The 54,442-nt window shown below is 73.9% G+C and carries 55 protein-coding genes, 1 tRNA gene and 1 riboswitch (2 of these 57 only partly in view); of the genes, 17 read left to right on the top strand and 39 right to left on the bottom strand.

Features of this window, described 5'->3' with window-relative positions; translation table 11 throughout:
- Nucleotides 1-315: the final stretch of a branched-chain amino acid transaminase gene (locus ACIQTO_RS24835; RefSeq protein ID WP_402391918.1), read on the top strand. Its footprint begins 600 nt before the window's first position; only the last 315 of its 915 coding nucleotides appear in the window; the start codon falls outside the window, past its left edge; its stop codon occupies nucleotides 313-315.
- 51 nt (nucleotides 316-366) lie between these two features.
- On the opposite strand, the gene ACIQTO_RS24830 is transcribed toward ACIQTO_RS24835, so the two are convergent.
- Both ACIQTO_RS24830 and ACIQTO_RS24825 read right to left on the bottom strand, forming a co-directional pair.
- Entirely contained in the window at nucleotides 367-1,113 is a 747-nt protein-coding gene (locus ACIQTO_RS24830; protein WP_402391916.1) for an MBL fold metallo-hydrolase, read from the bottom strand.
- 186 nt (nucleotides 1,114-1,299) lie between these two features.
- Entirely contained in the window at nucleotides 1,300-1,491 is a 192-nt protein-coding gene (locus tag ACIQTO_RS24825; RefSeq protein WP_402391914.1) for a MerR family transcriptional regulator, read from the bottom strand.
- Between the two features lie 185 nt (nucleotides 1,492-1,676).
- On the opposite strand from ACIQTO_RS24825, the gene ACIQTO_RS24820 reads away from it, so the two are divergent.
- Nucleotides 1,677-2,138: a type II toxin-antitoxin system PemK/MazF family toxin gene (locus tag ACIQTO_RS24820; protein WP_402391911.1), complete on the top strand. Its 462-nt coding sequence runs from the start codon at nucleotides 1,677-1,679 to the stop codon at nucleotides 2,136-2,138.
- Between the two features lie 3 nt (nucleotides 2,139-2,141).
- Here ACIQTO_RS24820 and ACIQTO_RS24815 read toward each other — a convergent pair whose 3' ends face one another.
- The 7 genes from ACIQTO_RS24815 to clpS form a co-directional block, all read right to left on the bottom strand.
- A complete protein-coding gene (locus ACIQTO_RS24815; protein WP_387881274.1) occupies nucleotides 2,142-3,110 on the bottom strand; it encodes a PLP-dependent cysteine synthase family protein in 969 nt (322 codons plus the stop codon).
- Nucleotides 3,111-3,191: 81 nt separating this feature from the next.
- Complete coding sequence (locus tag ACIQTO_RS24810; RefSeq protein WP_402391907.1) at nucleotides 3,192-3,470, bottom strand: MoaD/ThiS family protein; 279 nt, start codon at nucleotides 3,468-3,470, stop codon at nucleotides 3,192-3,194.
- 103 nt (nucleotides 3,471-3,573) lie between these two features.
- The gene (locus tag ACIQTO_RS24805; protein ID WP_327677307.1) at nucleotides 3,574-3,693 is read right to left on the bottom strand and encodes a putative leader peptide; all 120 of its coding nucleotides are present in this window, start codon (nucleotides 3,691-3,693) and stop codon (nucleotides 3,574-3,576) included.
- Nucleotides 3,694-3,832: 139 nt separating this feature from the next.
- The gene (locus ACIQTO_RS24800; protein WP_402391904.1) at nucleotides 3,833-4,264 is read right to left on the bottom strand and encodes a Mov34/MPN/PAD-1 family protein; all 432 of its coding nucleotides are present in this window, start codon (nucleotides 4,262-4,264) and stop codon (nucleotides 3,833-3,835) included.
- Between the two features lie 87 nt (nucleotides 4,265-4,351).
- Nucleotides 4,352-5,806 (bottom strand): amino acid permease, encoded by a 1,455-nt coding sequence (locus ACIQTO_RS24795; RefSeq protein WP_402391901.1) that lies wholly within the window; start codon nucleotides 5,804-5,806, stop codon nucleotides 4,352-4,354.
- 187 nt (nucleotides 5,807-5,993) lie between these two features.
- Nucleotides 5,994-6,572, bottom strand: coding sequence for a DUF2017 domain-containing protein (locus tag ACIQTO_RS24790; RefSeq protein WP_402391898.1), 579 nt, complete (start codon nucleotides 6,570-6,572; stop codon nucleotides 5,994-5,996).
- 58 nt (nucleotides 6,573-6,630) lie between these two features.
- Nucleotides 6,631-6,924, bottom strand: coding sequence for an ATP-dependent Clp protease adapter ClpS (clpS, locus tag ACIQTO_RS24785; protein ID WP_380575707.1), 294 nt, complete (start codon nucleotides 6,922-6,924; stop codon nucleotides 6,631-6,633).
- 151 nt (nucleotides 6,925-7,075) lie between these two features.
- On the opposite strand from clpS, the gene ACIQTO_RS24780 reads away from it, so the two are divergent.
- Nucleotides 7,076-8,392 carry a nicotinate phosphoribosyltransferase gene (locus ACIQTO_RS24780; RefSeq protein WP_402391894.1) on the top strand — a complete coding sequence of 439 codons (1,317 nt, stop codon included), beginning with the start codon at nucleotides 7,076-7,078 and terminating at the stop codon, nucleotides 8,390-8,392.
- A gap of 147 nt (nucleotides 8,393-8,539) precedes the next feature.
- Nucleotides 8,540-9,130, top strand: coding sequence for an isochorismatase family protein (locus ACIQTO_RS24775; protein ID WP_402391891.1), 591 nt, complete (start codon nucleotides 8,540-8,542; stop codon nucleotides 9,128-9,130).
- A 19-nt stretch (nucleotides 9,131-9,149) separates the two neighbouring features.
- On the opposite strand, the gene ACIQTO_RS24770 is transcribed toward ACIQTO_RS24775, so the two are convergent.
- Nucleotides 9,150-10,181, bottom strand: a complete 1,032-nt coding sequence (locus ACIQTO_RS24770) for a hypothetical protein (RefSeq protein ID WP_402391889.1) — start codon at nucleotides 10,179-10,181, stop codon at nucleotides 9,150-9,152.
- Between the two features lie 255 nt (nucleotides 10,182-10,436).
- Here ACIQTO_RS24770 and ACIQTO_RS24765 point away from each other — a divergent pair, with 255 nt between their 5' ends.
- Nucleotides 10,437-10,955 carry a hypothetical protein gene (locus ACIQTO_RS24765; RefSeq protein WP_402391886.1) on the top strand — a complete coding sequence of 173 codons (519 nt, stop codon included), beginning with the start codon at nucleotides 10,437-10,439 and terminating at the stop codon, nucleotides 10,953-10,955.
- 697 nt (nucleotides 10,956-11,652) lie between these two features.
- Complete coding sequence (locus ACIQTO_RS24760) at nucleotides 11,653-12,096, top strand: RNA polymerase sigma factor (protein WP_402391884.1); 444 nt, start codon at nucleotides 11,653-11,655, stop codon at nucleotides 12,094-12,096.
- Between the two features lie 84 nt (nucleotides 12,097-12,180).
- Here ACIQTO_RS24760 and ACIQTO_RS24755 read toward each other — a convergent pair whose 3' ends face one another.
- Complete coding sequence (locus tag ACIQTO_RS24755) at nucleotides 12,181-12,804, bottom strand: DinB family protein (protein ID WP_402391881.1); 624 nt, start codon at nucleotides 12,802-12,804, stop codon at nucleotides 12,181-12,183.
- Nucleotides 12,801-13,346, bottom strand: coding sequence for a winged helix-turn-helix transcriptional regulator (locus tag ACIQTO_RS24750; RefSeq protein ID WP_402391878.1), 546 nt, complete (start codon nucleotides 13,344-13,346; stop codon nucleotides 12,801-12,803). Before ACIQTO_RS24750 ends, ACIQTO_RS24755 begins: the two co-directional genes overlap by 4 nt.
- A gap of 130 nt (nucleotides 13,347-13,476) precedes the next feature.
- On the opposite strand from ACIQTO_RS24750, the gene ACIQTO_RS24745 reads away from it, so the two are divergent.
- On the top strand, nucleotides 13,477-14,136 hold the full coding sequence (locus ACIQTO_RS24745) for an NAD(P)-dependent oxidoreductase (RefSeq protein ID WP_402391875.1): 660 nt from the start codon (nucleotides 13,477-13,479) through the stop codon (nucleotides 14,134-14,136).
- A gap of 94 nt (nucleotides 14,137-14,230) precedes the next feature.
- Nucleotides 14,231-14,719, top strand: coding sequence for a GNAT family N-acetyltransferase (locus tag ACIQTO_RS24740; RefSeq protein ID WP_402391872.1), 489 nt, complete (start codon nucleotides 14,231-14,233; stop codon nucleotides 14,717-14,719).
- A gap of 22 nt (nucleotides 14,720-14,741) precedes the next feature.
- Here the strand turns inward: ACIQTO_RS24740 and mycP are convergent, their stop codons facing one another.
- From mycP to ACIQTO_RS24720, 4 genes are all read right to left on the bottom strand, one after another.
- Entirely contained in the window at nucleotides 14,742-15,938 is a 1,197-nt protein-coding gene (mycP, locus tag ACIQTO_RS24735) for a type VII secretion-associated serine protease mycosin (protein ID WP_402391869.1), read from the bottom strand.
- 168 nt (nucleotides 15,939-16,106) lie between these two features.
- Nucleotides 16,107-17,570: a hypothetical protein gene (locus ACIQTO_RS24730; protein ID WP_402391868.1), complete on the bottom strand. Its 1,464-nt coding sequence runs from the start codon at nucleotides 17,568-17,570 to the stop codon at nucleotides 16,107-16,109.
- A gap of 43 nt (nucleotides 17,571-17,613) precedes the next feature.
- A complete protein-coding gene (locus tag ACIQTO_RS24725) occupies nucleotides 17,614-18,060 on the bottom strand; it encodes a hypothetical protein (RefSeq protein WP_402391865.1) in 447 nt (148 codons plus the stop codon).
- A gap of 126 nt (nucleotides 18,061-18,186) precedes the next feature.
- Nucleotides 18,187-18,888 carry an endonuclease V gene (locus ACIQTO_RS24720; RefSeq protein ID WP_402391863.1) on the bottom strand — a complete coding sequence of 234 codons (702 nt, stop codon included), beginning with the start codon at nucleotides 18,886-18,888 and terminating at the stop codon, nucleotides 18,187-18,189.
- Nucleotides 18,889-19,149: 261 nt separating this feature from the next.
- Between ACIQTO_RS24720 and ACIQTO_RS24715 the strand changes: the two genes are divergently transcribed.
- Nucleotides 19,150-19,446: a hypothetical protein gene (locus tag ACIQTO_RS24715; protein ID WP_402391860.1), complete on the top strand. Its 297-nt coding sequence runs from the start codon at nucleotides 19,150-19,152 to the stop codon at nucleotides 19,444-19,446.
- Between the two features lie 34 nt (nucleotides 19,447-19,480).
- Here the strand turns inward: ACIQTO_RS24715 and ACIQTO_RS24710 are convergent, their stop codons facing one another.
- The gene (locus tag ACIQTO_RS24710; RefSeq protein ID WP_402391858.1) at nucleotides 19,481-20,239 is read right to left on the bottom strand and encodes an RDD family protein; all 759 of its coding nucleotides are present in this window, start codon (nucleotides 20,237-20,239) and stop codon (nucleotides 19,481-19,483) included.
- An 80-nt stretch (nucleotides 20,240-20,319) separates the two neighbouring features.
- Nucleotides 20,320-21,870 (bottom strand): RDD family protein, encoded by a 1,551-nt coding sequence (locus tag ACIQTO_RS24705; RefSeq protein ID WP_402391856.1) that lies wholly within the window; start codon nucleotides 21,868-21,870, stop codon nucleotides 20,320-20,322.
- A gap of 395 nt (nucleotides 21,871-22,265) precedes the next feature.
- On the opposite strand from ACIQTO_RS24705, the gene ACIQTO_RS24700 reads away from it, so the two are divergent.
- A complete protein-coding gene (locus ACIQTO_RS24700; protein ID WP_402391854.1) occupies nucleotides 22,266-22,709 on the top strand; it encodes an SsgA family sporulation/cell division regulator in 444 nt (147 codons plus the stop codon).
- A 191-nt stretch (nucleotides 22,710-22,900) separates the two neighbouring features.
- Here the strand turns inward: ACIQTO_RS24700 and ACIQTO_RS24695 are convergent, their stop codons facing one another.
- From ACIQTO_RS24695 to ACIQTO_RS24680, 4 genes are all read right to left on the bottom strand, one after another.
- On the bottom strand, nucleotides 22,901-24,304 hold the full coding sequence (locus tag ACIQTO_RS24695; RefSeq protein ID WP_402391851.1) for a glycosyltransferase 87 family protein: 1,404 nt from the start codon (nucleotides 24,302-24,304) through the stop codon (nucleotides 22,901-22,903).
- Nucleotides 24,305-24,479: 175 nt separating this feature from the next.
- Nucleotides 24,480-26,090, bottom strand: coding sequence for a cellulose binding domain-containing protein (locus ACIQTO_RS24690; protein WP_402391848.1), 1,611 nt, complete (start codon nucleotides 26,088-26,090; stop codon nucleotides 24,480-24,482).
- A 271-nt stretch (nucleotides 26,091-26,361) separates the two neighbouring features.
- Nucleotides 26,362-27,933, bottom strand: a complete 1,572-nt coding sequence (locus tag ACIQTO_RS24685) for a sensor histidine kinase (protein ID WP_402391845.1) — start codon at nucleotides 27,931-27,933, stop codon at nucleotides 26,362-26,364.
- Entirely contained in the window at nucleotides 27,930-28,655 is a 726-nt protein-coding gene (locus ACIQTO_RS24680) for a response regulator transcription factor (RefSeq protein WP_402391842.1), read from the bottom strand. Before ACIQTO_RS24680 ends, ACIQTO_RS24685 begins: the two co-directional genes overlap by 4 nt.
- Before the next feature lie 178 nt (nucleotides 28,656-28,833).
- Here ACIQTO_RS24680 and ACIQTO_RS24675 point away from each other — a divergent pair, with 178 nt between their 5' ends.
- Nucleotides 28,834-29,382: a hypothetical protein gene (locus ACIQTO_RS24675; protein WP_402391839.1), complete on the top strand. Its 549-nt coding sequence runs from the start codon at nucleotides 28,834-28,836 to the stop codon at nucleotides 29,380-29,382.
- A 55-nt stretch (nucleotides 29,383-29,437) separates the two neighbouring features.
- Here the strand turns inward: ACIQTO_RS24675 and ACIQTO_RS24670 are convergent, their stop codons facing one another.
- Nucleotides 29,438-29,968, bottom strand: coding sequence for a VOC family protein (locus ACIQTO_RS24670; RefSeq protein WP_402391836.1), 531 nt, complete (start codon nucleotides 29,966-29,968; stop codon nucleotides 29,438-29,440).
- A 203-nt stretch (nucleotides 29,969-30,171) separates the two neighbouring features.
- Between ACIQTO_RS24670 and ACIQTO_RS24665 the strand changes: the two genes are divergently transcribed.
- Nucleotides 30,172-30,738 (top strand): Lrp/AsnC family transcriptional regulator, encoded by a 567-nt coding sequence (locus ACIQTO_RS24665; protein WP_402391834.1) that lies wholly within the window; start codon nucleotides 30,172-30,174, stop codon nucleotides 30,736-30,738.
- Nucleotides 30,739-30,881: 143 nt separating this feature from the next.
- Nucleotides 30,882-31,664 carry an IclR family transcriptional regulator gene (locus ACIQTO_RS24660; RefSeq protein ID WP_402391831.1) on the top strand — a complete coding sequence of 261 codons (783 nt, stop codon included), beginning with the start codon at nucleotides 30,882-30,884 and terminating at the stop codon, nucleotides 31,662-31,664.
- Between the two features lie 177 nt (nucleotides 31,665-31,841).
- On the opposite strand, the gene ACIQTO_RS24655 is transcribed toward ACIQTO_RS24660, so the two are convergent.
- From ACIQTO_RS24655 to ACIQTO_RS24635, 5 genes are all read right to left on the bottom strand, one after another.
- Complete coding sequence (locus ACIQTO_RS24655) at nucleotides 31,842-32,648, bottom strand: S16 family serine protease (RefSeq protein ID WP_402391828.1); 807 nt, start codon at nucleotides 32,646-32,648, stop codon at nucleotides 31,842-31,844.
- Nucleotides 32,649-32,672: 24 nt separating this feature from the next.
- On the bottom strand, nucleotides 32,673-33,323 hold the full coding sequence (locus ACIQTO_RS24650; RefSeq protein WP_402391824.1) for an IclR family transcriptional regulator: 651 nt from the start codon (nucleotides 33,321-33,323) through the stop codon (nucleotides 32,673-32,675).
- Nucleotides 33,324-33,746: 423 nt separating this feature from the next.
- Nucleotides 33,747-34,187 carry a DUF2752 domain-containing protein gene (locus tag ACIQTO_RS24645; RefSeq protein ID WP_402391821.1) on the bottom strand — a complete coding sequence of 147 codons (441 nt, stop codon included), beginning with the start codon at nucleotides 34,185-34,187 and terminating at the stop codon, nucleotides 33,747-33,749.
- A gap of 2 nt (nucleotides 34,188-34,189) precedes the next feature.
- Entirely contained in the window at nucleotides 34,190-34,429 is a 240-nt protein-coding gene (locus tag ACIQTO_RS24640) for a TM2 domain-containing protein (protein WP_380575655.1), read from the bottom strand.
- Nucleotides 34,430-34,687: 258 nt separating this feature from the next.
- Nucleotides 34,688-36,520, bottom strand: coding sequence for a DEAD/DEAH box helicase (locus tag ACIQTO_RS24635; protein ID WP_402392150.1), 1,833 nt, complete (start codon nucleotides 36,518-36,520; stop codon nucleotides 34,688-34,690).
- A 331-nt stretch (nucleotides 36,521-36,851) separates the two neighbouring features.
- Between ACIQTO_RS24635 and ACIQTO_RS24630 the strand changes: the two genes are divergently transcribed.
- The gene (locus ACIQTO_RS24630) at nucleotides 36,852-37,295 is read left to right on the top strand and encodes an SsgA family sporulation/cell division regulator (RefSeq protein WP_402391817.1); all 444 of its coding nucleotides are present in this window, start codon (nucleotides 36,852-36,854) and stop codon (nucleotides 37,293-37,295) included.
- 79 nt (nucleotides 37,296-37,374) lie between these two features.
- On the opposite strand, the gene ACIQTO_RS24625 is transcribed toward ACIQTO_RS24630, so the two are convergent.
- The 3 genes from ACIQTO_RS24625 to ACIQTO_RS24615 are packed head-to-tail and all read right to left on the bottom strand — an operon-like array spanning nucleotide 37,375 to nucleotide 41,881.
- The gene (locus ACIQTO_RS24625; RefSeq protein ID WP_402391815.1) at nucleotides 37,375-39,927 is read right to left on the bottom strand and encodes a bifunctional lysylphosphatidylglycerol flippase/synthetase MprF; all 2,553 of its coding nucleotides are present in this window, start codon (nucleotides 39,925-39,927) and stop codon (nucleotides 37,375-37,377) included.
- Nucleotides 39,924-41,240, bottom strand: a complete 1,317-nt coding sequence (locus ACIQTO_RS24620) for an alpha/beta hydrolase (protein ID WP_402391812.1) — start codon at nucleotides 41,238-41,240, stop codon at nucleotides 39,924-39,926. Before ACIQTO_RS24620 ends, ACIQTO_RS24625 begins: the two co-directional genes overlap by 4 nt.
- Nucleotides 41,237-41,881, bottom strand: coding sequence for a class F sortase (locus ACIQTO_RS24615; RefSeq protein ID WP_402391809.1), 645 nt, complete (start codon nucleotides 41,879-41,881; stop codon nucleotides 41,237-41,239). Before ACIQTO_RS24615 ends, ACIQTO_RS24620 begins: the two co-directional genes overlap by 4 nt.
- Before the next feature lie 394 nt (nucleotides 41,882-42,275).
- Between ACIQTO_RS24615 and ACIQTO_RS24610 the strand changes: the two genes are divergently transcribed.
- Entirely contained in the window at nucleotides 42,276-43,565 is a 1,290-nt protein-coding gene (locus ACIQTO_RS24610; RefSeq protein ID WP_402391807.1) for a hypothetical protein, read from the top strand.
- A gap of 21 nt (nucleotides 43,566-43,586) precedes the next feature.
- Here ACIQTO_RS24610 and ACIQTO_RS24605 read toward each other — a convergent pair whose 3' ends face one another.
- The gene (locus tag ACIQTO_RS24605; RefSeq protein ID WP_402391804.1) at nucleotides 43,587-45,026 is read right to left on the bottom strand and encodes an MFS transporter; all 1,440 of its coding nucleotides are present in this window, start codon (nucleotides 45,024-45,026) and stop codon (nucleotides 43,587-43,589) included.
- Nucleotides 45,027-45,133: 107 nt separating this feature from the next.
- Complete coding sequence (locus ACIQTO_RS24600) at nucleotides 45,134-45,448, bottom strand: DMT family transporter (protein WP_402391802.1); 315 nt, start codon at nucleotides 45,446-45,448, stop codon at nucleotides 45,134-45,136.
- Between the two features lie 43 nt (nucleotides 45,449-45,491).
- Nucleotides 45,492-45,557: riboswitch (guanidine-III (ykkC-III) riboswitch) on the bottom strand.
- Nucleotides 45,558-45,790: 233 nt separating this feature from the next.
- Here ACIQTO_RS24600 and ACIQTO_RS24595 point away from each other — a divergent pair.
- A tRNA-Cys gene (locus tag ACIQTO_RS24595) sits at nucleotides 45,791-45,865 on the top strand.
- A gap of 117 nt (nucleotides 45,866-45,982) precedes the next feature.
- Here the strand turns inward: ACIQTO_RS24595 and ACIQTO_RS24590 are convergent.
- The 6 genes from ACIQTO_RS24590 to ACIQTO_RS24565 all read right to left on the bottom strand — a co-directional run bounded on the left by ACIQTO_RS24590 (nucleotide 45,983) and on the right by ACIQTO_RS24565 (nucleotide 53,475).
- Nucleotides 45,983-48,310 (bottom strand): xanthine dehydrogenase family protein molybdopterin-binding subunit, encoded by a 2,328-nt coding sequence (locus ACIQTO_RS24590; protein WP_402391799.1) that lies wholly within the window; start codon nucleotides 48,308-48,310, stop codon nucleotides 45,983-45,985.
- Nucleotides 48,307-49,545 (bottom strand): 2Fe-2S iron-sulfur cluster-binding protein, encoded by a 1,239-nt coding sequence (locus ACIQTO_RS24585; protein WP_402391796.1) that lies wholly within the window; start codon nucleotides 49,543-49,545, stop codon nucleotides 48,307-48,309. The genes ACIQTO_RS24590 and ACIQTO_RS24585 overlap by 4 nt, the downstream gene beginning before the upstream one ends.
- Nucleotides 49,542-50,408 carry an FAD binding domain-containing protein gene (locus tag ACIQTO_RS24580; RefSeq protein WP_360627824.1) on the bottom strand — a complete coding sequence of 289 codons (867 nt, stop codon included), beginning with the start codon at nucleotides 50,406-50,408 and terminating at the stop codon, nucleotides 49,542-49,544. Before ACIQTO_RS24580 ends, ACIQTO_RS24585 begins: the two co-directional genes overlap by 4 nt.
- Before the next feature lie 321 nt (nucleotides 50,409-50,729).
- Nucleotides 50,730-52,340 (bottom strand): beta-N-acetylhexosaminidase, encoded by a 1,611-nt coding sequence (locus ACIQTO_RS24575; RefSeq protein WP_402391793.1) that lies wholly within the window; start codon nucleotides 52,338-52,340, stop codon nucleotides 50,730-50,732.
- Nucleotides 52,341-52,499: 159 nt separating this feature from the next.
- Nucleotides 52,500-52,781 (bottom strand): DUF3039 domain-containing protein, encoded by a 282-nt coding sequence (locus ACIQTO_RS24570; RefSeq protein WP_174315682.1) that lies wholly within the window; start codon nucleotides 52,779-52,781, stop codon nucleotides 52,500-52,502.
- 109 nt (nucleotides 52,782-52,890) lie between these two features.
- Complete coding sequence (locus ACIQTO_RS24565) at nucleotides 52,891-53,475, bottom strand: YqgE/AlgH family protein (protein ID WP_402391790.1); 585 nt, start codon at nucleotides 53,473-53,475, stop codon at nucleotides 52,891-52,893.
- Between the two features lie 324 nt (nucleotides 53,476-53,799).
- Here ACIQTO_RS24565 and murA point away from each other — a divergent pair, with 324 nt between their 5' ends.
- A protein-coding gene (murA, locus tag ACIQTO_RS24560; protein WP_402391788.1) for a UDP-N-acetylglucosamine 1-carboxyvinyltransferase crosses the window boundary here: on the top strand, nucleotides 53,800-54,442 show its start. The gene runs 698 nt beyond the window's last position; only the first 643 of its 1,341 coding nucleotides appear in the window; its start codon is at nucleotides 53,800-53,802; its stop codon lies beyond the right edge, outside the window.

Here is a 54,442-nt window from a genome sequence, read left to right as displayed (position 1 = left end):
CGCGACGGGGTGCTGCGCACGCCGCCGACCAGTGCGGGTGCGCTGGAGGGCATCACCCAGGACACCGTGCTGACGCTGGCCCGCGACCTGGGCCTGCCGGTCCGGGTGGAGGGTCTGCTGCGCTCGGACCTGTACGCGGCCGACGAGCTGTTCCTCTGCGGCACGGCGGCCGGCGTCGTCCCGGTCCGCTCGCTCGACGACCGCGAGCTCCCGGCCGCGCCCGGTCCGGTCACCGAGCGGCTGCGGGAGGCGTACGGGGCCGCGGTGTCGGGTGCCGACCCGCGCTACCGGCACTGGCTGACGCCGGTGGGGTGAGCGGCTCCCGCCGACTTCCTCGCGTGCCCGCGGATCGCCGCGCCGGCCCGCTCAGATCTCGTAGACGGCGCCGGCCCGGGCGACGTCGACCGGGCCGGCGAAGGCGGCGGCGGCGTCCCGGCGGTTGTGTTCGGCGTCGGTCCACGGCGGGATGTGGGTGAGGACGAGGTGGCGGGCGCGGGCCGCGGTGGCGTGTTCGCCGGCCTCGCGGCCGTTGAGGTGGACGGCCCGGTAGGTGTCGCGGCCGTCGATGTAGGCGGCCTCGCAGAGGAAGAGGTCGCTGTCGCGCGCGAGTTCGACGAGTGCGGCGCTCTCACCGGTGTCACCGGAGTAGACGAGGGCCCGGCCGGCGTGTTCGAGCCGGAAGGCGAAGGCGTCGACGGGGTGGTTGACCTGGGCGACCTCGATCCGGAACGGGCCGAGGTCGAAGGCTCCGGGGGTGAGGGTGCGGAAGTCGAAGACCTCCTTCATGCCCGGGTTCTCGGGCATGTCGTAGGCGCGGGCCATCCGCTCGGCGGTGCCGGCCGGGCCGTAGACGGGCATCGGGTCGGGGCAGCCCTCGGCCCGGTAGTTGCGGGCGACCCAGTAGGCGCAGAGGTCGACGCAGTGATCGGCGTGCAGGTGACTGAGCAGGACGGCGTCGACCTCGTAGAGACTGACGTACTTCTGCAGGGCGCCGAGGGCACCGTTGCCGAGGTCGAGCACGACGCGGTAGCCGTCGGCCTCCACGAGGTAGCTGGAGCACGGCGAGTCGGCGGACGGGAAGCTCCCCGAGCACCCCACTACGGTCAGTTTCATCCGAGCCCCTCCGCCCCGACACGTCCTGGCTGCTGCTGGTCAAACGGCAGTACCGGCCGGTGAACCGGCGGGTAGCACTGCGTTCGCGTGTCGAGAGTAAGGGCGGAGGGGCACTTTGCCCCCGTCTCCGTGCCGCGCTGTGGCTGGAATCACCAGAACGCCGGGGGCGGGGGCGGTGCGGTCGGTTCAGCGGTGGCCGGGGCGCCGGCGGGCCCAGACCTTGATCGTGTCGGGGTGCCAGCGGGGGTGTCCGCCGCCGTCGATGACGTCGGGGTCGGGGAGCAGGCCGTGGCGTCGGTAGGTGCGGACGGTCTCCGGCTGGACGTTGATGTGGCGGGCGATCTCGGCGTACGACCACAGGTCGGTGCTGCGGCTCACGGGTGTCACCTCCGGGGAGTGGGGGGACGTTCGGGAGCAGCCTTTCCACCTCCGGGGCCGGCGCGTCCGCCGAACGGACGCTGTGGTCATACCGTGACGAACCGGGAGCAGGATACGGACAAACCACCGGCTGCCACGCCCGCGACGGTGGTGGCGGCGGGCACCGTCCCGGTACGGTTCGCGGCATGACCAACTACTGGTGGCTCGCGCTCTGGACGGTCGCCGCGACGGTGGGCGCCGTGGTGGGGACTCGGCGGCGGGCGCGGCGGCCGGCACGCCGGGGCCCGGTGCCGACGGCGCCGCCGACGTCGGGTCCGCGGCGGGGCCGGGCGGGCGCTCCGGCGCCGCAGGAGATCTGGTGGGCGAAGGTGCCGTTCGAGGACGGTCCCGGGGCGAAGGACCGCCCGTGCCTGGTGCTGCGCGTGAACGGCCGCACCGCCACCGTCGCCAAGATCACCAGCAAGCACCACGCCGACCGCCCGGGCGTGCTGTCGCTGCCGCCGGGCTCGGCGGGCGACCGCGCCGGCCGGAGCAGCTGGCTGGAGACCGACGAGCTGCGCGACGTGCCGCTCAGGCACTTCCGCCGCCGGGCCGGCACGGTGGACCGGCAGATCTGGGACCGCGTGCAGCAGGCCGTCAACTCCTGAGGCTCAGGCCCAGAGCTGGCCCTGGAGCGCCTCGACGGCGGCCTCGGTCGACTCGGCGGTGTAGATGCCGGTCGAGAGGTACTTCCAGCCGCCGTCCGCGACCACGAAGACGATGTCGGCCCGCTCGGCGGCCGTGGCGGCCTTGCGCCCGACGCCGATGGCCGCGTGCAGGATGGCGCCGGTGGAGACGCCGGCGAAGATGCCCTCCTGCTGGAGGAGTTCGCGGGTGCGGCGGACGGCGTCGGCGGAGCCGACGGAGAAGCGGGTGGTGAGCACCTCGGCGTCGTACAGCTCGGGGACGAAGCCCTCGTCGAGGTTGCGCAGACCGTAGACCAGGTCGTCGTAGCGGGGTTCGGCGGCGACGATCCGCACGCCGGGCACCTTCTCGCGCAGGAACCGGCCGACGCCCATCAGGGTGCCGGTGGTGCCGAGGCCGGCCACGAAGTGGGTGACGGAGGGCAGGTCGGCGAGGATCTCGGGGCCGGTGGTGGCGTAGTGGGCGCCGGCGTTGTCGGGGTTGCCGTACTGGTAGAGCATCACCCAGTCGGGGTGCTCGGCGGCGATCTCCTTGGCGATCCGCACGGCGGTGTTGGAGCCGCCCGCGGCCGGTGAGGGGATGATCTCCGCGCCCCACATGCGCAGCAGTTCGCGGCGTTCCTCGCTGGTGTTCTCGGGCATCACGCAGACCATCCGGTAGCCCTTGAGCTTGGCCGCCATGGCGAGCGAGATCCCGGTGTTGCCGCTGGTGGGCTCCAGGATGGTGCACCCGGGGGTGAGCAGTCCGGCGGCCTCGGCGCGCTCGATCATGTGCAGCGCGGGGCGGTCCTTGATGGAGCCGGTGGGGTTGCGGTCCTCCAGCTTGGCCCAGAGGGTGACCAGGCCGTCGGCGTTGCCGGGGACGGCGGCCGAGAGCCGGGGCAGGCGGACCAGCGGGGTGTTGCCGACGGCTTCGAGCGGACTGTCGTAACGCAAGGGGTGCCTCCGGCGACGGCGGTGAGGGTCGGGTGCGGCGGCTCCCCCGCCCGCGCGGCCGGCGGACGGGGGAGCCGGGGATCAGCGTGCGCCGCCGGCCACGGCGGGCAGGATGGTGACGCTGTCGCCGTCGGCGAGGGCGGTGGAGATGCCCTCCAGGAAGCGGACGTCCTCGTCGTTGAGGTAGACGTTGACGAAGCGGCGCAGCTCGCCGCCGTCCAGCAGTCGGGCGGCGATGCCCGGGTGGCGGACGTCGAGGTCCTGGAAGAGTTCCCCGAGGTTGCTGCCGGTGCCCTCGACGGCCTTGGCGCCGTCGGTGTAGGTGCGGAGGATGGTCGGGATGCGGACCTCGATGGCCATGGGTGCGCTCCTGTGCGAGTCGTGAGGTGGGTGGGCCGCAGCGGGCGCGGCAGGGCGGGTCGGGCCCGGTGCGCAGGGCGTACGGCGGGCTCGGTCGGGCGGCTCAGCGCGAGCGCGCCGGCGTGCCGGGACAGATCGCACTGGCGAGCCGGCACAGGTCGACGTGCAGGCGCGCCACGAGGCGGGTGCCCGGGGCCTGGGTGCTCACATCGACGGAACGCATGGGCTCATCGTATAGATTCCCGGCCTCGCTCCGACATGCCTGTCTCGGGATTCGGATGTTTCCGTTTCTGCTGCTGAGACGACACCGGCCCGCCGCCGTCGTTCGGACGGTCGGCGGGCCGCGCCCAGGGGGGTGCCGGTCAGGGCTGGTAAGCCTCGACGACCTGGACGTCTTCCTCTGTGATCGCGCCGTCCACGATGCGGAACGAGCGGAACTGGTACGGGTCGTCCGGGCCGTTGCCGTCGGCGGTGGAGACCAGGACGTAGTGGGCGAACGGCTCGGAGGCGTAGCTCACGTCGGTGCGCGACGGGTAGGCCTCGGTGGCGGTGTGCGAGTGGTAGACGATCACGGGCTCCTCGTCCCGGTCGTCCATCTCGCGGTAGAGCTTCAGCAGGTCGCCCGAGTCGAACTCGTAGAAGGTGGGCGAGCGGGCGGCGTTGAGCATCGGGACGAACCGCTCGGGCCGTCCGCTGCCCGCCGGTCCGGCGACCACGCCACAGGCCTCGTCCGGGTGGTCGGCGCGGGCGTGGGTGACGATCGCGTCGCGCAGTTCTCGGGTGATGGTCAGCATGCGGTCAGGATAGCCACGCCCCGACGAGTGTCCGCCGGGCGTCCACGGGGCGGTCGGGGCCGTCTCGCAGCGTGTCGGGCGGGCCGCTCAGTGGGCGTCGCCGGCGCCGTTGCGGGAGTGCAGGTGGTCGTGGGCGACGCCGTGAACGGCCTGCGGACTGCGGCGCTTGAGCACCTGGTAGCCGACGACGAGCAGGACGGCCCAGCCGGGGAAGACGTACAGCGAGATCCGGCTGTCCTTGTCGATCGCGATCAGCACGACCACCAGGGCGAGGAAGCCGAGCGCGGCCCAGCTGCTCCACAGGCCGCCGGGGGCCTTGAAGCTCGGCGGCGGCAGGTGCCCACCCTTCCAGGCCTTCCGGTAGCGGATCTGGCAGATCAGGATCATCGACCAGGTCCAGAGCCCGCAGACGGTGGCCACCGAGGTGATGTACTCGAACGCCTTGGCCGGGACACGGTAGTTGAGCACCACGCCGGCGCCCATCATCAGGCAGGAGACGGTGATCGCGACGGCGGGACTGCGGTGCGAGTTGAGCTTGGTGAGCCGACCGGGGGCCTGGCCGCGCAGGGCGAGGTCACGCAGCATCCGGCCGGTGGAGTACATGCCGGAGTTGCAGGAGGAGAGCGCGGCGGTGAGCACCACGAAGTTGATGATGCCGGCCGCGGCGGGGATGCCGATCTTGCCGAAGGCGGCGACGAACGGGCTGACGCCGGGCTGGAATTCGGTCCACGGCACGAGCGAGAGGATGATCACCAGGGCGCCGATGTAGAAGAGCGCGATCCGCCAGGGCAGCGTGTTGATGGCGCGCGGCAGGGTCTTCTGGGGGTTCTCGCTCTCACCGGCGGTGACACCGACCAGTTCGACGCCGAGGTAGGCGAACATGACGATCTGCAGGGTCATCACGGTGGCGCCGATCCCCTTGGGGAAGAAGCCGCCGTCGTCCCAGAGGTTGCTGATCGACGCGGTGTCACCGGCGTCACTGAAGCCGAGGGTCAGCACGCCGATGCCGATCAGGATCATGCCGATGATGGCGGTGACCTTGACCATCGAGAACCAGAACTCGATCTCGCCGAACAGCTTCACCGAGATCAGGTTGGCCCCGTAGAGGACGACCAGGAAGGTGAGCGCGCTGAGCCACTGCGGAATGCCGGGCGCCCAGAACTTCACGTAGACGGCGGCGGCGGTGGTCTCGGCCATGCCGGTGACCACCCAGAACAGCCAGTACGTCCAGCCGGTCACGAAACCGGCGAAGGGGCCCAGGAACTCCCGGGCGTACTCGGCGAAGCTGCCGGAGACCGGGCGGTAGGTGAGCAGTTCGCCGAGGGCCCGCATGATCACGAAGATCGCCACACCGGCCACGGCGTAGGACAGGATCAGGCTCGGTCCGGACTTGGAGATCGCGGTGCCGGCGCCGAGGAACAGTCCGGTGCCGATGGCACCGCCGATGGCGATCATCTGGATCTGGCGGCTGCCCAGACCCCGCTCGTAGCCCTCCTCGTCCGGTTTGGTGTCGACCACTTCGTCGTAGATCTGCTCGGCCATGGCACACCGTCCTGGGTGGGTCTCGTGGGGTGGAGAAGTCGTACCACGCAGGTTCCGGATACCGGTGTTCATCTGAGCGATATTTGAGCATGTACTCATATGATTTCGCCTGTTTTGAACGGAAAAGCCGTGACCCCCCGTCCAGCATGCGGACGGGGGGTCACGGCGGCCCGGGAGCGGGGCAGGCTCAGTCCGCGATCGCCTCCAGCAGCGACTCCTGCAGGGCGCCGAGCCACAGGTAGGCCATCACCAGCGGCTTGCGCTCATCGGTGTCCGGCAGGTCGTACAGGCCCTGCTCGTCCTCCTCCGCGACCTCCAGCCGGACCCCCAGGGTCAGCCGCAGGTCGTTGAGCGCGCCCAGCCAGCGCAGGCAGTCGGCGGCGGCCAGCTTGAGCACGCCGCCCTCGCCGCCGAGCCCGTCCAGCGCGCGGACCACCTGCAACGCGTCCTCGCGCTTGCGGGCGCGCAGATCCAGCTCGGTGTAGCGGCGGAACTCCCGGGCGGCCTCCCTGGCCTCGGCGTCGTCCGGCTTCTCCGGATCGCCGTAGGCGTCCGGGAAGAGCCGGGCCAGCGCCGGGTCGGCGGGAGCCTCGCTCGGCCCCTCCGCGAACAGCGCGGCGAGCGGGTCGTCCCCCGCGTCACCGCCCGGGCCCGGTCCGATCAGCTCCAGCATCTGCACCTCCAGGGAGCGCAGGATGGAGGCCTCCAGCTCGTCCAGCGCGATCGCCGCGCTCCCGCCGCCGGCACTCTCGAACAACCCAGCCATCTGTATCGGTCAGCCCGTCTTCGTCGTCTTCGGTGGGGTGCGGGGCGCGGTTCGCGGGTCAGTCGTGCTGCAGCGTGGCCCAGAGGCCGTAGCCGTGCATCGCCTGCACATCGCGCTCCATCTCCTCGCGGGATCCGCTGGAGACCACCGCCCGGCCCTTGCTGTGCACCTCCATCATCAGCTTCCGGGCCTTGTCCTTCGGGTAACCGAAGTAGGCCTGGAACACGTACTGGACGTAGCTCATCAGGTTGACCGGGTCGTTGTGCACGATGGTCACCCACGGCGTGTCCGGCTCCACCACCGGTAGGCCCTCGACCTCCGGGCGCTCGATCTCCACGGGCGCGACACTCACCGCCGGGTCCTCCTCGCCGTTCTCTCGCACATACCCCTTCAGCCCCCATGCTGCCATCCGGGGGACCTCCGGGCGATTCCGACCCGGGGGGAACGAACGCCTCCGGCGAGAAATCGTCAATCTGACGCTAAGTGGTAGTAGCATCATCCCCATGGACGCCACTTCAGTGCGCGCGGCCGGTTCGACCGCGCTCCTCACCGACCGCTACGAGCTCACCATGCTGCAGGCCGCCCTGCGCAGCGGAGCCGCGCACCGCCGCTCCGTCTTCGAGGTGTTCACCCGGCGCCTCCCGAGCGGCCGCCGCTACGGCGTGACGGCCGGCACCGGGCGGGTCCTGGACGCCGTCGAGAACTTCCGCTTCACCAGCGCCCAGCTCGACTGGCTGGCCGGCCAGGGCGTGGTCGAGGACGACACCCTGCGCTTCCTGGCCGACTACCGCTTCACCGGCGACATCCACGGCTACCCGGAGGGCGAGGTCCACTTCCCCGGTTCGCCGCTGCTGACGGTCGAGGGCAGCTTCGCCGAAGCGGTGATCCTGGAGACGGTGATCCTCTCGATCCTCAACCACGACTCGGCGATCGCCGCCGCCGCCTCCCGGATGACCGCCGCGGCCGGCGGACGCCCGTGCATCGAGATGGGCGCCCGGCGGGCCCACGAGCAGGCCGCCGTGGCCGCCGCCCGCGCCGCGTACGTGGCGGGCTTCGCGGCCACCTCCGACCTGGAGGCCGGCTTCACCTACGACATCCCGACCACCGGCACCGCCGCGCACGCCTTCACCCTGGTGCACGACAGCGAGCGGGACGCGTTCCAGGCGCAGATCGCCTCGATGGGCCGGGGCACCACCCTGCTGGTCGACACCTTCGACCTGCGCGAGGCCGTCCGCACCGCCGTCGAGGTGGCCGGACCCGAACTCGGCGCGGTGCGCATCGACTCCGGCGACCTCACCCTGTTGGCCCACCGGGTCCGCCGCCAGTTGGACGAACTCGGCGCCCACAAGACGAAGATCATCGTCACCTCGGACCTCGACGAGTACGCGATCGCCGCGCTGGCCGCCGCCCCGGTGGACGGCTACGGGGTCGGCACCAGCCTGGTCACCGGCAGCGGCCACCCGACCTGCGCGATGGTCTACAAGCTGGTCGCCCGCGCCGAGTCGCCGCAGGGTCCGCTGGTGCCGGTCGCCAAGCGCTCGACGGGCGGCAAGTCCAGCGTCGGCGGCCGCAAGTGGGCGGCCCGCCGGCCCGACCAGGACGGCGTCGCCGAGGCCGAGGTGGTCGGCACCGGGCCGATCCCGGCCGAACTGGAGCCGTACCTCCTGCAGGTGCCGTTGATGCGGGCCGGCGAAGTGGTCGGCCGGGAGTCGCTGGGCGCGGCGCGCGAGCGGCACGTCCGGGCCCTCGCCGGGCTGCCGCTGTCGGCGACCCAGCTGTCCAAGGGCGACCCGGTCCTGCCGACCGAACTGATCGTCTGACCGGCGGGCGGCACCGGCCGTACGGGGCCCGGGTACTCCCCGGGCCTTCCGCCCCCGGGTGCCACTGCCTACAGTCGACCGTAGAGTTCCCCCCAGGCGCGCGGAGAACCGGCGCACCGCCCCACCACACAACCGAGGATGCGAGCCATGCACCGGGCACTGATCGTCGTCGACGTGCAGAACGACTTCTGCGAGGGCGGCAGCCTGGCCGTCGCCGGCGGGGCCGAGGTGGCCGCCGCGATCACCGATCTGATCGCCGAGTCCCGCGCCGGTTACCAGCACGTCCTCGCCACCCGGGACAACCACATCGACCCGGGTGACCACTTCTCCGACGACCCGGACTACGTCACCAGCTGGCCGGTGCACTGCGTGGCCGGCACCGAGGGCGTCGGCTTCCACCCCAACTTCGCGCCCTCCGTCACCTCCGGCGCGATCGAGGCGGTCTTCGACAAGGGCGCCTACGCGGCGGCGTACAGCGGCTTCGAGGGCGTCGACGAGAACGACCGGGGCCCGATCGAGTGGCTGCGCGAGCGCCAGGTCACCGAGGTCGACGTGGTCGGGCTGGCCACCGACCACTGCGTCAAGGCCACCGCGCTGGACGCCGTCCGGGCCGGCTTCACCGCCCGCGTCCTGCTGGACCTGACGGCCGGCGTGTCGCCGCAGACCATCGCCGCCGCGCTGGAGGAGCTGCGGGCAGCCGGCGTCGAACTGGTCGGGGCGCCGGCGGCGCGGGGCTGAGCCCCGGGACGGCGCCGGCTCACCGCTCGGTGACCAGCAGCTCCACCACGTCGGTACCGCCCTGCCGGAAGGCCTCGCGCAGCTCGGCACCGACCGCCTCCGGCTCCGCGGCCAGTCGGGCCCCGGAGAGGTACACCACCCGGATCCCGAGGTACTCCATCCGGTGCTGGCCGCCGCGCACCCAGGCGGCCTCCCCCTCGCTGACGCAGCGCAGCTCGGAGTCGACCTCGACCGCCACCCCGGCCCGCGGCCAGTAGAGGTCCGGGACGGCGATGTAGGTGCCGCCGCGCATCCGCAGCTCGGGGCCGGTCAGCGGGGCGGGCAGCAGCCACTCGTCCGCCAGGGCGCCGAGCCGCTCCAGCACCGCGTCCCGCTCGGTGGCCAGCAGCTCGTCCAGCGCGGCCCGCACCCGCAGGTCGGCGGCCAGCCCGGACTCGGTCAGCTCGGTGACCAACTCCCGTACCGTGCAGTGGATGCCGGGGCGCTCCACGGCCTCCCGCAGCACCGCGCGGACCGCCGGCGCGGCGCCCTCGCCGAGCTCCGGCGCGACCCCCTCGGCCATCCACTCGCCCAGCGCGTCGGCGACCGCCCGGGCGACCGGCGCGCAGGCCAGACCGTGCACCGAGCTGGCCACCAACTCCCGTTCGGTGCGCCGGATCCGGACCTGGCCGGCGTCCTTCAGGCGGCGCTGACGGGGCACCAGGACATCCACCCCGGTGACGGCGGGCAGCCGCGGCACCGCGGCGAAGCCGTAGAGCGCGAGCGCGGCCGTGCCGGTGATCACGGCGCCCTCCCGGCGGCCCTCCTCGCGCCCGTTCTGCGCGGCGTAGAGCAGGGCCGCCCACATCCGCTGCTCCGGAGTCGGCTCGCCGGACTGCAGGAGGTAGACCCTGGGCAGCAGCCGCTGCCAGGGGCCGCCGCGGCGGCAGTGCCCGGTGACCACCCGGCCCGGCACGCCCCGGGCGCGCAACTGGCTGGCGGTGATGACGTTCTGCTGACGCTTCGCCAGTTCCTCCAGGGAAGGTGGCGGCGAGGGAATCCGGTAGCTCATGCCGACACCATCCCCAACAGCCCGGACCGACCATCGGCCACCTGACGCACTGTTACCCAACCGTCGCGAAACCGGGACCAGTCCGCACTAAAGTCCTCATACCCTCACCCATTCGGCGGAATGGGTGATCATATGCTTGTCTTCATTGATCAAAAGCGATTGACGCCCAGCGCGTCTGACCGTGAGTGACCAAGGGCATACGCCGAAGCGCCTCCGGAAGTCACTCCCACTCGCCGGATTGCCTACCCTTGGTGCATGTCACGTGACGAGACCGCCGGCCTCCGCGCGGCCCAGCTCCGCCTTGGCCGCCTGCCCGGATACGTCCGCCGGCCGGACCCGGCCCGCCGCAGCGGCGAACAGGGCCATACGTACAAAAAAGGCTGGGAGGTTCGCTTCACCGCCCGCAGCGAGGCGGAGATAGCCGAGATCCGCGACCTGGTGGTCGCGGCCGGATTCGCCCCGGCCAGGCCCTTCTTCAAGGGGCACCAGCTGATCCAGCCGGTGTACGGGATGGCCGCCGTCCAGGCCTACCTGGCCGCGAGACAGGCGGCCGAGGACCAGGCCGCCCGCACCGCCGTCGGCCGCGACCGAAGGACCGGCGACACCGGACCGGACGGCGCGGCGACCGCCGGCGCCGCAGGGGCCGCTGCCGCCGCCGCTGCGGCGGCCGAGCTGGCCCGGCGGCGGGCCGTCGAGGCGTTCCCCGCCCAGCTCGAACGGGCCACCGCGGCGGACCACCGGATCGTCACCGCCGAGGCCGGGCGCACCGGCTGACGATCGACCGCACGACCCACCTGCGCCACGCGGTCGCCCGTCACCGGGCGACGGGGCGCGACCGACACGGACAGGGGCGGCCGGAGGGGGCCGGACCGCCCGCCCTGCCGTCTCGCGCCGCGCCGTCCCGCAGCACACCGCCCCGACCGCACCTGTCACGACCACACCACTCTGACCGCACCACTCCGACCGCACCCGTTTCGGGCCCGACCCCGGGCCCGACCGACCTCGTCCGGCACCGCCCGGCCCACCCACCGCCGCCCGGCGCCGAACCCCGGTGGCGCGAGCGCGGCACCCCCGCGCGGACCCGCCCCCGGGACCATCCGAACACCTGCCCCGACCCGCCGCGCGCGCGACCGGTAGCGCGGGCGCGGCTTCACGCCGAGGGCGTGGACGTGAGCCGCCGAACCGCCTACGGTGGCTCATCAACCGCCCCGCGACCCCGTCGCTCCACTCCGCTGACCGGCCACGACGCACCCACATCCGCGCCTGCGGCACCACTGTGCCCCACTCCACCACCGGCCTCGCGCCACCCCGCCGCCCGCCCGCCCGCATCCGGTCACCGCCGGAACCGGCCGAGCGGCGGTGCGTTCCGGGCATTCAATCCGATTGGTAACCCAGCGCACCGAGCGCCTACCGTAGAGTGAGCACAGATGATCGACCGTCAGAAGCCCATCTCACTTGCCGAGAAGCCGAGATGACCAACCGTCATGACAGCACCGCCGAGCCTCCCCCGGGGCCCGACGAATCGCTCGCCGTACCGCTGGAGTTCGCGGCCTTCTGCGAACTCCACCGACCCCGGTACCTCAGCTACGCCCGGGTATGGCTGCCGGACCACACCGAGGCGGCCGGCGCGGTCCAACAGGCCTTCTCCGAAATCGCCGTCCACTGGCGCGAGTTGCTGGGCAGCTCCAATCCCACCGCGCACGCCTGGCAGATCCTGCGCGGCACCGTCAGTGACCACACCCGCCAGGCCGGCCCGCCGGCCGGCCCCCAGCACCCCGCCGACGACGACCTGGCGATCCTGCACTACGTCGTCGGCCTCGCCGCACCCGAGATCGCCGATGTCATCGGCACCGACACCGCCAGCGTGGCCGGCCGACTCCGCCGCACCATGCTCCGCGAGGCCTCCGGCTGGTGACCCCGGCGAAGCCCTCGCACCGCCCCGGAACCTCCGGGCCGCGGCACCGCGCCGGCCCACCCGGCCGCCTCCGCGGCCGGTGGATCAGACCCGCTCGCCCGTCACGTCGTACAGGTGGTGGACCGGGTCGTGGATCAGGTAGCGGGAGAACGACTCCACCGTGAAGCGCGCGCCGTCACCGCGGTTGCCGGTGCGCTGCCACTGCCCGCCCCCGACCCGCTCGAAGGCGTCCGCCAGGACCCGCCCGGCCTCGGCCAGATCCGCCGCCACCGCCCCGGGCCGCTGCTCCCGGTAGCGTTCGGCGACCGCCGTCTCGTCCTGGTCCCAGTTCGGGAAGTCCGGCCCCTCCTGGTCGAGCATCAGGTTCAGCCGGACGTGGAACAGCCGGAAGACGTCCCGCACATGGCAGGCGTACTCCAGGTCCGACCAGACGTCCGGGCGGGGACGGCGGCGCAACGCGTCCTCGTCACCGGCCAGCACCGTTACCCAGGCGTCCGCGTTGGCCCGGATCAGCCCGGGGACGGACCCGGGGGCCACGGCCGCGGAGTCCAGGCCGCAGTCCGGGCAGACCCGCTCCAGCACCCAGGTCCAGTCCTTGGTGTCCGGGACGACGGCGTCCGGGACGCCGTCGTCGGCCGGTCCCGTGGTGGTGGCCGGTCCGGCGGTGGCGGCGGTCTGCGGGGCGGCGGCGGTCTCAGGGCTGGTCATGCGTCCAGGATGGCGGCGGCGGGACCGCTCCCACCAGCGGTCCGACCGCCATCGGCCGCCGAGATACTGCCAGGCCCCGACCCGGTACCCGACCCCGCACCGGGGCCGAAGCGGACGCGGGCTCGGTGGGCACCGGCCCAGTGCGCGCGGGCCGCGCGTCCGCCCTCGTCCCGCTCGTACGCCTCCCGCGCCTCCAACAGACTCGCCAGGTTCTGGCGGCTCCACGCGCAGACCGCGTCCATCGGCCCCAGCAGCGTGTGGCCGAGCGGCGTCAGGGCGTACTCCACCCGCGGCGGGTTCTCGTCGTACGCGGTGCGGATCACCGCACCCTCGGACTCCATCGCGCGCAGCGACTCGGCCAGCACCTTCGAGGTGATGCCGACCAGCGGCACCCGCAACTCGGAGAAGCGGCGCGGGCCGCCCTCCAGACAGCGCATGATCTTCCAGGCCCACTTCCTGCCGCCCAGGACCGGGATCGTCTGCACCGGGCAGTCCGGGTCGAAGAAGTCCGGTGTCAGCGGTGCGGACTCGGTCGGCGTCATGGCCCCGACGGTAGCCGACACGGCGGCCGACCGGGCCACCGCCGGTACCGTTGAAGTAACCGGCACCCCCCGGTCTACCGTCACGGCGACGGCGGGCGACAGCGCCCCCGACGAGCGGACGGAGACCGCGATGAGCAGCACCGGCAGGCAGATCGGCACGGACCTGATCGTGTTCGGCGCGGGCGGACAGGTCGGACGAGCCGTGGTCGCCGAAGCCCGCCGACGCGGGCTGACCGTCACCGCCGCCGTCCGCGACCCCGAACGCCACCGCGACCTCGCGGACACCGGCGCCACCGTGGTCCGCTGCGACATCACCGACGGGGCCGGCGTCGCCGCCGCGGCCCTCGGGCACACCGCCGCCGTCAGCGCCGTCTACACCCCCGACGTCCCCTCCACCCAGTTCTACCGGGCCGCCGCCGACGCCCTGGTGGCCGGCCTCGCCGCCGCCGAGGTCCACCGGCTGGTCCACGTCGGCGTCGCGACCACCCTGGAGACCGCGCCCGGCACGGCCGTCCACGACGACCCCGCCTTCCCCGAGGCCTACCGCGCCTTCTCGCTCGGCCACTCCACCGCGCTGGACCGGCTGCGGGAGTCCGCCGCCGCGCTGGACTGGGTCGTCGTCACCCCGCCCCTCGACCTCGACCGCGGCGCGCCCGGCACCGGCCGCTACCGGGTCGGCGGCCCGCAGGTCCTCGGCGAGCGGATCGCCCAGGCCGACCTCGCGGTCGCCGTGGTCGACGAGGCCGCCGCGCCGGCACACCACCGCGAGCAGATCGCCGTCGCCGCGTAGGGGGGTCGTCGACGCGTAGCGAGGCCGTCGCCCGCGCCCCGGCCGTCCGAAAGTCCCTGGCCGGACCGGAGCCCTCCGGTCCATGCTGGGCACCATGCTGATCCGCGAAGCCACCCCCGCCGACTGGCCGGCCATCTGGCCCTTCCTGCGCGAGATCGTCGCCGCCGGCGAGACCTACAGCTGGGACCGCGACACCGACGAGGACCGGGCCCGCGCGCTCTGGTTCAAACCCGCCCCCGGCCGCACCTTCGTCGCCGTCGACGAGGACGGCACCGTCCTGGGCACCGCCGAGAGCCACCCCAACCAGGCCGGCGGCGGCGCGCACGTCGCCAACGCGGGCTTCATGGTCGACCCCCGCCACTCCGGCCGGGGCGTCGCCCGCGCCCTCTGCGCCCACGTCCTCGACCGGGCCCGCGCCGACGGCTACCGCGCGATGCAGTTCAACGCCGTCGTGGAGACCAACGACCGCGCGGTGGCCCTCTGGGAGTCCCTCGGCTTCGAGATCCTCACCACCGTCCCCGAGGCCTTCCACCACCCGCACAAGGGCTACGTCGGCCTGCACATCATGCACCGGCGGCTCTGAGGACGTCCCGTACCCGCCCGGCTCACCGGTGGGGCGGCTGCTGCGGCGCGTACCCGTACCCCGGCGGGTACGGGTACGCCCCCGCCGCGGCGGCCCGCCGCCGCCTGCGCGCCCGCGCGGCCAGCCCCGCCCCCACCCCCGCGACCACCAGCACCACGAGGCCGCCGGCCCCGAGCAGGGTGTACGTGATCCCCGCGTTCCCGCCCGCCCCGGGCACCGGCGCCGCCATCGGCGGCGCGGACCCGTCGTCCCCGGGCACCGCCGCGGCGTCGGACGGCGCCCCCTGCGACTCCACCCGCCCGAGCAACGGGTTCGCCCTCGACCCGCCGTCCACCGCGGGATTCGCCTCCAACGCCTTGGCCGGGTCGACGACCCCGTACCCGTAGTGGGCGTCGGGCACCGCCGAACCGTCCGCCGGCGGCGTCGCACTCTTGATCATCCGATTGATGACCTGCCCGGCGGAGAGCGCGGGGTACTTGGACCGGATCAGCGCCGCGGTGGCGGAGACGTAGGCGGTGGCGTCGGAGGTGCCGTTGCCGACGCTGTAGCTCGACGTAGAGGTGGCTGACGCGTGGTAGACCCCGACGCCCGGCGCGGCGATCGTGGTCTCCGGTCCGAAGGTGGACTTCTCCCAGACCCGGCTCTGCTCGTCGACAGCCGTGACGGCCACGACGCCGGGGAAGGCTGCGGGATACTCCACCGGCGAGGACTTGTTACCGCTGTTTCCAGCCGCCGCCACGACGACGATGTCCTTGGAGAGCGCGTACTTGATCGCCTCGCGCGTCTGTGCGTCGGCACCCGCATACCCCCCGAGGGAGATGTTGATGACCTGCACCCCCTGATCGGCGGCGAATCGGACGGCCAGCGCGAGGTCGGACTGCTGGACCTCCGGCAGACCCTCGATGCTCCTGATCTTGACCGGAAGGATCTTCGCCTTCGGTGCGAGCCCGATGACTCCCGCCGACGCCCCGTGTCCGGTGCCGGCGATCAGACTCGCCATGGCCGTTCCGTGGCCGTCATTGTCCAGCCGACCGTCCGTCTTCGCTCCGGAGAAGTCGGCGCCGGGCAGCACTTGGCCGATGAGGTCCTGGTGGTCCTGGCTGACACCACCGTCCACCACGGCAACAACGACACCGTCGCCCTGACTGACCGGCCAGATTCTGGTCTCCGCGGCGAAGGCCTTCAAGGGCCATTGCGCGTTCCTGATCTGATCCGCCATCGCCGGTGGGTGGACTGCCCCCCACGCCAGGGCTCCGGCAGCGAGCACGGCCGCCCCACGCCCTACCCGACTGCTCGTCACGCCTGGTCACCTCACTCAACGAGACGTCCCCAGGGCCGGCGGCCCAGGGGACGACCGATCATCGGCCTGTCCACCTGCGAACAAGGGTCATTCCACCACGTTCGGGTTGGCCGGCTTGTCCGACGCCCAGGTCTCCTCGTCCTCGACGAGATAGTCAGGGCGCTTCCCTTCCTTGTCCTCGTCCTTCTTGCGCCGCCGGGCATCTCCGAGGGGCACACCCGGCGCCATCCCGGCCCCGGTGCTGGCGCCTGGTTCCCCCTTCGGCCGACTCCGCGCGCCGAGGCCGGAGCCACCCTCCGTGAAGGCCTGCTTCGCACCGGATCCGGGAGCCGATCGGCCGCCCTCACCCACCAGGCCACCGGTGTGCCCCGGAAGACCACTGCCCGGTCGGGATCCGCCGAAAGCCCGGCCACCACTGCCGAAGCCGCCCTCGAACACCTCACCCGCGCCGAAGGCCTTGGCCCTGCGGGCCATGGCCTCGCCGGGAACACTCGTCCGGCCCAGAGCATCCCTGGTCGGTGTTCCCGTCCTGTCCTGACCGCCGACCGGCACTCCCCGTCCCCCCACGCTCGGCCCGCCGCCGATGTGAGGTCCCCCCTGCCCGCCGGCCGGAGGCACGCTCGGAATTCCGTTCTGAGGTCCGGGATTGACACCGGAGCTGCCGGAGTTCGGGAATGGCGTGCTGGAGCCGGATGCCGCAGGAAGGCCTGTCTTCGTACCGTCGATCCCGGTGCCTGGGCCGTAATGAGCGACAGCCGGCGGCTTCGGCGCGGCCTGGGCGGTACCACCCTTGATACCAGGGTCAACCAGTGCGGCCGGTACAACCGGCTTGACCGTAGCCGGGCGGCTCTGGGCGTTCGGGGTGTTCTGGCCGGCAGATCGCTGCGGAGCCGGTGTGGAACCGCCAGTGGTCGGCTTCGTCGTCACAGTGGTGTAGCTGGCGCCGGCCATCACCGCGCTGATCGTCGAAGTCCCCGATTGATCATCAGGTGACGGGACATCCTGATAGTCGTCACCGCGACGCTTGTTCGACCCCGGCTGCAGCGGCGGTGGCGGCTTCAGCATCGGGGCGGCGACGCGGTAGTGCATGGCGAGGGTCTGCATGACCGCGGCGGCTTCGAGTTTGCGCTGTTCGGCGATGGCGGTCCTGCTGTCCTCGTCGTCGCTGCCGAAGAGGGAGGAGACGGTGTCGCCGACGCCGTCCTTGAGCTGGTCCCAGCCGCTGGGCTCCTCGGGCATGTCGTGCTTGGCCTTGGCGATGGCCTCGGACATGGCCTTGAGGGTGTTGGCGGCGTCGTTGGCGTAGGAGGCCGTGTTGTTGATGGTGGCGGCGAGGTTGAGCATGCGGCTGTGGAAGGCGTCGCTGGTGCTGCCCTCCCAGCTGACGGCGGCCTCGGTGCTGGCCCGGGTGAGGGTGGCGCGGATGGCCTTGAGGGTGTCGGCGGCGCGGCGCCAGGGGTCGCCGGCGGCCATCACCTCGCCGGGGTTCAGGGCCTGGGCCATCTTGCGGAGTTCGGCGTGGCTGTAGTCGTTGAAGTTGGTGTACGTCATCGGCGGCCGCCTCCGTTCCCGCGGGGCTGTTCCCGGTCGGTGCTCATCGTTCGGACTTCCCGCCGTGGCGTTGGGGCGGCGCCACCGTCTGCGTGTACGCGGCGGTGCTGGTGGCGGACGGGGCGGCCACCGACCAGCCGTCGTCGTCGAGCTTCAGCTTGCCCGCGGTGCGGTGTTCCTGCTCCTGGTAGTTGGTGGCGGTGAGCTCGGCCTTCTTCTGGGCCTCGTCGACGGCTTCCTGGAGCTGGTTGAGCACGTCGCGCAGCCCGTCGCGCATCGTCTGGTACCGGCCGTGCAGTTCGGTGGCCTCGGCGAAGGTGCCGAAGGAGTTCTTGCCGACGGCGCTCTGTCCGTGGGTCCGGGTGCCGTCGGCATGGCGTTCGAACTCGGCCAGCAGGAGCCGTACCTGGGCCGCGAAGGCCCGCAGTTGTTCGACTTCGACGCGGTAGCCGCTGCCGGCTCCGCCCGTCGATCCGGTCCCCGTCGCCACGTCCGGCGCCTCCCCCGTGCGTCCGTCCCGCGCTGCCGTGCACAGCCCCGGGAGAGACATGTCTAACACATGGGCCGGACGAGCAGAACGGCGCTCGCGGCGAACCGCCGCCGAGCTGGCGGACCGTCAGTTCGCGTTCTCCTCACGCTGCAGTGCGGCGAGGGCCCGGCGGCAGAGCGAGTCGGCGTGGCGGGTGGTTTCGGGCAGCCGGTAGCACGGGGCGAGGGCCAGGGTGGTGTCGACCGCCTCGGTCAGGCCGATGCGGTGGCCGACGGAGACGAACACGGGCTTGACTCCGGGCCGGGTGCGGACGGCGCGGCCGACCTCCTCCCCGGTGGCGGGGTCGGTGAGCGGGGTCCAGGCGCCGCGGGCGGCGTCGGGCTCGTGGTGCTCGAAGACGAACGGGGTCTTGGCGACACCGAGGGTGCGCAGGCCGGTGAGCACGCCGAGGTGGCTGGCCAGGCCGAGGCGGCGCGGGTGGGCGAGGCCGTAGCCGTCGCAGACCACGGTGCCGGGGGTGCGGGTGAGTGCGGCCAGGGCGTCGAGCACGGCGGGGAGTTCGCGGAAGGCGAGCAGTCCGGGTACGTAGGGGAAGGCGATCCGTCCGACGGCGGTCGACTCCTCGACGACCGCCAGGGTGTCGCGGTCCAGGACCACGGCGGCGGCGACCACGAGGTCCCGGTCGTCGTCGTAGGCGACGTCCACGCCGGCGATCAACGTGTCGTCGGCGCCGGCGGCCGGGCCGTGGGGCTGGACGAGCGGGCGCAGCCGTTCCTGTTCGGCGAGTGCCTCGGCCTCGGTGGCGGGCCAGTCGGCGGGGATGGGCACGGAGGTTCCCCCTGGGGTGTCGGGCGTCAACGGATGAGTCCCGGTCACCGTACCGAGTGGGCCGGACGACCCCGGCGTGAGCCCGTGCGCCCCCCGTGCTCCGGGCCCGGCGGCTTAGGCTGCACTTACCGAACACCCGTACCGGGTAGGAGTCCTGGGCTGGAGTCCCGCACCGGCACCGCACCGTACCGCCCCGCACCAGCACGTACCGCCCCGCTTTCCCCCCGCCCGTTCCCCCCGACGTGCGAAGGACCGATCGCCATGCCGCGCCCGACCACCGCTCAGATCTGCCTCGGCACCTGCACCGTCGTCGCCGCCGCCGTGGCGCTGCTGGCGGTCTCGGGCGCCACCGGTGTCCTGGAGATCGCCGTCCTGGTGGGCTTCGCGCTCGCCCTGGGGACGCTGGTGACGCTGCTGTCGCTGTCGACCGCCGACCGGCGCCGCGTCACGACCGGCCCGGCACCGGCAACGACCGCGACAACGGCACCGACCGCGGCCCCGACGGCCGAGGCACCCGCACCCGCACCCGCCGGACACGCGTACGCCCGGCAGCGCTGACGCGCCACCGGGCGGCACCGGCCCGCGACCGGGATCAGACCGTGGAGACCACCACGGTCTTCGCGGCCTTGTCGTGGATGCACTGCCGGTACGGCTTGTCGAAGACGCCGAACAGAAGGTCGATCAGCCACCAGAGCGCGGCGCAGCAGATGACCGCCGGGAGGATGAACACGGCGGACCGCGTCCAGGCGGCGGCCGGCGTCGGCGTGGTGCCGTCGATCAGCATCGCGACCCTGACCTTCATGGCCTTCTTGCCGAGGGTCTGGCCGTCCCGGCTGAGCATCACGCCGTCGTAGATCAGGAGCAGGCCGCAGGCCAGCCAGAACGCGCCGGCCGAGCCCGACCGGTCACCGAGGCTGGCGAAGGGCAGCACCAGGAGGACCGCCACGATCTGCGCGAGGACGTAGTCGATCACCTGCGCGAGGATCCGGTTCGGCCAGCTGCCGAGCGGCGGCATCCCGGGGATCGGCCCGGCGCCGGGCGTCCCGTACCCCGTGGGCCCGTAGCCGGGCGGCGGCTGGTCGGGCGGCGGCCCACCGTAGGGGCCCTGGCCGTACGGCGGTTGCCCGTAGGGTGAACCGCCGGGCGTGCCGCCGTAGGTGCCGCCGTACGCGCCGGGGCGGTCGTCGTAGGGGCTGCCGGCCGGGGGCGGGGGTGAGGACGGCGGCGGGTTGCCGGACGGGTCCGACGGCGCACCTTCCGGCGTGCCGCCACCCGGGGACGGGGGCTGCTTGTCGAAGGAGGGCTGGCCGCCCCCCTCCGGCTCGGAGCCTGAGGGGTTGTGGGTGCTCATGCCCCGAGTAGAACATCACACATTCGGTAATTTTTGGATATTTAGTCCGTTTCGCCCGGCAACCTCCGGGTGACCCGCGGTCAGTCCCGGACGACCCGGGTGCCCGCCATCCGGTCGTGCCAGCCGCGCCGGGCGGGGCGGTCGAACAGCGGCCAGACCAGGCCGAGCAGCAGTACCGCCGAGGCGTTCCGGACCAGCCAGCGGGTCAGGGACCGGGCCAGGCTCAGCCTGGGGCGGGCCGCCGACGGGGCGGCGTCGACCACCCGGATCCGGGCCAGGCGCTTGCCGAAGGTCTGGCCGGTACGGGCGGTCGGCAGTACTTCGTAGAGCACGCCGACGAAGGCGAGGAGGGCGATCAGGACGGCGACCTTGCCCACCACCACGCCGTCCACCAGCCAGACGTCGACCTGACGGCGGGTGAGCGCGCTGGCCATCCTGGCCTGGTCGAGCTTCTGCTGGAGGTGGGACCGCACGGAGCCGCCCAGCGGGATCGCGGCCGCGGTGGCGACCACGGCGAGCACGGCGGTGTCCACCAGCCGGGCGGCCAACCGGCGTCCCGGCCCGGCGGCCACCGGCGCGGGGGGACGGCGGCGGGCGGCCGTTCGCCGCGCGCCCCCGGCCTGCACGGCAGGGGCGGCCGGCGCGGGGATCACCGCGGGCACCTCGGCGGCGGACGATTCCGGCACGAGCTCCCGCTCCGGCGCGGCCACCTGCGCTGCCACGGACGCGACCACCGGCGCGGGAGCGGCCGCACGCACCGGCGCGGCCACCGCCACCACCGCCGGACCGGAGGCACGTTCGGCCACCGGCCCCGCGGCCGCCGCCGACTCCACCACCACCGAATGCGCAACCACCGGCTCCACCACCACCGCCGGTTCCACCCGCGCCCCGGGCGCGCGCTCCCCGCCCACCGGCCGGACGTCCGCCGTCCCGGCCGTTCCCGGGGGCGGCTCCGCCCCCGGGAGCACGCCCCAGGAGACCCAGCGCGGCGCCCCGCCCGTCTCCATCAGGCCGCGCTGCGCCCGCGGGTCGACCTGCCAGCCGGACGCCCCCGGCTCGCCGTCACGCTCATCCGGCACCCCGCCGCCGCCCTCCCGGCCGGTCGGCCCGCCCCCGGCCGGCCCGACGCGGGAGTCCCCGACAGCGGTGTCCCCGGCAGCGGAGCCCCCGGCCCGGGAGCCCACCTGCGCCGCGGCCGGCCCGGCCGCCAGGTGCGGCCCGACGCTGAACGACGCCCCGCCGGCCGTCTGGTCCAGATACACCGGCCCGGTCTCCCCGGACACCTCGACGGCCGACGGCGCCGCCGTCGACGGCCCGGCGACGGACGGCCCGGCGACGGACGGCACCACGGCCGACGGCAGGTCGGCCTGCGCCATCGCCGCCGGCGGCGGCACGAAGCGCGCGCCCGCCCCCGGCCCGGACCCCGCGCCGCCCGCCACACCGCCGCGGCGCGACACGAACCGGGGCGGCGCCAGCACCTCGCCCGCCGCCGGGGCCGGACGGCTGGTCCCCGGCACCCAGGCGGTGCCGCCCCAGTAGCGGACGAAGCCGGGCACCGAGGGATCGGGGTAGTACCCCGGGGTGGGGCCGACGGCCGTCTCCGCGCCGCCGGCGAAGGGCCGGTCCGTCATGGGGTCTTCTTTCCTGGAGGGCCGATGCGGCGCACCCGGCGGGCAGACCACGCGACGGCGACTCGGGCGGCCCAGCTGGCTTCGCCGTCGGCGCGCGCGAGGACACCGCCGATGGGCGGACAGTCGCGGGTCAGTCACAAAGAGTAGTACCTCGGCGGGCCGACGGGGGGAAGTTGCGCAATCGGCGGACAGTCCGGGTCCGCCCGGGATAAGGAGGACGGCGCGCGCACCCGACCACGCGCCCGCCCTCCCCGCGTTCACCACTCCTCGCGCACGTCTGCGGAAACCTCGCCGAGAAATCTCGGAAACGTGTGTAAGACCGCCCGCGATCCGTGCTCTCCAAGGTCACAGGGCCCGCGAACGGGCACGAACCGGAGTCAGAGAGGAACCCGATCATGGAGCGCGCGACGAGCGTGGTGGAGCACGAACTGGAACTCAACCTGGTGCTCTCGCCCGAGCACAGCGTCCCCGTCCCGGCCCGGCTGTCCTACAGCAGCCACGACCCGTACGCGGTGCACATCACCTTCCACCTGGACACCGGCTCGCCGGTCACCTGGGTGTTCGCCCGCGAGCTGCTGGTGGAGGGCACCTTCCGGCCGTGCGGCCAGGGGGACGTGCGGATCTGGCCGACCCTCCCCCAGCCTTCGGCCGGGGGTGCCCCCAGGGGCCGGCGCAGCGTGCTCTGCCTGGCGCTGAGCTCGCCCGCCGGGGACGCGCTGCTGGAGGCTCCGCTGCCGGTGGTGGCGGCCTGGCTGGAGCGGGCGCACCGGCTGGTGCCGCCGGGCAGTGAGCTGGCCGCGCTGGACATGGACGGTTCGCTCGCCGAGCTGCTCGCGTGACCGACCGCGCCGCGCGGCGCCGCCCCGCGCCGGGCACCCCCCGACGCGACGGCCCGGGACGCCCCGGCCCCGGACACGAGGGTCCCGGACAGGGCGCCTCCCCACAGCACCCGTCCGAACCGGACCACCCCGAGCAGAGCACCCCCGAGCAGAGCGCCCCCGGGCCGGTCGGCCCGGGAGCCCCCGGCGACTCAGCGGGCCGCGGGGGCCTGCTGACGGTCGCGCGCGGGGCCCGGACGGCCACCGCCGCTGCGCTGCCCGGGCAGCGGGACGAGCGGTGCGCCGGCGGCCCGCCGCCGCGCCCTTATCCGTAGCGCCGCGGCCAGCAGGAAGCAGACCCCGACGAGCGGGTAGACCGAAGCCGGGATCTGGCCGGCCGCCGACAGGTGCAGGTCGAGGTCGCCGTGGTGCGGCACGACCCACATCCCGAACGAGAAGAAGGCGACCAGCGTGGCCCCGAAGGCGACGCGCCAGCGCAGCCGGCGGACGGCGGCCGGACGGGCCTGCTCGACCGCCGCCTCACAGGCGAGCAGCGCGAGCACCGGGACGCACCAGACCCAGTGGTGGGTCCAGCTGATCGGCGAGATCAGCACCGCGGTGACGGCGGCGCAGCAGACGCCCCACGCCTCGGCGCGCGGCAGCCAGCGGGAGCTGGAGGCGGCCCAGGCGGCGATGGCCAGGCCGGCCACCGCGACCAGCCCGGAGCCCAGGGTCGCGACGGTCCCGGGGTCGGCGGTGTGCAGCAGCCGGGCGACGGCGCCGCGGACCGACTGGTTGTCGACGATCTCGGTCTTGCCGACCCGCGAGGAGTCGTAGAGGTACTTGGTCCAGAAACCCCAGGTGGCGTCGGGCAGGACGAGCGCGCCGAGCAGGAAGGTCCCGAGGAAGGTGAAGCCGGCCACGAAGGCGGCCCGGATCCGGCCGGTGAGCAGCAGGTAGACGGCGAAGAGCCCGGGGGTGAGCTTGATGCCCGCGGCGATGCCGATCGCGACGCCCTTGCTGCGGCGGCCGTCCGGGCGGGTGAGGTCCCAGAGGATCAGGCAGGCCAGGGCGAGGTTGATCTGGCCGTAGCGCAGCGTGGTGAAGACCGGTTCGAGCCAGACGCCGCCGCCGGTGACCAGGATCACGCCGAGCGGGCGCAGTTCGCGGCGCGGCCAGCCGACCAGCTTGAACGACAGGTGGGTGAAGAGCGCGAGCAGGCCGAGGTTGCCGAGGGTGATCGCCACCCGGAGGAACGGCACCGGGAACCAGGTCGTCGGCACGAACAGCATCGCGGCGAACGGCGGGTAGGTGGCGGGCAGGTTCCACTCGGTGACCCGTAGGGCGTAGAGGTCGGTGCCGTCGGCGACGGCGGCGCCCTCCGCCCGGTAGACGATCATGTCGACCATCGAGGTGTGGACGAAGTGCCGGACAACGGCATAGACCACCAGGGACAGCAGCGCCACTGCGGAGACGGCCAGCAGCGGGCGGCGCGGTGTCTCGCGCAGGGCCCGTACGGGTGCGCCGAGGGCGTCCTTCACGCGGTCCGACAGGGGCCCGGGCGCCGGGTCCGGTGCGGCTGGCACCGCGCTGCGCTCGTCTTGCACCGCTGTCACTGTTCGCTCCGTCCACCGTTCGACCAACCAGCGACGATACCGGATGACCGCCGACCGGGCCCGATCGGGATAGTTACGGAATGTGACCGACCGGGCAGGAAAACACCCCGGCCGGCCGTACTCCGTTGCGGGCGGAGCACGGACGGCCGGGGTCCCGGGGAGGGGTCGGAGGGGCTCAGCCGGTGTAGGCGCCGAGGGCCCGGGTGAAGTCCAGCGGCTGCTGGACGACGCTGCTGCAGCTCGCGTCGGCGTACGCCTTGGCGCCGCCCTCGCACGCCTTGTCGCGGGTACCGGACCACATCGCCAGCCAGGCCAGGTGCTTGGTCCCGGCGAAGTCGGCGAGCTGCTTGGCGTCGGCGACCGTGAAGATCTCGCTGGCCACGTCGTTGACGCCGATCATCGGGGTGACCGCGACCTTGCGCCAGGCGGCGGCGTCGTCCAGGCCGAGCACGCTCTTCACCTGGGCCTGGGTGGCGGTGGCCGCGGCGATCGCGTACTTGCCCATCTGGCCCTGCGGGTTCGGGGCGACGCCGTCGCCGAAGTCCATCGCCATGATGTTGACCGCGCCGATCGCGACGCCGTTGTTCTTGGCGTCCGCGACCAGGTTGACACCCTCCTGGGTCAGGCCGGAGGGCAGCGCGGGGAGGGTGAAGGAGACGTCCAGGGCCTTGCCCTTGGCGGCCGCGTTCTTCTGCAGCTGGGCGATCGCCTGGGCGCGGCGGGTGTTGGCGGCGGCGTTGGCGATCGCGCCGCCCTCGACGTCGAAGTCGACCTTGGTCAGCCCGAAAGCGTCGACGGTCTTCTGGTAGACGGCGGTCAGCTCGGCCGTCGTGGTGCAGGCCAGGGCCAGCTCGCTGCCGTTGGCGCCGCCGAAGGAGACCCGGACGTCGCCGCCGACCGCCCGCAGCGCGCCGATCTGGGCGGCCACCGCGTCGGCGGAGAGGTCGCTGACCCCGCCCCACTTCGGGGTGCAGCCGCCGCCGGAGACCACGAAGGCGAGGGTGAAGTTCTTGACGCCGGTGGCCTTCGCGGTGGCGACCAGGTCGTACGGCGGGTAGAGCGAGGTGTCCACGTACGGGGCGAAGCCCGCGCCGGTGACCGGGGCGGGAGTGCCGGTCGCGGTGGCGGTGGGCGTGGGGGTGGCGGTCGGCGACGGCGGCGGGGTGGTCGGCCTGGTGGTCGTGGCGGTGGGGCTGGGCGACGCCGTGGTGGGCTTGGCGGTGGCGGTGGCGGTGACCGTGGCGCTCGGCGACGCGCTGGGCGCCACGGTCGCGGTCGGCGAGGCGCTCGGGCTGCCGGTCGGACGGCCCGAGGGGGTCGGCACGGTACCGTCGCCGGCCTTGCAGGAGACGTTGTTGATGAGGCAGTTGCCGGGCTCGGCCTGGGCCGCGCCGGAGCCCTGGGCGACGAAGCCGACCACCAGGCTCCGGCCGGGCTCCAGGCGCTTGCTCCAGGGCTCGGGCTTGACGGTGACGTGCGGGCCGTCGGCGCTGAAGGTGGCGTTCCAGAGCGAGTCGATCTTCGCCCCGGCCGGCAGGTCGAAGGTCAGCGTCCAGTCCTCGATCGCGCTGCTGTCCGGGTTGGTGACCAGGTACTGGCCGGTGTAGCCGGCGTCCCAGGTGCTGGTGCGGGTGTAGACGGCGCCGAGCGAGGCGGCGCTGGCCGAGGAGGCGAGGACGACCACACCACCCGCGACCAGCGCGGCGGCGACGGCCGAGGCCCCGAGGACGACTCCCTTGCGGCTGCGCCGGCGGCGGCCCGGGCGGCGGGCGGGCTGGGTCGTCATGGGCGTACCTCCACAGGGGGCGCCTCCCGCCCGGGGGTGGGGAGACGGCTGGGCCGGACGGGGTCACGGCGGCCGGGCGCGGGTGCGTGGAACCGTCGCGGGCGGCGTGACCCGGCTCGGTCGGGTGACCGGCGCGGATGACGCTAGTGCGGCCGGACGGCCGGAACCGGCCTGCTGAGCGAGGGGTACAGCTCCCTTAGGGCCCGCTTAAGAAAGAGGGGGAGACCGGTGGCGCCGGCCCGGCCCGCCACCGCGTCGGCGGGGCCGCCGATCAGCGCTGGAACAGCGTGTTGCGGCTGCGCCGGCGGCTGACGCGGGCGGGGGCGCCGTCGGGCCGGGCCCGCAGCCGCAGCCGGATCTCGGCGCCGCCGAGCACCGCGGAGCGGCCCAGCGCGACATCGCCGCCGGTGACCTCGGCGAGCTTGCGGGCGATGTCCAGGCCGAGGCCGGTGGAGCCCTCGCCGCCGTGGCCCTGCCCGCGCTTCAGGGCGGCCTCGGGGTCGGTGAAGCCCGGTCCGGCGTCGCCGACCAGCACGATGACCGAGCTGTCGGTGGCGAGCACGTCGACCGAGAAGGCGGTACCGACGGCGGTGTGGCGGAAGACGTTGCCGAGCAGCGCGTCGACGGCGGCGGCGAGGTCGCCGCGCTGGACGGACACCGGGGCGGGCTGGTCGGCGCCGGCCAGCTGCCAGCGGCGGCCCTCGTCCTCGGCGAGCGCGGACCAGAAGCCGACCCGCTCCTGGATCACCTCGGCGGCGTCGCAGCCGACGGTGACGGCGGGCGCGTCCTCGGGCGCCCGGCGGGCCGAGCGGATGATCTGGTCGACCTCGCGCTCCAGTTGGGAGACGGCGTGCCGGGTGGCGTCGGCGGCGTCGCCCTCGCCGAGCGAGGCGGCGTTGAGCCGCAGCACGGTGAGCGGGGTGCGCAGCCGGTGCGACAGGTCGGCGGCCAACTCCCGTTCGGCGGCGAGCAGGTGGACGACCCGGTCGGCCATCGCGTTGAACGCGTGGGCGGCTTCGCGCAGTTCCTCCGGGCTCCCGGCGTTCTGCCGGTCGTCGACGGGCACCCGGACGGCGAGGTTCCCGCCGCCGAGCGAGCGGGCCGCGGCGGCCAGCCGGCGGGCGGAGCCGACGATCCGGGCACCCATCCGGTCGGCGACCAGCACCGAGATCGCCACCAGCCCGAGCGCGACCGCCGACAGCACCAGCCAGGCGGTGGAGACCCCCCGGGTGAGGTCCCCGTCGGCCACGAACACCTCGACCACGGCCGTCCGGCCGGTGTCGACCGCGACCGGCTGCAGCAGGGCGAAGCCGCCGGGTACCTCGACGGTGAACGAGCGGCCCTGGCCGCCGGCGGTGCCCACGTCGGCGGCGAGCGCGCGGGCGTCCCCGATGGTCGCCCCGCCGTCCGGACCGGCCGGGACCGCCCCGGCGAGCGGGAGCGCGGCGGACGACGCGGACGACGCGGACGGCAGCGCCGACGGCAGCGCGGCCGGTCCACCGGGAGCACCCCCCGGGGGCGTCGGGCCCCCTCCCGCCGGGGCCCCTCCCGCCACCGTCCCGGTCGTCCCCGTCCCCGCTGCCGGCAGGTGGACCGCCATCCGCCCCTGCGCCCCCGCGTCGGTACTGGCCACCGCGCGGGCGATGGCGCCCTGGTCCGTGGTGATCGCGAGCGCCGGGCCGAGCGCCGCCGCCTGCCGCTCGGCCGCGGTGAACGCCCGGTCCCGCGCGGTCTGTTGGACCATCAGCCCGAGCGGGATGAGGAAGGCCAGCGCGACCATGGTGGTCCCGGCCACGGCGGCCTTGATCAGGGCCCAGCGCAGCGAGTGCCCGAACCGCCTCATGTCAGGCGCCCCGCCGGGGCGGGCCCGGGCTCCGTCGGGTGCCCGGTCGCCTCCAGCCGGACCCCGACGCCGCGCACGGTGTGCAGGTAACGGGGGTTGGAGGCGGTCTCACCGAGCTTGCGGCGCAGCCAGGAGAGGTGGACGTCGATGGTCTGGTCGCCGCCGTAGGTCTGGCGCCACACCTCGGCCAGGATCTCCTTGCGCGGCACGACCACACCGGGGCGGGCGGCGAGGAAGGCCAGCAGGTCGAACTCGCGACGGGTCAGATCGAGTGCCCGGCCGTCCAGCGTGGCCTCGCGGCGCTGGAGATCGATGGCGAGCCCGCCGACCCGGAGCACGTGGGTGACCGGGGCCGTCCCGCCGCCGAGCCGGCGCAGCACGGCGGCCATCCGGGCGCTGAGGTGCTCCCCGGAGAAAGGTTTCACCAAGTAGTCGTCGGCGCCGTCGTTGAGCAGCCGGACGATCTCGGCCTCGTCGTCCCGGGCGGTGGAGATGATGACCGGCACATTCGTCAGGCCGCGGATCATCTTGAGGGCCTCGCTGCCGTCCAGATCGGGCAGGCCGAGGTCGAGGATCACCAGGTCGCAGCCGACCTGGGCGACCTCGCGCAGCGCCTCAAGTGCCGTACCCACACTACGGACCGCGTGACCGGTGTCGGCCAGGTGCCGGATGAGGGCGGAGCGTACGAAGGGGTCGTCCTCGACCACGAGCACTGTTGCCATGGGGCTGCACGGTACGCCATCGGCGTGCGGTGGTCTGTACCTCGGGGTGGGTCCGGGACCGGCTGCCGCGCAGGTCCGGACCGATTCGCTCCCTCCCCTGGTGTTTTGTGCAACTTGCCTGCTGAATAGCAGGGCTGCCCACCTGCGGCGGCCCCGAATACGGCAGGATGTGCGCACGATGCGGAACGGACTGGTACAGCTCGGCGCCTGGGCGGCGGCCACCGGGGCAGCGGTGGCGCTGTCCTGGTTCGGCGTGCACGCGGTGCTGACCGGCGCCGCGTTCGAGCAGCCGAACGCCCTGCCGCTGCCGTCCCCGGCGTCCACCGGCGCACGGTCCTCGACGACACCCGCGCCGACACCGACACCGACCCCGACGCCCCGGCCGGAGACCTCCGGCCCGACGCCCGCACCGGCCTCGTCGACCACCCAGCGCGGCGCGGTGCCGCCGGGCGCCCCGCCCGCCTCGCGCCGTCCCACACCCACCACCCCTGCCGCCACCACCACGTCCTCCGTGCGCAGTTACCTGGTCCCCGGCGGCAAGGTCGCGCTGGACATCCGGCCGGACAACGCCTCGCTGGTCTCCGCCACCCCGGATCCGGGCTGGCAGATGCAGGTCTGGAACGGCCCCCAGTGGATGCGGGTGGACTTCACCAAGGGCGACCAGGCCAACTCGGTGTTCGTCGCCTGGAACGGCCACCCGCCGACGGTGGAGACGGCCGTCCGCTGACCGGCGGGCCGAGGACGCGGCGGCCGGCGGGACAACGGTCGGCCGGAGCGCCCGGTCACCACCGGTCGAACGGCACGTACCCCGGCAGGTAGGGGCCGCGGTAGCGGGACCGGTCGACCAGGGTGTGCCGGGTGCCGCCGGGCACCCCGATCGCGGCGAGCACCACCACCCCGTACCGGTCGTGCACCTCGTAGGGCTCGGCGAGCGAGCTGGCGCCCCGGTCCACGGCGTAGTCGTACGCGTAGTGGACGTCCGGCACGCCGACGGCGAGGTCCACCACCCCGTCGCCCTGCCGGGCCAGGTGGCCGGCCAGCTCCCGGCCGCGCGGCCCGATCACCTGCACCAGCGAGGTCAGCACGAACCGCGTTCCGGGCGCGCGCAGGACGTAGGAGACGGTCTCCGGCTCGCCGGTGTCGGGCCCGGCGTAGGCGGTACAGCGCAGGCCGAGCGCGGTGGCGTAGCGGCGTGCCGCGCGTTCGGCGTCGCCGACCGCGAAGACCACCGCGTCGGCGTGCCCCATCGGGACGAGGTCGGGCTCCTCCAGGCCCGCGGTGAGCAGCACGGGTTCGGCGGCGGTGTCGGTCATGACGGCCCTCCCGGTGGGCGTACGGGACCACGGTCGGCCCCGTGGGCCGGTGTGGGGACCGGCTCACGGGGTTGTGGCTGGAGGGTGGCGCCGGGCCGACCGGCGCGCAACTGTTCCGTTTCCTCCTGGTCAAGGTGTGCGCCGGGGCGGGAGAATCGGCCGCACCGCTGTACAGAATGCCCACCGGAGGACGGAGCCCCGCGATGCCCCCCGCCCAGTCCCCGAGTTCCCCGAACTCCACCGAATCGCCCAACTCCGCTGCCGGACCGGCCCCTTCGGCGCCGACGGCCGGTAGCGCCAACGACGCGATCGACGTGCTGGACGGCCGGCTGATCCGGCTGCTCGCGGAGGAGCCGCGGATCGGGGTGCTGGAGTGCTCGCGCCGCCTCCAGGTGGCCCGGGGCACCGTGCAGGCGAGGCTGGACCGGCTCCAGGCCAAGGGCGTGATCGGCGGGTTCGGACCCGAGGTGGACCCGGCGGCGCTGGGCTACCCGGTGACGGCCTTCGCCACGCTGGAGATCTCCCAGGGACAGGGCTCCGACGTACGGGCCCACCTGGCCGCGGTGCCGGAGGTCCTGGAGCTGCACACGATCACCGGGCGCGGGGACATGATGGTGCGGATCGTGGCCCGGTCCAACGCCGATCTGCAGCGCGTGATCGACCGGGTGGTGGGGTTCGACGGGATCGTCCGGTCCTCGACGGCGATCGCGCTGGAGAACCCGGTGCCGTACCGGATCCTTCCGCTGGTGGACCAGGCCGCCGCCGAGTAGGGCGGCCCCGACGGGGTCGGCCCGGCGAAAGTGCCCGGCGAAAGTGGCCCGGTGCGCGTGGCCCGTCGGTCGGCCCGGTCGGCGGCCCACGGGCGGGCATATGCCAGCGGTCCGTGCGGATCGTGCGCGAAAAGATCACTCATATGACGATCCATTCATCGATCCGCTCCCCCCTGCCCCCGGCCCCACCCACTCTGATCACCTCCGCCCAACGCGCCCTGCGCCTGCTGGAGGCGGTCGCCCGCTACCCCGGCGGAGCCACCGCCAAGCAGCTCGCCCGCGACACCGGCCTCGCCCTCGGCACCGCCTACCACCTGCTGCGCACCCTGGTGCACGACCGCTACCTGGAGCGCCGCGACGGCCTCTACCTGACCGGCCCGGCGGTCGCCGGACTCAGCCGGGAGGAGAGCCCGGCGGCCGGGCACAACCGGCTCAACCGGCTGCTCACCCTGCTCTCCGACGAGCTCTCCGCGGCGGTCTACTTCAGCTGGTACCGCAAGGGAGAGGTCGAACTGGTCGACGCGGTGGCCGCGCCCGGCGCGCCACTGATCGACCGGCGCCACTTCCGGGCCGCCGCCCACGCCCACTCGGCCGGCAAGACCCTGCTCGCCCTGATGTCCGCCGAGGAGCGCCGGGCCCATCTGGCCCGCTACCCGATGCTGGCGCTCACTCCGTACACCCTGCGGGAGCCCGCGCACCTGCCGATGCTGCCCCGCCAGGGCCCACAGCGGGCCGCGCCGATCACGCAGTACCAGGAGTACGCGATCGGCACCGCCGGGGCCGCCGTGCCGATCGTCGCGGGCAACGGCATCGCCGCGGTCTCGGTGTCGCTGCCGATGGCACAGGCCCACCGTTTAGCCGCCGTCGCCGCGCAGCTGCGCACCCGCTTGAGCGACGACTTCGCCTCGGTGGCCTTCGGTCTCTGACCACCCTCCCCGGGCCGGGGCACGCGGCCCGGACCAGGCCGGGCGGACAGGGCTCGCCCGGCCGCCACGCCCGCGGCCCGAACCCCCAGTACGTGAGGCCGGCCCCCGCACCCGCGGCCCGACCGTCACACCCGGCACCGGTACCCGGTACCCGCAGGACCCCCGCGCCGCGCGACCTCAGCAGGCGGGAACGGTCCCGCCGTTCCTCAGCGCGTCCAGCGCGGAGATCGACTCGCTCAGCGTGCCCACCGGCACCAGTCGCAGGCCCGCGGGCAGGTTGACCTTGGCGTCCGAGCACTCGTCCTTGGGCAGCAGGAACACCGTCGCGCCGTCCCGGGCCGCCGCCTGGGTCTTCAGCGGCACGCCGCCGACCGGGCCGACGACGCCCTGGTCGTCGATGGTGCCGGTCCCCGCGACGGTCAGCCCGCCGGTGAGGTCGCCGCCCTTGCCGTCGCCGGCGAGCTTGTCGACGATGCCCAGCGCCAGCATCTGGCCCGCGCTCGGACCGCCGATGTCGCCGAGGTCGACCTTCACCTTCACCTGGGCCGGCGAGAGGTGCAGGTAGGAGAGCGCGGCCATGGTGGCACTGTCCTGCGACTCGGTCATCTGCTGGGCCGTGACCTCCTCCGCCTTGGCCGGATCACCCTGCGGGTAGACCGTCTCGGTCGGCCGGACCGCCTCGTCCTGGTCGAACCAGGCCTGCAGCGACCGCCAGAAGCTGGTCCGCTCCCCCGGGTTGGTCGCCGAGATGGTCACCATCCGCAGCTGGCCGTCGGTGGTCCGCACCGGAGCGCCGGTGATGGTCAGCACCGGCTTGTCCTGGTAGCTGCCCAGGGTGTCCGCGGTGACCCCCGGCCAGGTGAGCGTGTACGGCAGCGGGACGAAGGCCGCCACGCCGAACAGCGCGGCGACCAGCACCCCGCACAGCGCCAGCGCGCGGGTGCGGGGAGCGGTCAGGGCCTTGGGCAGCTTGGTGTCGGACACAGAGGCATCCAAACACACCCGGCGCTATCGCAGGGCGTCGGCGACCTCCGTCGCGGCCTCCAGCACCCGGGGGCCGACCCGCTCGGGGACGAGCCCGTTCAGCATCACCACGCCGACGCTGCCCTCGATCCCGCTCAGCCCGATCAGCGCGGCGGCCGCGCCGCTCGCGCCCGACTGCTCCTCCGCACGGGTGATGACGAACCCCTGCTCCGGACGGCGCTGGCTGGGGAAGCCGCGGGCCTCCAGGATGGCCCGCCCGGCGGCGCTCTCCCCCAGCGGGTGGCGCAGCCCGGTCCGGTACGCGACGTGGAAGTCCGTCCAGCTGGGCTCGACCACCGCGACGGCCAGCGCCTCGTTGCCGTCGACCAGCGTGAGATGGGCGGTGGCGCCGAGGTCCTCGGCCAGGCTGCGCAGGGCCGGCAGGGCCGCCTCGCGCAGCAGCGGGTGCACCCGGTGGGCCAGCCGCAGCACGCCCAGGCCCACCCGGGCCCGGCCGCCGATGTCCCGGCGGACCAGCCCGTGCTGTTCCAGGGTGGCCAGCAGCCGGTAGACGACGGTCCGGTTGACGGCGAGCCGGGCGGCGAGCTCGGTGACGGTGAGGCCGCGTTCGGAGTCGGCCAGGAGTTTGAGGACCCGGACACCGCGGTCCAGGGTCTGGGAGGTCTCTGCAGTCACGACGCGCATTTCCTTTCCGCGGCGGGTCGCCGGAGCGGCGGCGCCGGTCCGGGACTCAGGTGTCGCGCGCAGGTGGGTGGCCGCGCTCGGGCCGCGGTGTGTCGTCCTTGACGTCCTGGCGGTCCTGCGGCGCCCGTCCCCCGGGGGTTACCCGGTGGGAGAGCGTGTGGGAAAGGTAGTGAAGGAATTGTCGCGGCGGAAGTGGTTGTCCAAAATTCGGGCATGATCGACTTCGTTGCGCATGACAAACCGGGGCATATGCCCACAACCCGCAGGCAAGTCCTGCGCACAAGTTCGACCACAGTCCGAAGTTCGGACAGCCCGCCCGGCGGGGGCGCCGCACCACGGCCCGGCCGCGCGGGCCCGCGGCACACCCGAGGCGGCGGGTCGGAGCAGGGTGCGCGGCACATCCGAGGCGGCGGGTCAGAGCAGGTTGCGCAGCACCGTCCAGGCCACCGCGGTGCCGAGTACCGCCGCCGTGCCGCGCCGGCCGAGCGGCGGCCGCCAGCTCCGGCCGGCCAGGCCGTGCCGCAGCCAGGCGAGGTAGAGCAGCGCGACCAGCGGCAGCGAGAGCAGCAGCGCCGCGTTGTCGTGCCAGGCCGCCGCGAGGTCGCCGTGCAGCAGGTCGTACGTCATCCGGGTGCCGCCGCAGCCGGGGCAGTCCAGTCCGGTGACCTTGTGCCAGGGGCAGAACGGCAGCAGCTGCCCGGGCAGGTGCGGGTCGCGGTTCCACAGGTAGGCACAGCCCGCCAGGCCGCCGACGAGCAGGGCCAGCGGCGGCCCCGCGGTGCGCAGCCGGCCCCCGGGCACGGCGAAGCCGCCCCGGCCGGAGCCGGGGCGGCGCGCCGCGGATGGCCTGTCCAAGGTCAGCTGCGCAGCAGACGGCCCTGGGCGTCCGTGCGGTCGTTGCTGGTGAGGAAGAGGATGCCGTCGATCAGCGACCAGACGCCGAGACCGCCGCAGGTCAGCAGCTGGGCGATGCCCAGGCCGATGTGGCCGGTGTAGAAGCGGCCGACGCCCAGGCTGCCGAGCAGGATCGTCAGGATGCCGGCGACAATCTTCGACTTGTCGGAGAGCTCGGGCTGGGCGTGGGGCGGGTACGACACGTTCGGTGTGCTCCTTGTGAAGACATGTTCGAGGGCGCGACGGATCGTCGCCTTCCTCGACCGGTGAGGTCGCCGGCCCTGCTCAACGGGGGCTGCGGCAGCCGCCCGGACGGGACGGCACGCAGCGACAGACCCGTAGGCGGCGCGGCACGCGGAAGACTAGCCGATCATCACACCGGCTGTCTCTACACTTTCTCCTCGTATGCCTTACCGTCACATGACCTTAACGGGGATGTCGGACCGGTCGCCGACGCGCCGTCACTTCGCCCATTCCCGGATCCGGTCGATCCGGGCCTTCAACTGATTGACCGTCGCCTGCGCGGTGAGCGGGCCGCCGCACTGGCGCCGCAGCTCGTTGTGCACGGTGCCGTGCGGCTGACTCGTCCGGTGGTGCCAGGCCGCCACCAGCGCGTTCAGCTCCTTGCGCAGCTCGCGCAGTTCCTGATGGGTCACCACCGGCCGCTGCTCGGCCGGCAGCTCCAGCAGATCGGCCTCCTCGGCCGGCTTGGCCTTGCTGCGCTGGATCTGCCGGTGCTGGCGCTTCTGCAGCAGCATCTGCACCTGGTCCGGCTCCAGGAGGCCCGGGATGCCGAGGTACTCCTCCTCCTCCTCGCTGCCCGGGTGCGCCTGCATGCCGAATTCCATGGCGTTGTAGAGCACCCGGTCGAAGACCGCGTCGGAGCCGATCGCCTCGTAGGAGAACTCGTCGCCGCCCGCGCCGTCCGGACCGTCGTTGGCCCGCTCGGCCTCGGCGAGCAGCCGGTCCTCCTCGTCGAAGAGGCCCTCGCCCTCCTTCTTCGGCCGGTCCAGCACGTGGTCGCGCTGGAGCTCCATCTCGTTGGCGAAGCCCAGCAGCGTCGGGATGGTCGGCAGGAAGACGGACGCGGTCTCGCCGCGCTTGCGGGCGCGCACGAAACGGCCGACGGCCTGCGCGAAGAACAGCGGGGTGGAGATCGAGGTGGCGTACACCCCGACGGCCAGGCGCGGCACGTCGACGCCCTCGGACACCATCCGGACGGCGACCATCCAGCGCGAGTCGCCCGCCGAGAAGTCGGAGATCCGCTGGGACGCCTCCGCCTCGTCGGAGAGCACCACGGTGGCCTTCTCCCCGCTGATCTCCCGCAGGATCTTGGCGTAGGCGCGCGCGGTGTTCTGGTCGGTGGCGATCACCAGCCCGCCGGCGTCCGGGATCGCCTTGCGGACCTCGCTCAGCCGGCGGTCGGCGGCCTGCAGCACGCTGGGGATCCACTCACCCTGCGGGGCCAGCGCGGTGCGCCAGGCCTGGGCGATCAGGTCCTTGGTCATCGGCTCACCGAGCCGTGCCTCCAGCTCGTCGCCGGACTTGGTGCGCCAGCGCATGTTGCCGCTGTAGCTCAGGAAGATCACCGGGCGCACGACGTGGTCGGCCAGCGCGTGCCCGTAGCCGTAGGTGTAGTCGGCGACCGACTTGCGAATGCCGTCGCCGCCCGCCTCGTACTGGACGAACGGGATCGGGTTGGTGTCCGAACGGAACGGCGTACCGGTCAGCGCCAGCCGGCGGGCGGCCGGCTCGAAGGCCTCGAAGCAGGCCTCGCCCCAGGACTTCGAGTCACCGGCGTGGTGGATCTCGTCCATGACGACCAGCGTCTTGCGGGCCTCGGTGCGGTTGCGGTGCAGCATCGGGTTGACCCCGACGCCCGCGTAGGTGACCACGATGCCGTGGTACTCGCGGGAGAGCGGCCCGGAGGAGTAGGCGGGATCGAGCTTGATGCCTATCCGGGCGGCGGCCTCGGCCCACTGCTTCTTGAGGTGCTCGGTCGGCGCGACGACGGTGATCTGCTGCACCAGGTGGTTGTGCAGCAGATAGGAGGCCAGGGTCAGGGCGAAGGTGGTCTTGCCTGCGCCCGGGGTCGCGACCGCGAGGAAGTCGCGCGGCTGGCTCTCGATGTACCGGTCCAGCGCACCCTGCTGCCAGGCCCGGAGCTTGCCGGCCGTCCCCCAGGGGGCCCGGCCGGGGAAGGCCGGCGACAGGTGGTGCGAAGCGGCCGGCGCGCCTTGGCCGGCGGCCCGGGCGGGCGCGTGCGGCTCGTGCGTGTCGGAGAAGAGGGGCATCGAGGAGGCGGCGGCAGTACTCACGGTCTCCGAGGGGGATCATCGCAGGTCAGAGGCTGTTTTGCGGCCCCTGCCCACGGTCGGGCGGCAATCGGACAACCGGTCCAGCGTACCGGTTGGGCGCCGTTCGGGCGGCCAGGCTCGACCCCCATGGCACCCGGACGGCCGGAAACCGATGTGACCCGGATCACGGAATTCCGTGCGGGGAACCGCGTAAGCGCGACCACTCCACCGGCTCTCACCAGTGAGGCCGGCCCCCACCCTCCACAGCCGCCACACCGGCCTCATGCCACTGAGAAGGCCCCCACACCCCAGAGAAGGGACGCGCGCCGTGCACGCCGCCGTCGAAGAGACCGTCCAGGCCCGTTTGATCCTCTCCGCCCACCGCTCGGCCCGCCTGCGGGTCACCCTCGCCTACCGCCCGGAGGACCCGCTCGCCGTCCGGATGGGCTTCCCCGCCGAGTTCTCGCTGGACGAACCGGCCGACGGCCCGGACACCGGCCGGGAGCAGGGCCCGGACATCGAGTGGGTCTTCGCCCGTCAGCTGCTGACGGCCGGCCTGGAACTGGCCGCCGGCCTCGGCGACGTCCACATCCGGCCCGCCCCGGGCCGGCGCACCATGGTCGAGCTGCGCGCGCCCGAGGGCACCGCGCTGGTCCGCTTCGACACCACCGACCTGCGGCGCTTCCTGTGGCGCAGCCGGCTGGTCGTCCCCGAGGGCGAGGAGTACCTGTACCTGGACGCCGACCGCGCGCTCGCCGAGCTGCTGGGCTGACGCGGGGCGGGGCGCCCGGCAGGGCCCGCGCCCGAATCGTCCGCCGGCGACCGCCCGGGGCCGAGCCCGGGCGAGCGCCTCAGGAGGACAGCCGGCGCATCAGCCGGACCCCCTGCGCCGCCGTCAGGTGCGGCAGGTACGCCTTGCCGATCGCCCGGGTGATGCTGGGCAGGGCCGCCGGGTCCGGGTAGGCCATGTACATCGGCCGGTACTCCGGCTGGAACTTCGCCTTGAAGGCCAGCAGCGAGCGGAACCCGTACACCGGCTCCAGCACCCGGCCCATCCAGTCCAGCGTGCGCTGCAGGCCGGTGGGCGGCGCGTCCTGCCCGGAGCGGGCCAGCGGCGCGCCGGAGAGCGAGAGGAAGCGCGCGCCCTCCTCCTTGAAGCCGAGCGCGGCCGAGGCGATCAGGAACTCCGTCACCCCGCGGAAGCCGTCCGAGCGCCGGCGCATGAAGTCCAGCGTCCAGCCGACCGGCACGCCGTCCTCGTAGACCGGCATCCAGCTGGTCAGCCCGTGCACGACGCGGTCACCGTCCACGGCGATCAGCAGCCGGACCGCCGGGTCGTCCAGCTCCTCCAGCCCGCCGAGGGTGAAGCCCATCTCGGGCAGGCCCTTCTCGGAGACCCACTCCTCCGAGATCGAGCGGATCTGGTCGCGCAGCGCGAGCGGCGCGTCGTGGTACGCCCACCACTCGGCGGTGATGCCCTGCTTGCCGGCCTTGTTGAGGGCCGTCCGGATGTCCTGCCACTTGCGGCCGGTGAAGGCGAGCCCGGGCAGCGCGACCACGGTGTCCTCCGCCACCTGCAGCGAGCGCCAGCCGAGCTGGCCGGCGGCGGCGCGGGTCTCCGGGGTGACGCTGTAGAAGCACGGTGTCCAGCCGCGGGTGTCGCAGTACCGGGCGAAGCCCGCCACCGCCCGGCGGCGGGCCTCCGGCTCGCCGAACGGGTCGCCGGTGGTCAGCGCCACGGTGGAGAGCACCCGGTAGGCGACCGCGGCCCGCCCCTCCTCGTCGAACCAGTAGTGGTTGCCGTCCCAGGTGGTGATGAAGGAGAGCGTGCCGCCTCCGTGCGCGGTGAGCAGGGCCCGCGCGCGGGCGGCGTCCTCGGCGTCCGCGTGCACCACCGGCCGGCGGAAGGCCACCAGCAGCGCGGTCAGCGCGACGGCCCAGAACGCCAGGCCGCAGTACGTCTCCAGGAAGCGGGCCACCGCGCCGACGGCGATCGGGTAGTCGGGCAGCAGGTCGTTGTAGGCGGGCGGCAGGAACTGTGCCGGCAGTCCGGCGATCAGACCGCGCACTCCCGCCGTCGGCTCGAACTGACCGGCCACCAGCCGGCCGAACCCCACGTAGGCGGCCGAGGCGGCCAGCGCCGCCCCGCCGAGCACGAGGGTGAGCCGGCCGAGCGCCGCGCCCGGCAGCCGCAGGCCGAACCGCTGCCGGGTGACCAGCAGCAGGCCGGTGGTGAGCAGCGGCAGCAGCAGCGCCTCGACGAAGTACTGCACCACGTCGCCGGTGCCGGTGCCGGTCTCGGTGAACAGCCAGAGCAGCAGCGCGGCCCAGAGCAGCTCGGTCGCGACGGTGATCCGCCAGGCCAGCCGCAGCCCCCGCCGCAGGCCCTCGGCGAGGACGAGCAGCAGGGCGGGGAAGAGCGCGGCCATCAGCCGGGCCGGGGTGTCGAAGATCCGCTGGACGGCGTGCGCGCGGGCGCAGTCGTGGGCGGAGAGGGCACAGAAGTCGGCGACCTCGTCCGGGGTGAGCCGGTGCGAGAAGTAGAGCTCGGAGAAGGTGTTGAACGGTCCGGCCGCGTTGTCGTACAGCGAGGCGATCAGCGGCCCGAGGGCGGCGGCCACCAGGCAGAGCGCGACCAGCACCCGGGTCTCGGTGTGCGAGGAGCGGTGCGGGCGGAGCTGCCACCGGCCCCGGGCGAGCAGCGCGCCGACGCCGAGCCCGAGCAGGGCGCCGGCGAACCGCTGGACGCTCTGCAGATGGCCGACGTACAGCGTCATCACCAGCGGGACGAGCACCACCAGCAGGTGCAGCCGGCGCCGCCAGAGCACGCTCAGCCGGTAGCCGAGCACGCCGGCCAGCGCGAACAGGCCGACGACCGGGCCGGCGGCGGTCTGGTCGGCGACGGCGGCGGTCCACTGCTCGCCGGCCCGCGAGCCGAAGGCGACCAGTCCGGTGCCGAGCAGGGTGCCCAGGACCTGCCCGCCGACCAGCACCAGGAGGGTGCGCCGCCGACCGAGCCGGCGCTCGGCGGCCGGGCCGACCAGGAGCAGCAGCAGGGTGGTGAAGACGTACGAGGCGACGCCGGAGCACCAGAGCAGCGAGGTGAACGGCGTCCACCAGCGCCCTTCGCCGAGGGTCGGCAGGCCGACCCCGACCTGGGCCAGCAGGGCCCGGGACGGGCCGTTGAGCAGGCTGCCGGTGGCGCCGCCGATCGCCCAGAGCAGGCCCAGCAGCACGAGGGTCATCGGCGCGGCGCGCAGCCGGGCGGTGAACCCGGTGACGGTCTGCCCCGCCCACCGCGGGCCGGGACCGGGAGCGGGAGCGGGCGTCCCGGTGACGGGGGCGCGGTCCTGTTCGCGGTCGCGCTGGCCGACCAGGACGGGCGGCGAGCCGAGTCGGATCACGGGATCAGTCCGGTCTGCTTGGCCAACCAGGGCAGATTCTGTTCGAGCGCGTCCCGGAACACCCACCAGCTGTGCCCGCCGGGGATGGGCTGGAACTCGACCTTCATCCCGGCCTGCCGGGCGGCCGCGTACATGGCCTCCTGCTGGGGGCGGAAGGCGGCGTCCCCGGCCCCGACGGCGAAGACGCCGGCGGTGTCGGGGTAGCTCCGGGTCGCCATCAGGTGCGCCGGGTTGACGGCGGCGAAGGCGGCCTCGTCCCCGCCGAAGGCCTTGCCGACGGTCTCGGAGTGGCCGCCCAGGTCGGGCTCGGCCTGGCCGGAGATGTCGAGGAAGGCGCCGTAGACCTGGGGCGCGTTGACGGCGAGCTGCAGGGAGCAGGTGCCGCCGAGCGACATGCCGCCGATGGCGAGCGAGGTCCGGCCGGTGGCGGTCTGCAGGTGGGTGTGGATCCAGTCCGGGACGTCCTCGGCCAGGTAGGTCTGGGCCTTGGCGATCCGCGAGTCCATGCACAGGGTGTTGCCCATGCTGGTGGCGATCTGGTCGGCCATCACGACGATCGGGGCCAGGCCCTGGTGATCGGCGGCGAAGGCGTCCATCCGCTGCTGGAGGCCGCCCGAGGTGACCCAGTCGGAGGGGCTGCCGGGCTGGCCGGCCAGCAGCACCAGCACCGGCAGCAGCGGCCGGGGGCTGGCCTGGTAGGCCGGCGGCAGGTAGATGTAGGCGTCGCGGGCGTCGAAGCCGGACTTGGTGCCGGGGATCGGCGCGCTCGACACGGTGCCCTTCGCGGGGAGCCCGGCCGGCGCCTGCCAGACGTCGGCGAGCGCCTTGCCGGGCGGCGGGGAGACCGTCTGCGGGGCCTTGCCGGTGGTCAGCGCCTGGGTCTTGGGCGCGAGCATCATCCGGGCGGTCGGGTACTGGTCGAAGCCCCGGTTGACCTGCGAGGCCGCCATCAGCAGCACCAGGGCCGCACCGCCCGCCGCGTACAGCCGGCGACGGCCGGACAGCAGGGGCGCGCGGAAGCCGGCCAGGGATATCGCCAGCAGCGCGAGGCCGATCCAGCGGAGCACGTAGTCGGGCAGGCCCTCGGGGAAGGGGTGCCACCAGCCGTCGACGACGACCTTCACCAGGGCGGTGAGCGTCAGGGCGAGCAGCACCGCGCCGAGCGGGCGCAGGCCGCGCCAGCGCCGGTCCCGGGTGAGGGCGAGCAGGGCCAGCGCGGCCCAGCCGGCCGCGAGCACGGCGTACGGGATCGGGCCCTGGGTGAGCGGCCAGTCGATCGGGTTCCAGCGGATGGCGAGCGAGACGGAGGTCATACTGCTTTCCCCGGCCGGGTGGTGTCGGCCAGGAATCCGTAGGCGACCACGTTTCCCTGGTAGCCGTGTTCCTCGCTGTACCCGCCGCCGCACGTGATCACCCGGAGCTGGGCGTCGGCGGCCTGGCGGTACACCCGGTCGTCCGGGAAGTCCTTTCGGTCGTGCACTTCGATGGCGTAGAGCTGGTAGACGGCGGTCGCGCCGTCCTCGCGGGCGATCTCGATCCGGTCGCCGCGGTGCAGCGCTCCCAGATGGTAGAAGACGGCGGGCCCGCTCTTGTTGTCGACGTGTCCCGCGATGATCGCGGTACCGCGCTGACCGGGTGTGGCGCCGCCCCGGTACCAGCCCGCCAGGTTGCGGTCGGCGGCCGGTGGCGCCTGGAGGCGGCCGTCGCCGTCCAGGCCGAGGCCGGTGACGGGGGCGTCGAGCTTGACGGCGGGGATCCTGATCCGGGTCGGGGCGGAGGGGCCGAGCGGTGGGACGACGGAGACCGGGGCGAACCCCGAGAGGGACTGACCCGTTCCCGGCGCCGGGGGCAGGGCGGCGTGGCCTCCGTCGTTCAGCAGCCAGGCGCCGAGGACGACCGCGGCGCCGACCGCCAGGGTGCCCGGCCACGGGCTCCTGCTCTGTTGGGCGCCCACCCGGCGCTCCCCTCTGCTGACAGCTTGCTCGTTCCTGGGAGTTCCCTGGGAACAATTCAACCGGATTGGACCCTAAGGCACGTCAATACGATGGTCCTATCGACACCCCCCGATCGGCAGGGTCAGCGGCCCGACGCGTGCTCCGAGTAGGTGGGCGACCACTCGGAGAGACCAGAAGTCACGGCAACGCCGCTCCCGAGTCGTCCTGTATGAGCATCGACAACCTCGGACACCTGTCCGGTTGCACCAATCGAGCGATCAGTTGCGACCGTTCGTGGTGGATCAACGACCGATCGCGTCCGCATGCCATGCTGACCCCGTTCACAGGCCTATCACCGCACTTGTCCGACCGGACAGTTCGCGTCTGCCGCACGCCCCATGAACGGAGTTGACCATGGACGCTCTCTCCCGCCGCACCCTACTGGCCGCCGGTGCCGCCACCGCCGCCACACTCGCGGCCGGCTGCGGCGCCAACGGCGGGACCGGCGGGAGCGGCGGAGAGCAGACGGCGGCCCCGGTTCCGGTGCCGGCCGGCCCGGCGGCGGACCACGCCGCCCCCGGCTCCGCGCCCCCCAAGCCCCCCGCCACCCTGATCGGCGACGGCTCCACCTCGGACACCGGCCCCCAGCCGAACCAGCCCGCCGCCGAGCCGTTGAAGCTCGGCGAGCGCCCGCCGCAGTTCGTGGTCTTCTCCTGGGACGGCGCCGGCGAGCTGGACAACGGCCTGTTCGCCCGGTTCCGCCGGCTGGCGCAGGAGCACAACGCGTCGATGACCTTCTTCCTGAGCGGCCTCTACCTGCTGCCCGAGGCCAAGAAGGACCTCTACCGTCCGCCGCAGCACAAGGTCGGCGCCTCCGACATCGGCTACCTCTCGGACCAGCACATCCACGACACCCTGGAGAACCTGCACGCGGCCTGGCTGGAGGGGCACGAGATCGGCACCCACTTCAACGGGCACTTCTGCGGCACCACCGGTGTCGGCAAGTGGTCGCCGGAGGAGTGGGACAGCGAGATCCAGCAGGCGATGGACTTCGTCACCAACTGGAAGACCACCACCGGCTTCACCGACCTGCCGGCACTGCCCTTCGACTACCGCAGGGAACTGATCGGCAGCCGCACCCCCTGTCTGGAGGGCCAGCGCAACCTGCTGCCGACGGCCGTCAAGCGCGGCTGGCGCTACGACAGCAGCGGCAACGGGACGCAGGTCTGGCCGCAGAAGATCCAGGGCGGGGCGCTCTGGGACCTCCCGCTGCAGTCCATCCCGTTCCCCGGGCACACCTTCCAGGTGCTGTCGATGGACTACAACATCATGTTCAACCAGTCCGGCAGCAACACCAAGGCCGACCCCTCCCTGCACGCGGCCTACCAGACCCAGGCCAGGGACTCCTACCTGATGGGCTTCGAGCGCGCGTACACCACCAACCGGGCGCCGTTCGTCATCGGCAACCACTTCGAGCAGTGGAACGGCGGCATCTACATGAACGCCGTCGAGGACGTGCTCAAGGCCGTCGCCGGCAAGCCCGAGGTGCGACTGGTCTCCTTCCGCCAGCTGGTCGACTGGCTGGACGCGCAGGACCCGGCGGTGCTGCGCAAGCTGCAGGGCCTCGCCGTCGGCCAGGCGCCGGCCGCGGGCTGGGAGACCTTCCTCGGCTCCCCCGCCCCGGCCCCCGTCCCGGCCGGCTGAGCTCCGCGCGCGAGGGCGGCCCTACCCCTTCCGGACCCGGCCGCCGAGCACGGCGCCCACCAGCGCCACGCCCGCCATGGTCAGGAAGATCACCGTGAACGCGCCGGCCGAGCCGGCGCCCTCGGCGCCCTCGTGGGCGGCGGCCACCGAGCCGCCGCCCAGCGCCGAGAAGAGCACCCCGGACAGGCCCACCAGCAGCACGTTGCCGAGCGCGTCGCTCATCTGCAGCGAGGCCGAGTTGGCCCCGGCGTCCTCCGGTGCGGAGAGCCTCATCATCAGCACGCTGACACTCGCCACCGTCAGGCCCATGCCGATCCCGCCGACGCCCCAGGCCAGCGCCGCCACCCAGGCCGGCACCGCCGGGACGAGCACCAGCGCCGCCCCCGCGATCGCCACCGCCGTCAGCAGGAAGCCCCAGCGGATCATCGCCTCCCGGTACCGCTCCGCACCGGGCCGGCCCTGCAGCCAGGAGCCCAGCGCCCAGGAGAGGCCGCCGCTGGTCAGGGTCAGGCCGGCCAGCGTCGGCGACAGGCCGCGCTGGGTGACCATCATCAGCGGGATGAAGGCCTCCGCCGCGAAGAACGCCCCCGCGGCCACCCCGCGCAGCAGGATCACGGTCGGCAGCCCGCGCGCGGCGCGCAGCGTCCCGGCCGGCAGCAGCCCCAGGACGGCGGGCACCAGCAGCGCCGCCCCCGCCAGTGCCGGGAGCAGCCCGAGCGGGTCCAGCCGCTGGCCGGCGTACTGCAGCAGGCCGGCCCCCAGCGCCGCCATCGCGGCCAGCCGCGTGCGGCGGCGGTCGAAGTCCGCGCCGGTCGCCACCGGCTGCTCCCGCTCGGAACGGCGCAGCGCCGGCCCCATCACCGCGAGCGGCAGCAGGATCAGCACCGGGACGGCGAGGAACACCCAGCGCCAGCCCAGGTGGTCGGTGACCGCGCCGGAGACCACCGGGCCGACGATCGAGGGCAGCACCCAGGCCGAGGAGAAGGCCGCGAACACGGCCGGCCGCAACCGCTCCGGGTAGGCCCGCCCGACCACCACGTAGAGGGCGACGATCACCAGTCCGCCGCCGAGGCCCTGGATCGCCCGACCGGCCACGAAGACCCACATCCCGGGCGCCGCCCCGGCCACCACCAGGCCCGCGCCGAACACCGCGATGCCGGTGAACAGCGGTTGCAGCGGGCCCCGCCGGTCGCACCACTGGCCGGAGACGACCAGGGCGAACAGCGTGGTGGTGAAGTAGCCGGAGAAGGCGAAGGCGTACAGCTGGAGCCCGTCCAGCTGTCGGGCCGCCACCGGCATCGCGGTGTTGACGGCCGTCGCCTCGAAGGCGAGTAGCAGCACCACGGAGACGATCCCCAGGGTCAGCGCCCGGTAGCGGCCGGTGAGGACACCACCCCCGGGATCGGTCGCGTCGGGGGGTATCGGGGCGGAATCGACCGAGGTGGGGGAGGCTGTGGTCATACGGGACATCGTAAGGCCCGTCGACCCTTATGACCCCTGACCAACGGCCCCGGGCCGACTGGTCCGCAGGGCGTAGGCCACAGGTCCCGAGCGGGGTGGCGGCCCGCTCAGTGCAGCACCTTGAGGCCCACCACGCCGGAGACGATCAGCAGCAGGCAGCCGATCCGCGCCGCGGTGACCGCGTCCCCCAGGACGGCCATTCCGTACAGCGCCGTACCGATCGCGCCGATGCCGACCCAGACCGCGTAGCCGGTGCCGATCGGGATGGAGCGCATGGCGTACGCCAGACCGCCCATGCTGAGCGCCAGCGCGATGCCGAAGACGATCGTGGGAACGAGCCGGGAGAAGCCCTTGGAGGAGTCCAGGGCCACCGCCCAGACGGTCTCCAGGACGCCGGAGACGATGAGAACGAGCCATGCCATGACGAGGGACCTCCGCAGTCAGCAGCGGCCGGGTTGCCGCTGTGCTGCGCCGTCTTGTCGTCACCGGGTACGACGCGCTCGTCCGGGGTGGCCGGACTCCGACCACCTGCCTCCGACGGTAGCACGGCCCGCCACACAGAATTTACACAAGGACATTGACGTGCCGACCGGCATTCCGCCAAGATGAATTCATCAACACGGCGAACGACGACAGGAGTCGACGATGGACAGGAAGACGGTGGCCCTTTCCGCACCCCGTGCCTGTGCCGTGACTCCCCGGTGTTGTCGCGCCTGTCGCTGTTGCCGCTGCGCCTGAGCGCACCTGCGGTACAGCTCCTCCACGGCCGTGTGCCCGAGTGGTTTAGGGAACCGCCTGCAAAGCGGTTTACACGGGTTCGATTCCCGTCATGGCCTCCACCGAAATGAATGGCCGGTCCGCGCGAATGACGCGGGCCGGCCATTCGGCGTTCCCGCAATTCTCCGGGAATTCACCCCGGGGGGGGTGGGGCGCCGGGCCGGCGCCCCACCGCGCGGTCAGCCGGTGACGGCGTCCTCGGGCCGGATCGGCAGCCGTCCGACCGGCAGGCCGGTCGCGGCCCGGACGGCGGCCGCGACGGCGGCCGGGGCCACCACCGCGGGGGCCGCGCTGACCGCCTTGGCACCGAAGGTGGCGACCACGTCGCGCTCCTCCAGCAGGGCGGCGATCCGGACCTCGGGGGTGTCCAGGGCGGTCGGCAGCCGGTAGCCGGTCAGCGAGGGGTTCAGCAGCAGGCCGCCCTCGGTGCGCAGGTCCTCCAGCAGGGCCAGCCCCACGCCCTGGGCCACGCCCGCCTCGATCCGGTCCTCGATCTGGCGCGGGTTGAGCGCCCGGCCGACGTCCTGGGCCACGGTCACGTCCACCACCCGGACCGCGCCCAGCTCGATGTCCACGTCCACCACCGCGCGCATCGCGCAGAACGCGATGGAGACGAACGCGTCACCGTGCCCGGCCTCGTCCAGCGGCTCGGTCGGGTGCGGGCGGCACTGCGCGGTCGCCCAGAGCTCCTTGCCCTCCAGCGCCTCCGCGACCGGCATGCCGAGCACGCCGTCGTAGGAGGTGATCTTGCCGTCGGAGATCTGCAGCAGCTCCACCGACATCCCGAAGTTGGCGGCGATCGGCTGGAGCAGCTGGTGGCGGACCATCAACGCGGCCCGCTCGACCGCGCCGCCGGAGACCCAGGTGTGCCGGCCGCGGGCGGCGGGCCCGGCGATCGACTGGTCGCTGTCGGCCGGTGCGATGTAGACCTCGTTGATCCCCAGCACCGACTGCACGATCTGCCGCGCCAGGGTGGCGAAGCCCTGGCCGGCGTCGACGGCCGCGCAGATCACCGTGGCGTGGTCGCCGCTGACCCGCACCGTCGCGGTGGAGACCTCGTCCTCGCCCTCGGCGCCCAGCATGTGCACCATGCCGACCGCGTAGCCGATACCGCGCCGCACCGCCGCCGGGTCGCCGGCGCCGCCGGGCCCGCCGGGCAGCAGCCACTCGGCGTCCGGGTCGTCCACCGGCAGCGCGGGCAGCGGCTCCTCGGCGACGGCCTCCAGCAGCGCGGCCACCGGCGCGGGGCAGGTGACGGCCTGGCCGGTGGGCATCGGGTCACCGGTCGCCATCGCGTTGCGCCGGCGGATCTCCACCGGGTCCACGCCGACCCGGGCGGCCAGCTGGTCCAGCTGCGACTCGTAGGCGAAGCAGGCCTGCAGGGCGCCCTCGCCGCGCATCCGGCCGGCCGGCGGGTTGTTGGTGCGCACCGCCCAGGCGTCCACGAAGACGTTCGGGCAGACGTAGGGGCCGACCGAGAAGGCGGCGGCGGCGGCCAGCGCCTCGGCCGAGACGTCCGCGTAGGCGCCGCCGTCCAGCAGGATCTGCGCCTCCACCTTGACCAGCCTGCCCTCGGCGTCGGCGTGGTGGCGGTAGCGCAGCAGCGCCGGGTGGCGGGAGGTGTGGGTGTGGAACGACTCCTCACGGGTGAGGGTCATCTTCACCGGGCGGCCGGTGCGCAGCGCCAGCAGCGCCAGGGTGACCTGGAAGGAGAGGTCCTCGCGGTCCGAGGTGGCACCGGGCACGCCGGTGACCACCAGCCGGACCCGGTCCGGCTCCAGCCCGAGGCAGGCGGCGGTGCGGTCGCGGTCGCCGTGCGGGTCGGTGGACGACAGGTGCAGTTCGACGCCGCCGTCCGGGCGCGGCACGGCCAGGCCCGCCTCGGCGCCGAGCGGCGCCGGGTCCTGACGGCCGACCTGGTAGAGGCCCTCGACGATGATCTCGCCGGCCGCGTCGGGGTCACCGGTGCGCAGCGGCAGGTGCCGGAAGAGGTTGCCGTCCGGGTGCAGCGGGCCGGCCGTGAAGGCCTGCTCGGGATCGGTCACCGCCTCCAGGGGCTCGTACTCGACGGTGATCAGACCGACCGCCAGCCGGGCGGTGTCGGGGTGGTCGGCGGCGACCGCGGCGACCGGCTCGCCGTGGTGGCGCACCACACCGGCGGCCAGGACCGGCCGGTCCGCGACGATCGGCCCGGCCGGGGCGCCGTCGGGGGTGCCGTCCGGACCGGGCGGCAGGTCGGCGGAGGTCACCACCGCGTGCACGCCCGGCAGCGCGAGCGCGGCCGAGGTGTCGATGCCCTTGATGCGCGCGTGCGGGTGCGGCGAGCGCAGCACCGCGCCCCAGAGCAGGCCCTCGGCCCAGAGGTCGGCGGCGTACGGGTAGATGCCGAGCGCCTTCGGCAGGGCGTCGCTGCGCAGCGGGGAGCTGCCCAGCCCGAACGGCTCCCGTGCGCCGCCCTCGTCGCCGTCCTGCTGGGGTGCTGCGCCGATGTCGGTAGGCGACGTCATGATGCGTGGTCGTCCTCGGGGAGCCGGATGCCGTGGGCGGGGGTGGCACCGTACGGGACGCCGGCGGGGGCGGTGCCCCCGGCCGGGCCCCCGTGCGCGGGCGCGGGGACGTACGGCGTGCCGGGGGCGGGCGTGCCGTCGAAGCCGGCCCCGTCGAAGGCGGTGCCGTCGAAGCCGCCGCCGGGTGCCGGGATGCCGTGCGCGGGGGTCTGCTCGTAGACCGGGCCGTCGTACGGCGAGGCGTCGTAGCCGGACTGCGGCGGATAGCCCCCGTCCGGGTAGCCGCCGGGCAGGTAGGTGCCGTGCGCGGGGGTGCCCTGGTACGGCGGCTGCCCGGGGTAGCCCTGCGGCGGGTAGTACCCCTGCCCCTCGCCGGCCTGGGCGGGGATGCCCGGGACGGGCGGGAGCACCGCGGTGTCGTACACGCCGGTGTCGTAGCCGCCCTGGCCGTCGGGGGTGCCGTAGGGAACGCCGACGCCGAGGCCCGTCCCGGCGGTGGTCGGGGTCTCCTCGACGGGCGCCTGCGGGACGTGCTCGATCCAGGCGTCGGCGTCGGTGTAGACCGGTAGGTCGGCGGCGGTCCGGGCGGTGGGCTCGGGCGCCGCCCGGACCGCCGCCGACGCGGTGTCGCCGGCCGGAACGGCCGCCTCGGCGGCGGCCGCGTGGGCCTCCTCCGCCTCCTCGGCCTCCAGGGCGCGGGCGTCGGCGACGCTCTGCACCGCGGCCAGGACGCCCCGGTAGCCGGTGCAACGGCAGAGGTTGCCGCAGAGCGCCTGCCGGGCCTCGACCTCGGTGGGCCGGTGGTTGCGCTGGAGCAGGTCGTGGACGGCCATCGCCATGCCGGGTGTGCAGTAGCCGCACTGCACCGCGCCCGACTCGGCCAGCGCCTGCTGGACCTCGCTGGCGCCACCACCGGCCGACAGGCCCTCGACGGTGTTGATCTCGCTGTCCGCGGCCAGCGCGGCGGGCACCAGGCAGCCGGCCACCAGCTGGCCGTCCACCTGGACCGAGCAGGCGCCGCACTCGCCCTGCTCGCAGCCGTCCTTGGCGCCGGCCAGCCCGAGCCGTTCGCGCAGCACGTAGAGCAGGCTCTCGCCGATCCAGGCGTCGGTGACGGGCCGTTCGAAACCGTTGACCCGCAGCGTGTACGAGGCGCAGGGGCGCAGCTCGCGGCTGACCTGCGGCGCGTGGTCGAGCGGGCCGGCGTCGAGGGTTCCGATGGGGTCAGTGGTCACTTCAGCGCCCTTCCCAGTGCCCGGCGGGCCAGCACCGATACGGTACGCCGCAGCCGAACGGCGGCCGCGCTCGGCCCCTCGGTCACGGCCTCCCAGGCGCCCTCGGCGCCGTAGCTGTCGGGTACGCAGGCGGCGGCCACGTACTCGCCGAAGGCGGCCGTCGCGGTGGGGTCGATCTCGCGGCTGCCGTCCCAGTCGATGCAGCCGGCCACCCAGGCCTCGGCCTCCAGCGGGCGCAGCGGCACCGGGGCGACGGCCCCGACGGCGCAGCGCACGGCGCGCCGGGCGGGGTCGAGGACGAGTGCGACGGAGGCGGTGGCGCGGGCCGGGCCGCTGCGGCCGGTGGCCTTGAGGAAGACCTGCGGGGCGTGCAGCAGCGGGACGCGCACCCAGGTGAGCAGTTCGCCGGGGCGCAGCGGGTCGAGGCCGGTGAGCAGGTGGCTGACCGGGACCTCACGGGTGGCGCCGGCCCGGGCGAGGGTCGCGGTGGCCTCCAGCGCGGCCAGCACCGGGAGGGTGTCACCGGCCGGCGAGGCGGTGACGATGTTGCCGCCGAGGGTGCCGACGTTGCGCACCTGCGGGGGGCCCGCGGTCCGGGCGGCGTCGGCGAGGGCGGGGATCAGGGCCGCGAAGTCGGGGCGGTCCATCCGGGCGTGGGTGAGTCCGGCGCCGAGGACGGCGGTGCCGCCGTCCTCGTAGCGCCAGCCGCGCAGTTCGGTGATCCGGCCGAGGCCGATCAGGGCGGCGGGGCGCAGCCGCCCGGCATTGACGGCCTCCATCAAGTCGGTGGCGCCCGCCACCGGTACCGCGGCCGGGGTGGCGGCCAGCGCGTCGACGGCCTCGTCGAGGGAGGCCGGCAGCATGATCGTCCGGTTCACCTGGGTCCCACCGTGCTCCACTTGCTCATCGATCGCCTGCCGCCCGCGGCCCTCGGCCGGGGTGTCCGCGTCGGCAGCCCGGCCTGGCCCGTAGGGTACGGGCGATCGGGCCGGGTTGGGCAACTCTGGCACACAATGCTCGATGATCATTTCGGGACGGGCGAACGGAACTGCCCGATTGGGACGCATACCGGGCGGTATCTGCTCCGGCCCGAAACCGGACCGGAGCAGATGTTCATCTCTTCTTGACGTCGGATGACCACTCAGAAGTTCCCGGGCGCCACCGGGCCGGTCGTCGGACCGCGGTCAGACCACCGGCGGCAGCCCCTCGATCGGGCGTCCGGCCACCCCGGGCCGGCGCTGCCAGGGGTGCGGCCCGTCGGCCGGCCGGTACTCGACGCCGAGCGCGTCCAGCACCGCCCGGTGGGACTCCATCCGGCGCTCGAAGCCCGCGTAGTCGCGCTCGGCCGGGTCGGCGGGCAGCGCGGACCAGGCCACCTCCGAGAAGGCCGCCAACCGGGGGAAGGCCCGGTAGTCGATGTCCCGGGCGCTGTCCATGAACTCGCTCCACAGGTTGGCCTGGGTACCGATCACCCGACGGGCCGCGACCTCGTCGAGCTGCGCCGGCACCGGCTCGAAGCGGTACACGTCCTCCAGGGTGCGGACGAAGCCGACCGGGATCGGCTCGTCCGCGCCCGGGGCCTGTCGGTGGTCCAGGTAGACGTGCTGCTCGGGGCACATCACCACGTCGTGCCCGGCCCGGGCGGCGGCGATCCCGCCGCCGTAGCCGCGCCAGGAGGAGACGGCGGCCCCCGGGGCCAGCCCGCCCTCCAGGATCTCGTCCCAGCCGATCAGCCGGCGCCCGCGCTCGGCCAGCCACCGGTCGAAGTGGCGGATCACCCAGCTCTGCAGCTCGTCCTCGTTGCTCAGGCCGAGCTCCCGGATCCGCTCCTGGGCCGCGGCGCTGTCCTTCCACTGCTCCTTCGGGCACTCGTCGCCGCCCAGGTGGACGAACTCGGACGGGAAGAGCTCCAGGACCTCCTCCAGCACCCCCTCGAAGAACCGGATGGTGCCCTCGGAGGGGTTGAGCACGTTGTGGCTCACGCCCCAGTCGGTCCACACGCCCAGGGCCGCGGTGTCCACCACGTCGGTGTTGCCCAGTTCGGGGTAGGCGCAGATGGCGGCCTGGGAGTGACCCGGAAGGTCGATCTCCGGCACCACGGTGATCGCCCGTTCGGCGGCGTACGCGATGATCTCGCGCAGGTCGTCCTGGGTGTAGAAGCCGCCGTGCGGGCGGTCGTCGCGGCGCTGGCCGGACCGGTAGCCGACCATCGAGCGCTCGCGCCAGGAGGCCAGCTCGGTGAGCTTCGGGTACCGCTTGATCTCCACCCGCCAGCCCTGGTCGTCGGTCAGGTGCAGGTGGAGCACGTTGAGCTTGTGCGCGGAGAGCTGGTCGATGAAGCGCAGGACGTCGGACTTGGGCAGGAAGTGGCGGGCGACGTCCAGCAGCGCGCCGCGCCAGCCGAAGCGGGGGGCGTCCTCGATGTCGACGCCGGGCAGCACCCACCCGGTGTCGCGCAGCGGGGCCCGGCGGTAGGCGTCCGGGCCGAGCAGCCGGCGCAGGGTCTGCGCGCCCCAGAGCGCGCCGGCCGGGCCGCCGGCCGTGACCACGGCGTGGCCGGGGCGCACCGCGATCCGGTACGCCTCACCGGCCAGCGACCCGTCGTGGACCAGTTCGATGCCCTCGCCGGGCCGCCCCGGGCCGAGCGGCAGCCCGGTGGCGGTGGTCAGCGCGGTGCGCAGCCACCGCTCGGCGCCGGCCAGCGCCGGCGGCGCGGTCAGGGTGGTGCTGCGGTCGAGGGGGAAGTCCTGGTCCTGGAGGCGGACGGAACTCAAGGGGGCGGGAATGAGGTCCATTCCGCCATCCTGCCCCCGGCCCGGCCAACTGGCATAGACCACTCGGCACAATGCGGCACAGTGCAAAACGGCGCTGTGCAGAACGGCGCCGTGCAGAACGCCGCGCGGGGCGACGCTCCGCGCGGCGGCACCCCGCCGGACCGCCCGGCCCGGACCGGGCTACTTGTCGTCGCCGCCCTTGCCGTCCTGGGGCTTGCCGATGCCGTCGTAGATCTCCTTGCACATCGGGCAGACCGGGTACTTCTTCGGGTCGCGGCCGGGCACCCACACCTTGCCGCAGAGCGCCACCACGGGGGACCCGGAGAGCGCGCTCTCCATGATCTTGTCCTTCTGGACGTAGTGCGCGAAGCGCTCGTGGTCGCCGTCCCCGTTGGAGACCTGTGGGACGGGCTCGACCAGGGTGCCGGTGCCGAGGCCGCGCTCGGGCTCAAGAGTGCTCATGGGTGCCAAGTCTATGGGCGCCCCGGGAAACCCGGCCAGTGTCGTGCCGGCGACGCCGCCCGCGCGGCCGGCGCGGCGCTCCGGACGGGGCCGCCGGCCGGTCCGCCGGTCAGTTCAGCGTGGGGTCGTCCGGGTACGTCGCCAGCAGTGCCACCGGGCCGCGCTGACGGCGCAGCACGGCGCGCCACAGCCGCTCCGGCTCGGGATTGGAGATGTCCCCCGGCTCGCAGTCGACCAGGTACCAGGCCCCGGTGCCGAGCTCCGCCTCCAGCTGCCCCGGCGACCAGCCCGCGTACCCGGCGAAGATCCGCAGGCCCCCGAGCTCCCCGGCCAGCACCTCGGGCGGCGCCTCCAGGTCCACCAGGCCGATCGCCCCGTGCACCCGCCGCCAGCCGAGCGGCTCGACGGTCTCCGGCTCCCCCGGCGCCACCGCCAGGCCGAGCGCCGAGTCCAGCGCCACCGGCCCGCCCTGGAACACCACGGCCGGGTGGCCGACCAGGGCGCCCCAGCCGTCCAGTACGGCGCCCACCTCCACCGGCGTCGGCCGGTTGAGGACCACACCGAGCGCCCCCTCGGCGTCGTGGTCGAGGAGGAGCACCACCGCCCGGGCGAAGTTCGGGTCGGTGAGCACGGGCGTCGCGACGAGCAAGCGGCCGGTGTGCGACCGGCCTCCGTGGGTGTGGGCCGCCGTCATGTCTCACATGATCCCGCAGAACCACCGGGGCCGGACACCTCAACGCGAAGCCGGCCGACGAAGACCCGCCGCCCCGCGCGAACACCCTCGCGAACACCCGTACGGACGCATCGGCGGGCGGAGGACCACCCCGGGAGAGCACCATCACGGGAGAGGCACACGGGAACCACCGAGACGCCTACTACCATCTACTGATGGTGGACGCCCTTATACGGTGCCGACTCGGTCACGCCGGGGGCCCGAGCGCGCCCGTACGACCGGTCCACCGCCCGGCTCCCACCCGGAGCCGCACCCACTCCTCTGGCACCCCGGATTGCGAGAACGATGACCGACGACGTCCTGCTGGTCCACGGCGGAAACCCGCTCGAAGGCGAGATCCGCGTCCGCGGTGCGAAGAACCTGGTCCCCAAGGCCATGGTCGCCGCCCTCCTCGGGCAGGGCCCCAGCAGACTGCGCAACGTCCCGGACATCCGCGACGTCAAGGTGGTCCGCGGCCTGCTCCAGCTGCACGGGGTGACCGTGCGCACCGGCGACGAGGACGGCGAGCTGATCCTCGACCCCTCCCACGTGGAGAGCGCCAACGTCGCCGACATCGACGCGCACGCCGGCTCCTCGCGCATCCCGATCCTCTTCTGCGGCCCGCTGCTGCACCGCCTGGGCCACGCCTTCATCCCCGGCCTCGGCGGCTGTGACATCGGCGGCCGCCCCGTCGACTTCCACTTCGAGGTGCTGCGCCAGTTCGGTGCCAGCATCGAGAAGCACCCGCAGGGCACCTACCTGGTCGCCCCGCAGCGACTGCGCGGCACCCGGATCGAGCTGCCCTACCCCTCGGTCGGCGCGACCGAGCAGGTGCTGCTCACCGCCGTCCTGTGCGAGGGCGTCACCGAGCTGCGCAACGCGGCCGTCGAGCCGGAGATCGTCGACCTCATCTGCATCCTGCAGAAGATGGGCGCGATCATCACCATGG

The sequence above is a fragment of the Kitasatospora sp. NPDC091207 genome (assembly GCF_044768625.1).
In the GTDB taxonomy this organism is placed as follows: Bacteria; Actinomycetota; Actinomycetes; order Streptomycetales; family Streptomycetaceae; genus Kitasatospora.
Note: the sequence above shows the minus strand (reverse complement) of the source record. Positions and strands in the feature narration are given on the sequence as shown.

Coding starts and splice junctions, on each gene's coding strand:
- ACIQTO_RS24830 (WP_402391916.1), bottom strand. CDS start 1,113: ATGAAACTGACCGTAGTGGGGTGCTCGGGGAGCTTCCCGTCCGCCGAC.
- ACIQTO_RS24820 (WP_402391911.1), top strand. CDS start 1,677: ATGACCAACTACTGGTGGCTCGCGCTCTGGACGGTCGCCGCGACGGTG.
- ACIQTO_RS24810 (WP_402391907.1), bottom strand. CDS start 3,470: ATGGCCATCGAGGTCCGCATCCCGACCATCCTCCGCACCTACACCGAC.
- ACIQTO_RS24805 (WP_327677307.1), bottom strand. CDS start 3,693: ATGCGTTCCGTCGATGTGAGCACCCAGGCCCCGGGCACCCGCCTCGTG.
- ACIQTO_RS24800 (WP_402391904.1), bottom strand. CDS start 4,264: ATGCTGACCATCACCCGAGAACTGCGCGACGCGATCGTCACCCACGCC.
- ACIQTO_RS24795 (WP_402391901.1), bottom strand. CDS start 5,806: ATGGCCGAGCAGATCTACGACGAAGTGGTCGACACCAAACCGGACGAG.
- ACIQTO_RS24790 (WP_402391898.1), bottom strand. CDS start 6,572: ATGGCTGGGTTGTTCGAGAGTGCCGGCGGCGGGAGCGCGGCGATCGCG.
- ACIQTO_RS24780 (WP_402391894.1), top strand. CDS start 7,076: ATGGACGCCACTTCAGTGCGCGCGGCCGGTTCGACCGCGCTCCTCACC.
- ACIQTO_RS24775 (WP_402391891.1), top strand. CDS start 8,540: ATGCACCGGGCACTGATCGTCGTCGACGTGCAGAACGACTTCTGCGAG.
- ACIQTO_RS24770 (WP_402391889.1), bottom strand. CDS start 10,181: ATGAGCTACCGGATTCCCTCGCCGCCACCTTCCCTGGAGGAACTGGCG.
- ACIQTO_RS24765 (WP_402391886.1), top strand. CDS start 10,437: ATGTCACGTGACGAGACCGCCGGCCTCCGCGCGGCCCAGCTCCGCCTT.
- ACIQTO_RS24760 (WP_402391884.1), top strand. CDS start 11,653: ATGACCAACCGTCATGACAGCACCGCCGAGCCTCCCCCGGGGCCCGAC.
- ACIQTO_RS24755 (WP_402391881.1), bottom strand. CDS start 12,804: ATGACCAGCCCTGAGACCGCCGCCGCCCCGCAGACCGCCGCCACCGCC.
- ACIQTO_RS24750 (WP_402391878.1), bottom strand. CDS start 13,346: ATGACGCCGACCGAGTCCGCACCGCTGACACCGGACTTCTTCGACCCG.
- ACIQTO_RS24745 (WP_402391875.1), top strand. CDS start 13,477: ATGAGCAGCACCGGCAGGCAGATCGGCACGGACCTGATCGTGTTCGGC.
- ACIQTO_RS24740 (WP_402391872.1), top strand. CDS start 14,231: ATGCTGATCCGCGAAGCCACCCCCGCCGACTGGCCGGCCATCTGGCCC.
- mycP (WP_402391869.1), bottom strand. CDS start 15,938: ATGGCGGATCAGATCAGGAACGCGCAATGGCCCTTGAAGGCCTTCGCC.
- ACIQTO_RS24730 (WP_402391868.1), bottom strand. CDS start 17,570: ATGACGTACACCAACTTCAACGACTACAGCCACGCCGAACTCCGCAAG.
- ACIQTO_RS24715 (WP_402391860.1), top strand. CDS start 19,150: ATGCCGCGCCCGACCACCGCTCAGATCTGCCTCGGCACCTGCACCGTC.
- ACIQTO_RS24710 (WP_402391858.1), bottom strand. CDS start 20,239: ATGAGCACCCACAACCCCTCAGGCTCCGAGCCGGAGGGGGGCGGCCAG.
- ACIQTO_RS24705 (WP_402391856.1), bottom strand. CDS start 21,870: ATGACGGACCGGCCCTTCGCCGGCGGCGCGGAGACGGCCGTCGGCCCC.
- ACIQTO_RS24700 (WP_402391854.1), top strand. CDS start 22,266: ATGGAGCGCGCGACGAGCGTGGTGGAGCACGAACTGGAACTCAACCTG.
- ACIQTO_RS24690 (WP_402391848.1), bottom strand. CDS start 26,090: ATGACGACCCAGCCCGCCCGCCGCCCGGGCCGCCGCCGGCGCAGCCGC.
- ACIQTO_RS24685 (WP_402391845.1), bottom strand. CDS start 27,933: ATGAGGCGGTTCGGGCACTCGCTGCGCTGGGCCCTGATCAAGGCCGCC.
- ACIQTO_RS24680 (WP_402391842.1), bottom strand. CDS start 28,655: ATGGCAACAGTGCTCGTGGTCGAGGACGACCCCTTCGTACGCTCCGCC.
- ACIQTO_RS24675 (WP_402391839.1), top strand. CDS start 28,834: ATGCGGAACGGACTGGTACAGCTCGGCGCCTGGGCGGCGGCCACCGGG.
- ACIQTO_RS24670 (WP_402391836.1), bottom strand. CDS start 29,968: ATGACCGACACCGCCGCCGAACCCGTGCTGCTCACCGCGGGCCTGGAG.
- ACIQTO_RS24665 (WP_402391834.1), top strand. CDS start 30,172: ATGCCCCCCGCCCAGTCCCCGAGTTCCCCGAACTCCACCGAATCGCCC.
- ACIQTO_RS24660 (WP_402391831.1), top strand. CDS start 30,882: ATGACGATCCATTCATCGATCCGCTCCCCCCTGCCCCCGGCCCCACCC.
- ACIQTO_RS24635 (WP_402392150.1), bottom strand. CDS start 36,520: ATGCCCCTCTTCTCCGACACGCACGAGCCGCACGCGCCCGCCCGGGCC.
- ACIQTO_RS24620 (WP_402391812.1), bottom strand. CDS start 41,240: ATGACCTCCGTCTCGCTCGCCATCCGCTGGAACCCGATCGACTGGCCG.
- ACIQTO_RS24610 (WP_402391807.1), top strand. CDS start 42,276: ATGGACGCTCTCTCCCGCCGCACCCTACTGGCCGCCGGTGCCGCCACC.
- ACIQTO_RS24605 (WP_402391804.1), bottom strand. CDS start 45,026: ATGACCACAGCCTCCCCCACCTCGGTCGATTCCGCCCCGATACCCCCC.
- ACIQTO_RS24600 (WP_402391802.1), bottom strand. CDS start 45,448: ATGGCATGGCTCGTTCTCATCGTCTCCGGCGTCCTGGAGACCGTCTGG.
- ACIQTO_RS24590 (WP_402391799.1), bottom strand. CDS start 48,310: ATGACGTCGCCTACCGACATCGGCGCAGCACCCCAGCAGGACGGCGAC.
- ACIQTO_RS24580 (WP_360627824.1), bottom strand. CDS start 50,408: ATGCTGCCGGCCTCCCTCGACGAGGCCGTCGACGCGCTGGCCGCCACC.
- ACIQTO_RS24575 (WP_402391793.1), bottom strand. CDS start 52,340: ATGGACCTCATTCCCGCCCCCTTGAGTTCCGTCCGCCTCCAGGACCAG.
- ACIQTO_RS24570 (WP_174315682.1), bottom strand. CDS start 52,781: ATGAGCACTCTTGAGCCCGAGCGCGGCCTCGGCACCGGCACCCTGGTC.
- ACIQTO_RS24565 (WP_402391790.1), bottom strand. CDS start 53,475: ATGACGGCGGCCCACACCCACGGAGGCCGGTCGCACACCGGCCGCTTG.